The organism is Affinundibacterium flavidum (assembly GCF_014284175.1).
GTDB lineage: Bacteria > Pseudomonadota > Gammaproteobacteria > Burkholderiales > Burkholderiaceae_D > Undibacterium > Undibacterium flavidum.
The window spans coordinates 115,343-173,013 of the sequence record NZ_JACOGA010000012.1 but is presented as its reverse complement, the minus strand read 5'-3'; the positions used below and the strand labels follow the sequence as shown (position 1 = coordinate 173,013).

At 45.9% G+C, this 57,671-nt stretch carries 47 protein-coding genes (2 of these 47 running past the window's edge); 25 read left to right on the top strand and 22 right to left on the bottom strand.

What is annotated here, in order from left to right:
- The 7 genes from H8K55_RS14180 to H8K55_RS14150 form a co-directional block, all read right to left on the bottom strand.
- Positions 1-1,058, bottom strand: partial view of a ribonucleotide-diphosphate reductase subunit beta gene (locus H8K55_RS14180; protein WP_186942709.1) — the 5' portion only. Its footprint begins 151 nt before the window's first position; the window shows 1,058 of its 1,209 coding nt (coding positions 1-1,058); it begins with the start codon at positions 1,056-1,058; its stop codon lies beyond the left edge, outside the window.
- A 139-nt stretch (positions 1,059-1,197) separates the two neighbouring features.
- Positions 1,198-4,134 carry a ribonucleoside-diphosphate reductase subunit alpha gene (locus tag H8K55_RS14175; protein WP_186942708.1) on the bottom strand — a complete coding sequence of 979 codons (2,937 nt, stop codon included), beginning with the start codon at positions 4,132-4,134 and terminating at the stop codon, positions 1,198-1,200.
- 677 nt (positions 4,135-4,811) lie between these two features.
- A complete protein-coding gene (ampD, locus tag H8K55_RS14170; protein ID WP_408057978.1) occupies positions 4,812-5,462 on the bottom strand; it encodes a 1,6-anhydro-N-acetylmuramyl-L-alanine amidase AmpD in 651 nt (216 codons plus the stop codon).
- On the bottom strand, positions 5,446-6,957 hold the full coding sequence (locus tag H8K55_RS14165) for a sigma-54-dependent transcriptional regulator (protein WP_230408625.1): 1,512 nt from the start codon (positions 6,955-6,957) through the stop codon (positions 5,446-5,448). Before H8K55_RS14165 ends, ampD begins: the two co-directional genes overlap by 17 nt.
- Positions 6,954-8,693, bottom strand: coding sequence for a two-component system sensor histidine kinase NtrB (locus H8K55_RS14160; protein WP_186942707.1), 1,740 nt, complete (start codon positions 8,691-8,693; stop codon positions 6,954-6,956). Before H8K55_RS14160 ends, H8K55_RS14165 begins: the two co-directional genes overlap by 4 nt.
- Positions 8,694-8,708: 15 nt before the next feature.
- Positions 8,709-8,981, bottom strand: a complete 273-nt coding sequence (locus H8K55_RS14155) for a PP0621 family protein (protein WP_186942706.1) — start codon at positions 8,979-8,981, stop codon at positions 8,709-8,711.
- Positions 8,978-9,787, bottom strand: coding sequence for a cytochrome C assembly family protein (locus H8K55_RS14150; RefSeq protein WP_186942705.1), 810 nt, complete (start codon positions 9,785-9,787; stop codon positions 8,978-8,980). Before H8K55_RS14150 ends, H8K55_RS14155 begins: the two co-directional genes overlap by 4 nt.
- 317 nt (positions 9,788-10,104) lie before the next feature.
- Here H8K55_RS14150 and H8K55_RS14145 point away from each other — a divergent pair, with 317 nt between their 5' ends.
- The 10 genes from H8K55_RS14145 (at position 10,105) to H8K55_RS14100 (ending at position 22,945) form a co-directional block, all read left to right on the top strand.
- On the top strand, positions 10,105-12,267 hold the full coding sequence (locus H8K55_RS14145) for a S46 family peptidase (RefSeq protein ID WP_186942704.1): 2,163 nt from the start codon (positions 10,105-10,107) through the stop codon (positions 12,265-12,267).
- 273 nt (positions 12,268-12,540) lie between these two features.
- Positions 12,541-13,899 (top strand): signal recognition particle protein, encoded by a 1,359-nt coding sequence (gene ffh / locus H8K55_RS14140; RefSeq protein ID WP_186942703.1) that lies wholly within the window; start codon positions 12,541-12,543, stop codon positions 13,897-13,899.
- Positions 13,900-14,455: 556 nt separating this feature from the next.
- Positions 14,456-14,875 (top strand): SWIB/MDM2 domain-containing protein, encoded by a 420-nt coding sequence (locus tag H8K55_RS14135; RefSeq protein ID WP_186942702.1) that lies wholly within the window; start codon positions 14,456-14,458, stop codon positions 14,873-14,875.
- Positions 14,876-15,282: 407 nt separating this feature from the next.
- Positions 15,283-16,272 (top strand): 23S rRNA (adenine(1618)-N(6))-methyltransferase RlmF, encoded by a 990-nt coding sequence (gene rlmF / locus H8K55_RS14130; RefSeq protein ID WP_186942701.1) that lies wholly within the window; start codon positions 15,283-15,285, stop codon positions 16,270-16,272.
- Positions 16,273-16,693: 421 nt separating this feature from the next.
- Positions 16,694-17,119, top strand: a complete 426-nt coding sequence (locus H8K55_RS14125) for a c-type cytochrome (protein WP_186942700.1) — start codon at positions 16,694-16,696, stop codon at positions 17,117-17,119.
- Between the two features lie 36 nt (positions 17,120-17,155).
- On the top strand, positions 17,156-18,544 hold the full coding sequence (locus H8K55_RS14120; protein WP_186942699.1) for a cbb3-type cytochrome c oxidase subunit I: 1,389 nt from the start codon (positions 17,156-17,158) through the stop codon (positions 18,542-18,544).
- Positions 18,545-18,623: 79 nt separating this feature from the next.
- Complete coding sequence (locus H8K55_RS14115) at positions 18,624-19,487, top strand: CbbQ/NirQ/NorQ/GpvN family protein (RefSeq protein ID WP_186942698.1); 864 nt, start codon at positions 18,624-18,626, stop codon at positions 19,485-19,487.
- Positions 19,484-19,882 (top strand): magnetosome magnetite crystal formation protein family, encoded by a 399-nt coding sequence (locus H8K55_RS14110; protein ID WP_186942697.1) that lies wholly within the window; start codon positions 19,484-19,486, stop codon positions 19,880-19,882. The genes H8K55_RS14115 and H8K55_RS14110 overlap by 4 nt, the downstream gene beginning before the upstream one ends.
- 12 nt (positions 19,883-19,894) lie before the next feature.
- On the top strand, positions 19,895-20,902 hold the full coding sequence (locus H8K55_RS14105) for a 4Fe-4S binding protein (RefSeq protein WP_186942696.1): 1,008 nt from the start codon (positions 19,895-19,897) through the stop codon (positions 20,900-20,902).
- A gap of 177 nt (positions 20,903-21,079) precedes the next feature.
- Positions 21,080-22,945, top strand: coding sequence for a nitric oxide reductase activation protein NorD (locus tag H8K55_RS14100; protein ID WP_186942695.1), 1,866 nt, complete (start codon positions 21,080-21,082; stop codon positions 22,943-22,945).
- Positions 22,946-23,066: 121 nt separating this feature from the next.
- On the opposite strand, the gene H8K55_RS14095 is transcribed toward H8K55_RS14100, so the two are convergent.
- Complete coding sequence (locus tag H8K55_RS14095) at positions 23,067-24,356, bottom strand: alpha/beta fold hydrolase (protein WP_186942694.1); 1,290 nt, start codon at positions 24,354-24,356, stop codon at positions 23,067-23,069.
- 466 nt (positions 24,357-24,822) lie between these two features.
- A complete protein-coding gene (locus H8K55_RS14090; RefSeq protein ID WP_186942693.1) occupies positions 24,823-25,509 on the bottom strand; it encodes a hypothetical protein in 687 nt (228 codons plus the stop codon).
- A 643-nt stretch (positions 25,510-26,152) separates the two neighbouring features.
- Between H8K55_RS14090 and H8K55_RS14085 the strand changes: the two genes are divergently transcribed.
- The 4 genes from H8K55_RS14085 to H8K55_RS14070 all read left to right on the top strand — a co-directional run bounded on the left by H8K55_RS14085 (position 26,153) and on the right by H8K55_RS14070 (position 32,020).
- Positions 26,153-27,868 (top strand): cytochrome D1 domain-containing protein, encoded by a 1,716-nt coding sequence (locus tag H8K55_RS14085; RefSeq protein ID WP_186942728.1) that lies wholly within the window; start codon positions 26,153-26,155, stop codon positions 27,866-27,868.
- Positions 27,869-27,878: 10 nt separating this feature from the next.
- Positions 27,879-28,199: a c-type cytochrome gene (locus tag H8K55_RS14080; protein WP_186942692.1), complete on the top strand. Its 321-nt coding sequence runs from the start codon at positions 27,879-27,881 to the stop codon at positions 28,197-28,199.
- 329 nt (positions 28,200-28,528) lie between these two features.
- Positions 28,529-31,279 (top strand): PEP/pyruvate-binding domain-containing protein, encoded by a 2,751-nt coding sequence (locus H8K55_RS14075; protein ID WP_186942691.1) that lies wholly within the window; start codon positions 28,529-28,531, stop codon positions 31,277-31,279.
- A gap of 51 nt (positions 31,280-31,330) precedes the next feature.
- Entirely contained in the window at positions 31,331-32,020 is a 690-nt protein-coding gene (locus tag H8K55_RS14070; RefSeq protein WP_186942690.1) for a hypothetical protein, read from the top strand.
- Positions 32,021-32,173: 153 nt separating this feature from the next.
- On the opposite strand, the gene H8K55_RS14065 is transcribed toward H8K55_RS14070, so the two are convergent.
- The 5 genes from H8K55_RS14065 to H8K55_RS14045 form a co-directional block, all read right to left on the bottom strand.
- A complete protein-coding gene (locus tag H8K55_RS14065; protein ID WP_186942689.1) occupies positions 32,174-34,510 on the bottom strand; it encodes a TonB-dependent hemoglobin/transferrin/lactoferrin family receptor in 2,337 nt (778 codons plus the stop codon).
- 335 nt (positions 34,511-34,845) lie between these two features.
- Positions 34,846-35,175, bottom strand: a complete 330-nt coding sequence (locus H8K55_RS14060) for a cupin domain-containing protein (RefSeq protein WP_186942688.1) — start codon at positions 35,173-35,175, stop codon at positions 34,846-34,848.
- 118 nt (positions 35,176-35,293) lie between these two features.
- Positions 35,294-37,348 carry a C13 family peptidase gene (locus tag H8K55_RS14055; RefSeq protein ID WP_186942687.1) on the bottom strand — a complete coding sequence of 685 codons (2,055 nt, stop codon included), beginning with the start codon at positions 37,346-37,348 and terminating at the stop codon, positions 35,294-35,296.
- Positions 37,349-37,497: 149 nt separating this feature from the next.
- Positions 37,498-38,142: a lytic transglycosylase domain-containing protein gene (locus H8K55_RS14050; protein WP_230408624.1), complete on the bottom strand. Its 645-nt coding sequence runs from the start codon at positions 38,140-38,142 to the stop codon at positions 37,498-37,500.
- A gap of 8 nt (positions 38,143-38,150) precedes the next feature.
- The gene (locus H8K55_RS14045; protein WP_186942686.1) at positions 38,151-39,887 is read right to left on the bottom strand and encodes a proline--tRNA ligase; all 1,737 of its coding nucleotides are present in this window, start codon (positions 39,885-39,887) and stop codon (positions 38,151-38,153) included.
- Positions 39,888-40,385: 498 nt separating this feature from the next.
- Here H8K55_RS14045 and H8K55_RS14040 point away from each other — a divergent pair, with 498 nt between their 5' ends.
- On the top strand, positions 40,386-41,081 hold the full coding sequence (locus H8K55_RS14040; protein ID WP_186942685.1) for an RNA pyrophosphohydrolase: 696 nt from the start codon (positions 40,386-40,388) through the stop codon (positions 41,079-41,081).
- A gap of 2 nt (positions 41,082-41,083) precedes the next feature.
- Positions 41,084-41,635: a CNP1-like family protein gene (locus H8K55_RS14035; RefSeq protein ID WP_186942684.1), complete on the top strand. Its 552-nt coding sequence runs from the start codon at positions 41,084-41,086 to the stop codon at positions 41,633-41,635.
- Between the two features lie 83 nt (positions 41,636-41,718).
- On the opposite strand, the gene H8K55_RS14030 is transcribed toward H8K55_RS14035, so the two are convergent.
- Positions 41,719-44,544 carry a TonB-dependent receptor plug domain-containing protein gene (locus H8K55_RS14030; protein WP_186942683.1) on the bottom strand — a complete coding sequence of 942 codons (2,826 nt, stop codon included), beginning with the start codon at positions 44,542-44,544 and terminating at the stop codon, positions 41,719-41,721.
- A 541-nt stretch (positions 44,545-45,085) separates the two neighbouring features.
- Between H8K55_RS14030 and H8K55_RS14025 the strand changes: the two genes are divergently transcribed.
- Both H8K55_RS14025 and H8K55_RS14020 read left to right on the top strand, forming a co-directional pair.
- Positions 45,086-45,502 (top strand): SRPBCC family protein, encoded by a 417-nt coding sequence (locus tag H8K55_RS14025; protein ID WP_186942682.1) that lies wholly within the window; start codon positions 45,086-45,088, stop codon positions 45,500-45,502.
- An 80-nt stretch (positions 45,503-45,582) separates the two neighbouring features.
- On the top strand, positions 45,583-46,113 hold the full coding sequence (locus H8K55_RS14020; protein WP_186942681.1) for an NADPH-dependent FMN reductase: 531 nt from the start codon (positions 45,583-45,585) through the stop codon (positions 46,111-46,113).
- A 28-nt stretch (positions 46,114-46,141) separates the two neighbouring features.
- Here H8K55_RS14020 and H8K55_RS14015 read toward each other — a convergent pair whose 3' ends face one another.
- Entirely contained in the window at positions 46,142-46,783 is a 642-nt protein-coding gene (locus H8K55_RS14015; RefSeq protein ID WP_186942680.1) for a YceI family protein, read from the bottom strand.
- Positions 46,784-47,041: 258 nt separating this feature from the next.
- On the opposite strand from H8K55_RS14015, the gene H8K55_RS14010 reads away from it, so the two are divergent.
- From H8K55_RS14010 to H8K55_RS13995, 4 genes are all read left to right on the top strand, one after another.
- A complete protein-coding gene (locus H8K55_RS14010; protein WP_186942679.1) occupies positions 47,042-47,434 on the top strand; it encodes a VOC family protein in 393 nt (130 codons plus the stop codon).
- 69 nt (positions 47,435-47,503) lie between these two features.
- The gene (locus H8K55_RS14005; RefSeq protein WP_186942678.1) at positions 47,504-47,878 is read left to right on the top strand and encodes a YfeK family protein; all 375 of its coding nucleotides are present in this window, start codon (positions 47,504-47,506) and stop codon (positions 47,876-47,878) included.
- 116 nt (positions 47,879-47,994) lie between these two features.
- Positions 47,995-48,837 carry an alpha/beta hydrolase gene (locus H8K55_RS14000; RefSeq protein ID WP_186942677.1) on the top strand — a complete coding sequence of 281 codons (843 nt, stop codon included), beginning with the start codon at positions 47,995-47,997 and terminating at the stop codon, positions 48,835-48,837.
- Positions 48,838-48,875: 38 nt separating this feature from the next.
- A complete protein-coding gene (locus H8K55_RS13995; RefSeq protein WP_186942676.1) occupies positions 48,876-49,199 on the top strand; it encodes a low molecular weight protein tyrosine phosphatase family protein in 324 nt (107 codons plus the stop codon).
- Positions 49,200-49,543: 344 nt separating this feature from the next.
- On the opposite strand, the gene H8K55_RS21595 is transcribed toward H8K55_RS13995, so the two are convergent.
- Complete coding sequence (locus H8K55_RS21595; RefSeq protein WP_222612478.1) at positions 49,544-49,846, bottom strand: hypothetical protein; 303 nt, start codon at positions 49,844-49,846, stop codon at positions 49,544-49,546.
- A gap of 159 nt (positions 49,847-50,005) precedes the next feature.
- Here H8K55_RS21595 and H8K55_RS13990 point away from each other — a divergent pair, with 159 nt between their 5' ends.
- Positions 50,006-50,962 carry a hypothetical protein gene (locus tag H8K55_RS13990; RefSeq protein WP_186942675.1) on the top strand — a complete coding sequence of 319 codons (957 nt, stop codon included), beginning with the start codon at positions 50,006-50,008 and terminating at the stop codon, positions 50,960-50,962.
- Positions 50,963-51,028: 66 nt separating this feature from the next.
- On the opposite strand, the gene H8K55_RS13985 is transcribed toward H8K55_RS13990, so the two are convergent.
- The 4 genes from H8K55_RS13985 to H8K55_RS13970 form a co-directional block, all read right to left on the bottom strand.
- Positions 51,029-52,474 (bottom strand): NAD(P)(+) transhydrogenase (Re/Si-specific) subunit beta, encoded by a 1,446-nt coding sequence (locus H8K55_RS13985; RefSeq protein WP_186890394.1) that lies wholly within the window; start codon positions 52,472-52,474, stop codon positions 51,029-51,031.
- Positions 52,474-52,797, bottom strand: coding sequence for an NAD(P) transhydrogenase subunit alpha part 2 (locus H8K55_RS13980; RefSeq protein WP_186942674.1), 324 nt, complete (start codon positions 52,795-52,797; stop codon positions 52,474-52,476). The genes H8K55_RS13985 and H8K55_RS13980 overlap by 1 nt, the downstream gene beginning before the upstream one ends.
- Before the next feature lie 76 nt (positions 52,798-52,873).
- The gene (gene panD / locus H8K55_RS13975) at positions 52,874-53,236 is read right to left on the bottom strand and encodes an aspartate 1-decarboxylase (RefSeq protein WP_186942673.1); all 363 of its coding nucleotides are present in this window, start codon (positions 53,234-53,236) and stop codon (positions 52,874-52,876) included.
- A gap of 74 nt (positions 53,237-53,310) precedes the next feature.
- Positions 53,311-54,426, bottom strand: coding sequence for a Re/Si-specific NAD(P)(+) transhydrogenase subunit alpha (locus H8K55_RS13970; protein WP_186942672.1), 1,116 nt, complete (start codon positions 54,424-54,426; stop codon positions 53,311-53,313).
- Between the two features lie 640 nt (positions 54,427-55,066).
- Between H8K55_RS13970 and H8K55_RS13965 the strand changes: the two genes are divergently transcribed.
- Positions 55,067-55,555 carry an NUDIX hydrolase gene (locus tag H8K55_RS13965; RefSeq protein ID WP_186942671.1) on the top strand — a complete coding sequence of 163 codons (489 nt, stop codon included), beginning with the start codon at positions 55,067-55,069 and terminating at the stop codon, positions 55,553-55,555.
- A gap of 196 nt (positions 55,556-55,751) precedes the next feature.
- On the top strand, positions 55,752-56,849 hold the full coding sequence (gene mnmA, locus H8K55_RS13960) for a tRNA 2-thiouridine(34) synthase MnmA (protein WP_186942670.1): 1,098 nt from the start codon (positions 55,752-55,754) through the stop codon (positions 56,847-56,849).
- Between the two features lie 108 nt (positions 56,850-56,957).
- Here the strand turns inward: mnmA and H8K55_RS13955 are convergent, their stop codons facing one another.
- A protein-coding gene (locus tag H8K55_RS13955) for a DUF4214 domain-containing protein (RefSeq protein WP_186942669.1) crosses the window boundary here: on the bottom strand, positions 56,958-57,671 show its 3' portion. 1,413 nt of this gene lie beyond the right edge of the window; only the last 714 of its 2,127 coding nucleotides appear in the window; its start codon lies off the right edge, out of view; its stop codon occupies positions 56,958-56,960.

The window sequence follows — 57,671 nt, the reverse complement described above, 5'->3', positions numbered from 1 at the left end:
CGACGATTTGCGATGAATCGTAAATAGCCTTTAAACATTGGCGCATTCAAGCCGAGTACTCCTCGCGGCATTGTATCCTCTGCGTAACGATATTCCAACTCTACCGCACGTAAAAACAACGATTTAATTTCATCGCGAAATGCAGCGGTCCACAAATGTGGGTTTTCCATTTTGATTGTGTTGATCAAATCGATTCCGAAATTGCAGTGCATCGATTCATCACGCAAGATGTACTGGTATTGTTCCGCAGCACCCATCATTTTATTCTGACGACCAAGCGCAAGAATTTGTGTGAAGCCAACGTAGAAGAAAAGTCCTTCCATCAAACACGCAAAAACGATCAGCGAGCGCAATAGTGTTTGGTCCGCTTCGGTAGTGCCCGTCTTGAATTCCGGGTTAGTCAGCACATCAATAAATGGAATCAAAAATTGATCTTTATCGCGAATTGATTCGACTTCGTTATACGCGTTAAAAATTTCTGCTTCATCTAAGCCAAGTGATTCAACGATGTACTGGTATGCATGCGTATGGATCGCTTCTTCAAACGCCTGACGCAATAAATATTGACGACATTCAGGCGCAGTGATGTGGCGATAGGTGCCGAGCACAATATTATTTGCAGCCAAAGAATCTGCTGTTACAAAAAATCCGAGGTTACGTTTTACTAAACGACGCTCATCTTCCGTCAAGCCATTTGGATTTTTCCACAGCTCGATATCGCGCTGCATATTGATCTCTTGCGGCATCCAATGATTCGCGCAACCTGCCAGATATTTATCCCATGCCCATTTATATTTGAATGGCACCAATTGATTCACGTCTGTCTGACCATTGATGATACGTTTGTCCGCAGCATTCACGCGACGGCCGATATCTTCAGCACTCACCACAGTTGGCTTGGTGACCAGCGCTGGGTTTAATGCGACGTCTTGCGTTTGCAAGCGAGTTTGATACTGGTCAAATGCCGATTGCGCGGCTGGCGTAATTGGCATTGCTGGCTGCGCGGTTGGACGCGGCGCTGGTGCCGCTGGAGCGGCTTCGTCATCCCATGAAAGCATGTGATATTCCTTACTATTCTGATCAATGGACTGACGCCATAGCGCCAATCCATTTGTTAATTTTGCGAAGTTTTACCGTGATTGGTAAAACCATGAATTTAAATCACCGCAAACAAGTGTCGCGGTGATTCGTCAAAACTTATTGGCAAGCTTCGCATTCCTCGAAACCTGGATCGCCAGGGCGCAGGTAACATGCGGCACCGTCAGCCTCAAATGTAGATGTGGTTGCAGATGCCGTTGCCACTTCTGCGCTGGCAGCGTAACCACTATTCCCACCATCGACCGCCACTGCATTCAAAGCACCGGTCTTACTAGTTGATTTCTCGGTATGCGTTGCACCGATAGTACGCAGGTAGTAAGTCGTTTTCAAACCACGTAACCACGCCAATTTATAAGTCTCATCCAATTTCTTACCAGATGCGCCCGCCATATAGATGTTCAAAGACTGTGCCTGATCTATCCATTTTTGACGACGGGAAGCGGCTTCCACCAACCATGTTGGGCTGATTTCAAATGCCGTCGCATACAGTTCGCGCAAGTCTTCTGGAATCCGGTCTATCTTCGCCAAGCTACCGTCGAAGTATTTCAGGTCAGAGATCATGACGTCATCCCACAAACCACGTTCTTTCAAATCGCGTACCAAATGTTCATTGATTTCGGTGAATTCGCCAGACAAATTCGATTTCACATATAAGTTCTGATAGGTTGGCTCGATACAAGCTGCTACACCAATGATATTGGAGATTGTCGCTGTTGGTGCGATCGCAACGCAGTTCGAGTTACGCATACCGTACTGTTTAATACGATTGCGCACGATAGTCCAATCCATAGTTTCAGAGCTATCGACTTCGAGGTAACCGCCACGCTCTTCGGCCAACAATTTCACAGAGTCTTGCGGCAAGATGCCACGATCCCACAAGGAACCTGTGTAAGAACTATAACGACCACGCTCTTGCGCCAATTCTGTCGAAGCCAAATAAGCGTAGTAACACACTGCTTCCATCGAGGTATCGGCGAACTGCACTGCATCCATGGAAGCATACGGAATACGCATCATGTGCAAGCAATCTTGGAAACCCATGATACCCAAGCCAACTGGGCGGTGACGCAAGTTAGAGTCACGTGCTTTTTTCACAGCATAGTAATTAATATCGATAACGTTATCGAGCATGCGCATTGCCGTCGTAATAGTGCGCTTGAGTTTTTCGTGATCCAGCTTGCCGTCTTTCATGTGGGCTGGCATATTCACAGAACCCAAATTACAGACTGCGATTTCGCTGTCATTCGTATTCAACGTGATCTCTGTACACAAGTTAGAGCTATGCACGACGCCTACATGCTGTTGTGGCGAACGGATGTTGCAAGGATCTTTAAACGTGATCCAAGGATGACCCGTTTCGAACAACATCGACAACATTTTGCGCCACAGATCTAAAGCAGCGACTTTTTTCGACAGCTTGATTTCGCCATTGGCTGCTTTTGCTTCATAAGCTGTGTAGGCTTCTTCAAAAGATTTGCCAAATTTTTCATGCAAATCAGGCACGTCGGATGGTGAGAACAAAGTCCAATCGCCCTTCTCCATCACGCGCTTCATGAACAAATCTGGAATCCAGTTGGACGTATTCATATCATGCGTACGACGACGGTCATCACCGGTGTTCTTACGCAATTCCAAGAATTCTTCTACGTCCATATGCCAAGTTTCAAGATAAGCACAGACTGCGCCTTTACGCTTACCACCTTGATTGACCGCGACCGCTGTATCGTTAACCACTTTCAGGAATGGTACGACACCTTGGGATTTACCATTAGTTCCTTTAATGTGCGCACCCAAAGAACGTACTGGTGTCCAGTCGTTACCTAAGCCGCCTGCATATTTTGCTAACAGCGCATTTTCTTTGATCGCTTCGTAAATACCGTCGAGGTCATCCGCCACTGTCGTCAGGTAGCATGATGATAATTGTGAGCGCTGCGTGCCACTATTAAATAGTGTAGGCGTTGAACTCATAAAATCAAAGCTCGATAACAGATTATAGAATTCAATCGCGCGCGCTTCGCGGTCGATCTCATTTAAAGCTAAGCCCATCGCGACGCGCATATAGAAAGCCTGCGGCATTTCAATACGGATATCGCGAATATGTAAGAAGTAACGGTCATACAAAGTTTGCAAACCGATGTAACCAAATTGCAAATCACGATCAGCTACCAACGCATTTGCCATTTTTTTCAAATCAAATTGCGCCAACTTGGCATCGAGCAAACCAGCCTCAATCCCTTTTTTGATGAATTTCGGGAAGTATTCTACGTATTCATCCGCCGCATCTTTTTGTGCTACTTCTTTATTAAACACTTCTTTACGGACTGTATGCAATAACAAACGAGCCGTCACCTGGCTATATGCAGGCTCTTTTTCCATCATGGCACGGGCAGCCAAAATTGCAGATTTGTGCAGTTCTTCAACCGGCACACCGTCATACAGATTTTTCAAGGTTTCAATCAGAATAGCTTCTGCATCCACCAGTTTTTCCAAGCCAACGCAAGCTGCCGAAATCAGGCCGCGCACTTGAGCGATGTCCAACACTTGTGGTCTGCCATCAACGATGACATGAATTTGTGGAACTGCTGCCTCTGGCTTACCAGCGGCTTGCGCTTCTAATTGCGCACGACGCTCATCCATGCGTTTAGCACGGTACAAAACATAGGCGCGCGCCACATCATGCTCGCCTGAACGCATCAATGCTAATTCAACTTGATCTTGAATATCTTCAATATGGAAAGTGCCGCCGTTTGGCTGGCGACGCATCAAAGCAGTAACCACGTTGTAAGTGAGGCGCTCAACTAATTCACGAATTCTGGCGGATGCTGCACCCTGACCACCATTGACCGCCAAAAATGCCTTGGTCACGGCAATCGAAATCTTCGATGGTTCAAATCCAACCACAGCGCCATTGCGGCGAATGATGCGATAGTCGCTAAAACTCGCCGTCGGAGTAAGATTAGTTTGAGGTGTTAAGCTCGCTTGCGCTGCAACGGGGTCATACGCTTGGATGGATGATATTTCTAATGAAGAGTGCATTTCGCCTCCAGGTTCAGGGTCTTATTAAATTAAGGTGAATATTGCGTTCGTACTGCGAGTTTTACCAAAATGCTGTACTGCAAGAGCTTGAAAAATTGCTTAAAAATTCGTCAAACTCGACTTCAACTTCTGTGAATTTGTATTCTCTATTTCAATACCAAAATATCGTCTTACCTTCATTTTGGTACACGACCGAAAATCGGCATTAGCCAGTTTTTTGGGCACATTGAGAACAGGAATACATGAAAAAAATAATTTTGGGAAACATTCCAAAAAACACTAGATCTAGTGTGTTTATTTTTATTTGCACTAATTCTAGTGTCTCAACTGGGAGAGTGCAACCGCTTTTTTCAACTAGAGGTCGATATATTTGAATCAAAAACGACGCTAGCATTTGACATTGGTCAAGCGACAAAACAACGCGGATTACAACGTGAGTGACCACTAACATCAAGTGCTGAAAACTTGTGCAAGTGAAGAAAATAAATCAGAGAATTTATGCTGAGGAAGTGCAGTAAGACGATGCGCACATGAGGAGAATAAATCGCAGATGAATACTATGAATAGCTTCTTTTGTATGTTTATGCTTGTTACGCCATTTTAAAAATGAATGTGATCAAGTATCTCATCACCACTACTTTAGAAAATTTTTTGCGCTTGCAGATTAACGCCGCCGTTTATGGTGCCAGCTCGCTTAAGATCCAGCCCGGCAAATTCCGCTGATAACGCAGCCAGTCAAAATATGGACCCGGATCCGTTTTGCGGCCGGGAGCAATTTCATGATGCCCAACGATGTGCTGCAATGGGAAATAGCGCATCAAACAATTGCTCAGATGTGTCAAGCTTAAATATTGTGCATCAGTGAACGCGCAAGTATCGCAACCTTCCAATTCTATGCCGATTGAAAAATCATTACAGCCGTCGCGACCTTGAAAATGAGAGACCCCGGCATGCCAGGCGCGTGAGGAACCTGCGACAAATTGTAATATCTGACCATCGCGCCGGATAAGAAAATGGCTAGAGACCTGCACTCCGCGTAAACTCGCAAAGCTGGGATGGGCATCGTAATCGAGGCGATTTTGAAATAAGTCCAGAATATAATCACCACCAAATTCAGCCAGAGGAAGACTAATGTTGTGAATCACTAATAGGTCAACCGCCATTCCCAGCGGGCGCGGACCAAAATTTGGTGAGATCACTGCCTGCGCTTGCGCACACCAAGATTGCGCATCCATCACCCAATCACTTGCAATTTCACTGGCAATGTCGCTGGCAACATCGTTGACAATAGCAGCCGGCGAACTCAAAGCCTCAATCCGTGTCAACATCATTGATCTTCAATTTTTGGATGGAATAACGCAATTGACGAAAACTGACGCCAAGTAATTCGGCTGCCTGAGTACGATTGTTGCGGGTTTTGGCAAGCGCTGTACGAATCACTTCACGCTCAATGCGTTCTAGATAATCAGGTAAAACACAGGGCAAATCGGGGGCAGCGAACAGCAATGCAGGATCATTCGGCGCATCATTCGGCTGCGATGTCGCATCTACAGTTTGATCTGCTGTTTTATCCACATTAATTGCGGTTTCAATCAAACTCGTTGCAACTGCAGGCTCTTGCACTATGGGTACACGCTGGTTGGAAACAGATCGCAAGCCAAGGTCTATCACATCGATACAACCATCATTGGCAAAAGCGGCGGCGCGTTCTAGTATGTTTTCCAGTTCTCGCACATTGCCTGGAAAATCATACGCTTGCAAAGCCGCTAGGGCAGCTTGATTTAAGCTGATGGGATATCCTGGCGTCGCTAATTTTAAGAGTATGCACGTAGCCAATTCATTCACGTCACTTAATCGCTGTCGCAATGGCGGTAACAATAATTCAATCACATTCAAGCGATAATACAAATCCTGACGAAACTTGCCAGCGCTCACGCACGCTTCTAAATTTTGGTGAGTGGCACTAAGTATACGCACATCCACGGCTTCTTCTGCCGTTGCGCCAACCTTACGCACCCGTCGCTCTTGTATCGCGCGTAGCAATTTGACCTGCATCGCCAAAGGTAGATCGGCGACCTCATCTAGCATTAAGGTTCCACCATTGGCGGCCTGAAAAAAACCATCTCTATCATCATTTGCGCCCGTGAACGCACCTTTACGATAGCCAAAAAATTCCGCCTCCATCAGAGCTTCGGGAATCGCGCCACAATTCACGGCGATAAAAGGCTTATCCGCTCGTGCGCTATTTCTGTGAATTTCCCGTGCTGCTAGTTCTTTGCCACTACCCGATTCGCCCGTAATAATCACTGGTGCCATACTGCGTGCGAGGCGACTTATTTGTGAACGTACATGCTGAATTTCGTCAGACTGACCAATTAGAAATGAAGGGCTCGAAGGCTTTGCCGCCACAATTGCGACTTGCTCCAATGGCTTCACGTTTTGCATCTGCAAAGCCGAACGCACTAATTTACGTAATTGATCCAGTGCGACTGGCTTCGATACATAATCAAAGGCGCCCGCTTTCAACGCAACTACCGCATTATCAGCACTACCAAACGCGGTAATGACGGCGATGGGCGTGGACTTAAAACTAGCACTGACCTCTTCGACCATTTCTAAACCAGATCCGTCCGGTAGACGCATGTCGGTTAACACCAATGAATAAGTATGCTTCGTCAAAAATCGCCGTGCCGCCTCCAAAGACTCGGCGGTGTCAACTTCCAAACCCATCTTAATTAAGGTGATTTCCAATAGCTCACGCAGATGCGCTTCATCATCGATCACTAAGATGCGGGCAGGATGACTCAACTCATTGGCATTCATGACTTCTCATTTGAAGAAAAATTGATAACGAAGCGACCGCCCGGATCCATACCATAAGTCGAGGTTTCGTCATTTCTATATTCATAATCGAGTACAGCATGATTATTCAAACATAATTCCCGTGCCATGTACAAGCCCAAACCCGTCCCTTTACTCGACGTGGTATAAAAAGGCTCAAACAAATGTGCACGCACCAAAGAAGAAATACCTGGTCCATCATCTTGAATATGCAATTCGCGACGCATACCCGATGAGATCTTGATATTCAATCGTATACATCCTGGTTTGCCACTAGCATAGCGTACTGCGTTCGATAGCAAATTAGTGATGACTTCGTGCAAATGACCTGGATCAAACACCACGTAAAACCGACCACTATCACTTAATTGAATTAAATGCTCTGAAATTCCCCGCGTTTCTACAAATTCTTGAACAATGTTTTTTAGTTCATCCATCAATAAGATAGGCTGCAAATTCATCTGCGCCTTACGCGACAACTTTAAGATATCTTCAATCAACTGATTCAAGCGGCTAACATTATCTTCCACAATTTTGAGCAAACGGCGTGCTTGCACTTCATTATGTACATCCTCGCCCAGCAAGGAGGCGGCATAGGAGATGGAAGACAAGGGATTACGCACTTCATGCGCAATACTGGCGGTCAATCGTCCCATCGATGCCAGTTTTAACTGCTGCGCCTGATTTTCGAGTTCCGACACATTTTGCATAAAGATAATAGTACATGGTGTCAAATGTAAGTCCACATGGTCAAAATCACTTTCATCTATTCTGACAAAGCGTAATTTCAAATGCGTAGCAGCCTCATGTGGCGCTTCTGCCGCAGAATAATTTGCATTCGAACTGTGCTCTTCCACGTACTGTCTGATCACGACAAACGAAGCCCCTTCATTGCGCAACCAGCTTGTGGTATCAGGCTGTTGCCCCACAGTCCAATTGTCCAAAGCGTGCGCAATCGGTTCAAGACTGGAAATTTGATTCAGCTTTAACTTTTGCTGCGAAGAGCGGGTCAACTTTGCTATTCCCAACATGCGTTCGGCGGCGGGATTCGCTTCAAATAAATAGCCATCCTGATCTATCACCAAAATACCATCATTCATATCTGCAATCACGGTACGATTAATCGCTTGCTGCAAAGCCAATTCGAATCCGCGTTGATTGGCGAGTTCTTCTTGTCCAATTAAGTTTTTTGCCAAGCGATTAAGTACATACACCACAGCAAAATAGGCTGCGCCATATAAACCGGCTTGCGAAATAATGTTGCTGTCTTCATTCTGCAATACCTGATAGGCATTCACAGTCAACAAGAACAAGGAAACCGCTGAAACAAAAAATAAGGCCAACAACATCGGCCCTAAGATCCCAAGCCCAGCCAATGGGAATAGATAAAGGATGACCAAGCCACTCTTGCTGCCACCAACGCCGACATACAATAAAGAAATGACGACGATATCCAAGGTAATTTGCGTCACCAACTGCAACAAGAATCGCTGTTGCCAACGCACTTTAATCGCAATAAAAGCCAATGAGACCAATAAATAACTGGCTGCTAAGGCGCGCAAAAATACTGGTTCAATTAACCAATAATCATTAAAAGACTTGAGGCTGAGAGAGAGTAATAAGGCAAGCGCTACAATCACGCGTGAGAAATTAAGCGTCTGCAATGAACGCCATAAAGTTGCACTTATTTCGGTATGTCGTACATCATGGGTAATCATTGCGCGCCATTTAGCTTAATTTTTCTGGGTGGCAGCATCCGCATGTTCGGTACTACAATAATGTAGCGTGTCACGCACAACTGCCTCGGAAGCTGGGAAATACACCTGACAGTGGGCGCAATTGAGCATCGCTTCAACACGCTTAGAACCCGTAGATTGTGGAAAAGTATTATCGCTCCAAGCCTCTTCTTTTTGAGTATCGCCAGAACGAGTTTGATTAGCACGAAAATTTTTGCGCACGGCAAAATACACCAAAACAACCAGACCTAACCACATCAACAATCTCATATCACACTCCTGTGCAGTAACACTTCCATCACAAAGCGGCTACCGACATAAGCTAATAGGAGACTCAAAAAACCAAACAAAGTGATGCGCAAGACCGCTTTTCCGCGCCAACCACGCCATTGACGCCCAGCTAACAATACGGCAAACAGCAACCAAGACAACAGCGACAACACCGTTTTGTGATCCCACTTAAACGCCACGCCGAGGAATTGTTCAGAAAAAATCACACCAGACAACACCGTCAAACTCAAGAAAATAAACCCAAGAGTGACTAATAAAAACAGGATGTGTTCCATCTTTAATAGGGCTGGCAAACGATCCAAGGCTTTCTCTAACCACGACTGCACAGGCTTACCGCGCATCCGGTGTAATTGTCTATCTTGAACATACATCACCAGTGCATGAAATGCGGCAATCGTCAGCGTGCTATACGCCAGTATGGCGATGCCCACATGCCATGGAAACATTGCAGGCTTATCCGCGAGGTGTACCAAGCTTCCCGGAAAAGCCAAAGGCAATAGCGCGGTAACCGCCGCTTGGGGCAAAATCAAAATGCGCAAACCATCTAAGGAGAAATTTCTGTTCTCTACTAAATAGACCAATACCGAAACCCAAATCGCCGCCGACCACATGATTGCAAAGCCGATACGCAAAGCATCAACGGCATACACACTCAAAGCCAGCGCCAGTCCATGTGCGGTCCAGCCAAGTGCCGCTAGCACCAAGCCAAGGACACGTTGACGTTCAGGAATAAATGGGCAGATCGCGTATAACAGCGCCGCCGCCATAGATAAATAAATTAGCATGGCGCAAGTTTACACCATGTTTGGATTATTTTTTCTCTTTGTTAAGGATTTGAACAGATAGCTGAAAGCAGTTTGCGTCATCACAAAAGCGCCGAGAAATGGGCTAGTCAAGGCCTAAAAATCCTCTGCGGAAACTTTATAAGTCGTAATTACAACAAGCATAAATATATGTACAAAAAGCTTGAGCAATCCCCTTGACTAAGAATGGTCGCTTCTAGATACTCGCATGCACTCCAGAATGGGAAGTTGGGCAGCAGTGTGCCATCCCCTATTTACTGGATAAATAAAAAACCAATAGCCTTTTTGCAGGAATTAAAATGAAAAAATCACTTTTCGCTTTAGCCGCACTCACACTCACCGGCGGTTTCGCGCAAGCCGATGAAGGTATGTGGATGCCACAACAGTTACCACAAGTAGCTAAACAACTCAAAGCTGCCGGTCTGAAACTAGACCCGAAATCATTAACGCAGCTAACTGAATTTCCTATGGGCGCGATCGTTAGCTTGGGCGGTTGCTCAGCCTCTTTCGTCTCCTCAATGGGCTTGGTAGCGACGAATCATCACTGCGTGTATGACAGCGTAGCGCGTAACTCCACACCGGAACGCAATCTGTTAGCGAATGGTTTTCTGGCAAAAACTTTGGCCGAAGAATTACCAGCAGGTCCTGGTTCACGTATTTTCGTTACAACCGAAGTGACGAATGTCAGCGATAAAGTAATCAGCCCAGATGTCGCTAAATTAACTGGCAAAGCGCGCGTTGATGCGATCGAAAAAAATCAAAAAACCATGATCGCCGCATGCGAAAAAGAAGCAGGCTTCCGTTGCAGCATTCCATCTTTCTACGGTGGTTTGGAGTTCTATTTGATCAAACAAATGGAAATCAAAGACGTACGCTTGGTCCATGCACCAGCTGAAGGCGTCGGAAAATTCGGCGGCGATACTGATAATTGGATGTGGCCACGTCACACTGGTGATTACGGCTTCTACCGCGCATATGTTAGCAAAGACGGCAAGCCTGCAGAATTTAGCAAAGACAATGTCCCTTACGTGCCTAAGCATGTATTGAAATTAGCAAAAGATGGTTTGAAAGAAGGCGACTTCGTCATGGTACTGGGTTACCCAGGCCGCACTAATCGCCATCGTTTGCCATCCGAAATCGCTTATACATTTGATTTTGAATATCCTAATTTCGTTAAAGGCTCTGCCGAAACATTGGCAATTATCGCTAACGAAACGAAGGAAAATAAAGATGCGAACTTGAAATACGCAGGCCAGGTTGCCAACATCAATAACTATTACAAAAACCGTCAAGGTATGTTGGATAGCTATGCAGGCAGCGATATTTTGGAACGTAAATCCAAAGAACACGCCGAATTGAAAGCTTGGGTCAATTCTAATCCTAAGAACAAAGCCGAATACGCTGCAGATATCGACAAGATTGAAGCTATCTACGCAAAACGTGATGCAACGGCGAAAAAAGAATCCTTCTTAGCTTCGTCTTACCCACGCTTCCTGAGCACTGCCCGCACTTTATATCGCCTGGCAAATGAAAAAACTAAGCCGGATGCAGAGCGTCGTGCTGGTTTCCAAAATCGTGACCTGCCACGCTTCAAGGCGACAGTCGATGGTGTAGAACGCAGCTACGATGAAAAAGTCGATAAGGCCTTGGTCTTAAATAGCCTGGTGAAATACGCCGCAGCACCAGCGGCAGAACGTAATGCCAATTTCGATAATGCCCTTGGCATTAAAGATGGGATGACAAAAGATCAGTTGAAAGCCTTATTAGATCAAATGTATGCAGGTAGCCAGTTCGGCGACAAAGCTTTCCGCGCTGCTTGGTTAGAAAAATCCGTGGATGACTTCAAAGCGAGCAACGATAGCTTTATCAAAGCGGCTGTTGGCATGTATGAAGAAGGCATGAAGCGCGAAGTCGCTGATCAAGAGTCCGCAGGCGATATGCAAAAAGCCTACGCCAGCTACATGAAAGCAAAAATCGCTTACATGAAGAGCAAAGGCCAAGCAGTTTACCCTGACGCCAACAGCACTTTGCGCGTGACGTTCGGTAAAGTCGCCAGCCGTCCATTCGGTGCTGACGGTACAACTTGGACTGCATTTACGACTGTCAAAGGCGTAGCCGCTAAAGCGACTGGCACGGGCGAATTCAATGCACCTGCTAATCAGTTGGCCGCTATTAAAGCCAAAGACTTTGGTAAGTACGTTGATCCAATCTTGAAAACGGTTCCAGTCAACTACTTGGCAACCTTGGATATCACAGGTGGCAATTCTGGCTCAGCCGCTTTGAATGCCAAAGGCGAATTCATCGGTCTGGCATTTGATGGCACTCTGGATTCCATCATCGCTGACTGGGATTACAACAAAGCCTCTAGCCGCTCTATCCAAGTCGATCTGCGCTACATGCTGTGGCAGATGAAACACGTCGATAAAGCCGATAACTTGTTGAAAGAAATGGGTGCCGAGTAAATAGCTCAGCGCTGAATCGATAACTCAGTTCTGAATCAGTAAATTAGCCACGTTGATTAAGTTCAACGTGGCTTTTTTATTTACACAAACACCATGAATGCGAGCAATCACGCGATAAAACCCGCTATACGTCTCAGGAAATGACCTCATTTCGAGTAAAATACGGGCTTATCTATATCGGTTCAGCAGATGCGATCCGGTTGCAAAAATTCCATGGTGCTGCATTTCTGCATCGCTATCGTTCTCAAATAGAAGGCAAATAGAAGGTTTACTATGCTCGACAATCTGACCCAGCGTCTCGCCAAAGTCGTCAAGACCATGCGCGGCGAAGCGCGTTTAACTGAATCGAATACCGCCGAGATGCTGCGCGAAGTGCGTATGGCTTTATTAGAAGCCGACGTTGCCTTGCCTGCCGTGCGTGAACTGATCGCCCGCGTCAAAGAAAAAGCGATGGGCGAGGACGTCATCGGCTCTTTGACCCCAGGTCAAGCCTTAGTTGGCGTAGTACAAAAAGAATTGGCTTCGTTAATCGGTGCCGATTTAGGTGACAATGCTTCCGAATTGAATTTCGCCACCCAACCGCCAGCAATCATTTTGATGGCTGGTCTGCAAGGTGCGGGTAAAACCACTACCGTTGGTAAGCTAGCCTTATATCTGCGTGAAAAGAAAAAGAAAAAGGTCTTGACCGTCTCCGCGGACGTCTATCGTCCAGCGGCGATTGGTCAGTTAGAAACTGTCACTGCGCAGGCTGGTGCCGACTTCTTCCCAACCACGATCAATGACAAACCTGTCGATATCGCCTTAGCCGCGCTCGATTGGGCGAAGAAACATCATCATGAAGTATTGATTATTGATACCGCAGGTCGCCTCGGTATTGATGAAGCCATGATGCAAGAAATCGCCGCCGTACATGCGGCAGTCAAACCGATAGAAACTTTGTTCGTGGTTGACGCAATGCTTGGGCAAGATGCGGTCAACACCGCCAAGGCATTTAACGATGCACTGCCTTTGACGGGCGTGGTGCTCACCAAACTCGACGGTGACTCACGCGGTGGCGCGGCCTTGTCGGTGCGTCATGTCACAGGCAAACCTATTAAGTTTGCCGGTGTCTCTGAAAAGCTGGACGGGCTCGAAGCTTTCGACGCGACCCGCATGGCGAATCGCATTCTGGGTATGGGCGATATTCTGGCCTTAGTCGAATCCGCCCAAAAAGGCATGGATGTCGAAGCAGCCAAAGGCCTGGCAGAGAAGATCAAGGTCGGCGGCAAGTTCGATATGAACGACTTCAAAATGCAATTAGGCCAAATGAAGAACATGGGTAGCTTATCGAGTTTGATGGATAAATTACCAGCACAATTCCAGCAAGCCGCCAGTGGCGCGAATATGGATAACGCGGAAAAACAAATGCGTCGCATGGAAGGCATTATCAATTCCATGACACCATTAGAACGCGCAAAACCAGATTTGATCAAAGCCTCACGCAAACGTCGTATTGCCACAGGTGCAGGCGTACAGATACAAGAAGTCAATCGTATGCTGGCACAGTTTGATCAAATGCAAAGCATGATGAAAAAACTCAAGGGTGGCGGCATGATGAAAATGATGAGAGGCTTAAAAGGCATGATGCGTTGATTTACCTGCTTAAATCCAATTCTAGGGCGCATTGCTTCCTCGTTTGTCCTCGCAATACCTATGTATTGCTGCGGGAAACGACTCGCACTGCATCCCTATAATTGAATTTCAGCAGGCAAATCGCTTTGCTGTTTTTTAAAAAAACAAAACCAGCTTTGCCACGTTTCCCGAAATCATCGGTTGGTTCTGAACAAAGAAAAGCCCAACATTACCTGAATAATTTAGGCACTCCCACACTACAATTCACGCCAAAACTTTACTTCATTCTCGTCTAAAACACCCTCCTGTTTTTCCTCTCCATCTCTGTGTCTCAGTGTTGAGAGGTTTTATTTTTGCGTTTTCACAGCAGCATTTTCATCGATAACAAACCCATCACTTTCCTCATTCTGCAGAGGAAAAACGACATTTTTCCCTCTGAAAACCACGTCTGTCATGATTTCTCACACATTTTTCGCAAAAAGCAAAAAAAAACACTTGCATCACTCTGTAATCGGCACCACTATAAGCACTGCGTGAAATGGCGCATTTTCCAAGACAATTGTGAAGGAGCCTCAATATGGCAACAGCACCAAAAAAAGCAGCAGCAAAACCAGCAGCTAAGCCTGCCGCAAAAGCAGCAGCTAAACCAGCAGCAGCAAAAAAACCAGTAGCAAAAGCGGCAGCGAAACCTGCGGCTAAAGCGGCAGCTAAGCCAGCAAAAGCAGCAGCTAAACCAGCAGCAGCTCGTAAGCCAAATGCAGCTTTCATGAAGCCTATGACTTTATCTCCAGTATTGGCAGCCGTAATCGGTGCAGCACCAATCCCACGTACTGAAGTAACTAAAAAGATCTGGGAATACATCAAAAAGCACAAGCTGCAAGATGAAGCAAACAAACGCAATATCAATGCGGATGACAAATTGAAAGCCGTTTTCGGTGGCAAGAAACAAGTCTCCATGTTTGAAATGACTAAACTCATTTCTGGTCATCTGTCCTAATCGGATTTGATGTCCATATTGCTTTGGGCAATGCTTGGGTCGTAATTTTTACTACCCAAATCCCAAACAAAAACGCCCGCATCGCGCGGGCGTTTTTGTTTGTTAAGATACTAAAATTTATCAAGGTTGATTCACCTAATAATTTACACAATAAGTTACTTACTTATTTATTTACCTTTAAGACCTACGCAATACAGCTGAAGACATTGTCGCATCCCCTTGTAATGCCTAAATAGGGAAGGCCTATTGGACTCAAAAAATGGAGTAAGGTAGGGTGCGCCGTGCGCACCGAAGTCGCAGGCTATGTGTGGTGCGCACGGCGCACCCTACGCAATCAAGCTCCAGTCAGCGCAATTTTTAAATCCTAAGCTATTTATTCACTGACTCACATTATCTACATTTCCCTTATGTCTAACCCACGCCACAAATCCTCAACAACGTCCAAGCAATCGGGATTTCATCCGCGTAACCGGCATCAAGGACAATACGATTTCACAGCACTAATTGAGGCGGACCGCGATGCTGATACTGTGGCACTAGGTCGTTTTGTGAGCACCAATCCTTATGGCGATCTGAGTATCGACTTTGCTGACGCCAATGCTGTCAAAGCCTTAAACCGGGCTTTGCTCAAGCATCAATATGGGATCGAGGCATGGGATATTCCCGATGCGTATTTGTGTCCACCCGTACCAGGTCGTGCTGATTATATTCATGGCTTAGCAGACTTATTAATTACGGTAAATCAAGGCAAGCTGCCCAAGAAAAACAGTGTGTACGTGTTAGACATAGGAACAGGGGCGAATGGCATTTATCCCTTAATAGGCAGTCAGGAATACACATGGAATTTTGTCGCGGCAGACATTAATGATGATGCATTGGCTAATCTGGAAAGCGTGATTCACGCGAATCCACAATTAGTCAAAAAGATAGAACTGCGTTTACAGAAAAACAGCAGCAAAATTTTTCACAATATTCTGCAACAAGATGAATGGTTTGACCTCACCATGTGCAATCCACCATTTCATACTTCAGCCGCAGAAGCGCAAAGCGGCACCGATAGGAAATGGCAGAATCTGGGCAAAACAGCAGCGCAAATTGAAGTGAATTTGAATTTTGGTGGACAAGCCGCTGAACTATGGTGCCCCGGTGGTGAGCTGCAATTTATTTCTCAAATGATAGAGGAAAGTCGGCAATTTTCGACGCAATGTTTTTGGTTTAGCAGCTTGATTTCAAAGTCCGCTAATCTCGATCCTATTAAGGCAAAATTAAAGCAAGCTAAAGTGTTAGAACATCGCCTCATCACAATGCAACAAGGAAGCAAACAAAGTCGCTTTATTGCATGGACATTTCTCACACCAGCTCAACAACTAGCTTGGGCGAAACTGCGTTGGCGCTAATCTGCATTCCGCTCGTCAGCTAATACACTTCAAGAAAATAGATCACTCCACAAATATCAACATGCTTTGATACGCATCAAAGCATGCTCGAATACGCGACATTCTCGTATCGCCATCCATTGCCATCTTTCCAAAATTGACCATCGTCAAGGAAAGCAATGCACCAGCCACTTACACTCAGTGACGTGGGGAAATAACATCCACAACATCAATTAGCACCGAAAGACCACGTTGGTAAGTCGGTGCTTTTTATGATTTACATTTAGGACTTACGCAAAATTGCGCTAGCTAGAGCCTGCCCTCGAATGCCTTAGTCGGGGGCGCGTCGCCGAAGACAGTACAAATCGTACGACGAGGCGCCTGCAACGACGCTAGCGTCTGTTTTGCGTAAGTCCTAGCATTCACTAGGGGTTAACTCGACATGAGCTCATCGTTCACCAAGTCAACCGCCAGAAATATTTTTTATGGCGGCTCTGTATTTTTCTTCCTGTTATTTTTAGCGCTGACATTCGACACTATGAGTGCGCTGCCTAAACGAGATAACAGTGCCAACCTGACTGACTCCGCTATTCGCGGTAAGAAGATTTGGGAAACCCGTAACTGTATCGGTTGCCACACTCTACTCGGTGAAGGCGCCTATTTTGCACCTGAACTGGGTAATGTGTATAAGCGTCGCGGTCCAGATTTCATTCGTGCATGGATGGCGGCGCAGCCAACTGGTGCGCCGGGGCGTCGTCAAATGCCACAGTTCAATCTCAATGAAAAAGAAATGAACGACCTGGTCGAGTTTCTGAAATACAGCTCAGAGATCAATACTAATAACTGGCCGCCAAATATCGAAGGCTAAGAGCGCGACACCTTTCAACGATTCGTGGAGAATTTTATGCAATACAAATCACAGGCCGTCGCGAAGCCCTATTTTATCGCGGCAATTGCCCTGTTCGTTGGTCAGATCTTATTTGGCCTGATCATGGGCTTGCAATACATCATAGGTGACTTCTTGTTCCCTCTGATTCCATTTAATGTGGCAAGAATGGTGCATACCAACTTGCTGATCGTCTGGTTGTTATTTGGCTTTATGGGTGCAGCGTATTACCTGATCCCGGAAGAATCGGAACGTGAACTCCATAGCCCCAAATTGGCGATGTTGATGTTCTGGGTATTTTTGGTAGCAGGCGCCTTAACCGTCGTCGGTTATCTGGCTGTGCCTTACGCATCGCTGGCAAAGATGACAGGTAATGACCTGCTTGAAACCATGGGACGAGAATTTCTCGAGCAACCTTTGCCAACCAAAGTTGGTATCGTGATTGTTGCACTGGTGTTCTTGTTCAATATTTCGATGACGGTCTTACGCGGTCGCAAGACTAGTATTAGCTTGGTGATGCTAGCTGGTTTATGGGGCCTGGCCTTATTCTTCTTGTTCTCGTTCATCAATCCTAGCAATCTGGTCAAAGACAAATTTTACTGGTGGTGGGTTGTGCATCTATGGGTTGAAGGCGTATGGGAACTGATCCTCGGTGCGATGTTGGCATTCGTCTTAATTAAAGTCACAGGCGTCGATCGCGAGGTGATTGAAAAATGGTTGTACTCCATCATTGCCATGTCTTTAATCACTGGCATTATCGGTACCGGCCACCATTATTTCTGGATAGGCGCACCAGCCTATTGGCAATGGTGGGGTAGCGTTTTCTCTGCTTTAGAACCAATTCCATTTTTCATGATGACCGTGTTTGCATTCAATATGGTGAATCGTCGCCGTCGTGATCATCCAAATCGTGCCGCGGTATTGTGGGCGTTAGGTACTGGCGTGATGGCTTTCTTGGGTGCTGGCGTTTGGGGCTTCTTGCATACATTATCTCCCGTCAATTACTACACGCATGGCACGCAAATTACCGCAGCACATGGTCACATGGCCTTCTACGGTGCGTATGCGATGGTAGTGATGACGATGATCAGTTACACCATGCCGCTGATGCGTGGTCGTCAAGCGAATAGTAATAAATCACAAGTGGTGGAAATGTGGTCGTTCTGGTTGATGACCGTGTCCATGGTCTTCATCACTTTGTTCCTGACCGCCGCCGGTATTTTGCAAGTCTGGTTACAACGTGTTGCGACAGCACCGCTGAGCTTCATGGCGACTCAGGATCAACTAATGATTTTCTACTGGTTACGTTTGGCGTCTGGTGTGATTTTCCTGATTGGATTGGGGCTGTATATCTTTAGCTTCTTTGTTGGTGGAGACCAAGCCGAGAATCAATCTCAGGCTTCATAAGCAGAAAAACGCCCGACAAAACATTGTCGGGCGTTTTCAATTTGAAGTACCTACTTTTAAAGCATCACGAAAGCTTTTCATGAATGATTTAAGCCATCAAGCGTTTCTCTCTTCCGCCGCCGCTCAAGCTTCCGCGGTCGCCGAGATTCCCTACTATCAACCGATCGCGAATGAATGTGCCTTGTTTGAACTCGCGTATCAGCGTCAACTACCCTTGTTGATTAAAGGTCCAACTGGTTGTGGCAAGACGCGCTTCGTCGCGCACATGGCAGCGAAACTAGCACGCCCTTTAATTACGGTTGCTTGTCATGATGACTTAACTGCAGCAGATCTGGTCGGGCGCCATTTGATCGGCGATGGCGAAACCGTATGGTCAGATGGCCCCCTCACCCGCGCCGTACGTCAAGGCGGTATTTGCTACTTGGATGAAATCGTCGAGGCGCGCAAAGATACGACTGTAGTCTTGCATCCGCTTACCGATGACAGGCGCATTCTGCCTATCGAACGCACAGGCGAAGAACTCGCTGCGCCGAAGGAATTTATGTTGGTGGTGTCGTATAACCCCGGCTATCAAAATCTACTCAAGAATCTCAAGCCATCGACCCGCCAACGCTTCCTGGCGATACAGTTTGATTATCCCAATGCAGAATTAGAACAAAGCATTTTGATGAAAGAAGCCGGCATCGATTTGGCGCTGGCAACACGCTTGGTCGATATTGCACGACGCTTTCGTCAACTCAAACAACATGATTTAGACGAAGCAGCCTCGACTCGTTTGCTGGTCTATGCCGCCAATTTAATCGCTGCCGGTTGTCCAGTGATTGAAGCCTGTGCCGCTGCGCTGGTTGAGCCTTTGACGGACGATCTCGATACCATTGCTGCCTTAATGGAAGTCATCAAATTGCACTTTAGCAGCGGCAAACTGCCAGGCAAATCGCCATGAAAATTCTGGAACCTACAGCGCAGGAAATTCAAATTGCAAGTACCGCAGCAACACTGTACTTATTGAATATTTTGCTGCTGCCGTTTGCCGCCTTTGTATTGCTGCTGGTACTTTATCAACGTCAACGCCACAACGTCTCGACACTAGTGCAATGCCATTTAATTCAGGCCTTGCGCGCCAGCATTTGTGCTGGTTTCATGTTGATTTTGGTCAGCGCGGGCATTTTATTATTTGGCGATTTACGTCAAGTGAGTACCTGGATAGTCTTAATCTTATATGTCTTATGCGTACATTCTGTCTTCATCTTGTTTGGTGTTTTTGCATTGACTAAAGCACTGTCTGGCAAATTGTATTTCTATCCGCTGATAGGCAAAGCCGTTAGCAAGCACGAATGAACGAATCTCAACATGCAAGTTAAAACACATCAGGGATTATGGGGCTTACCGGTTCAACAATGGCGCAGAGTCACGCAGATCGGCTTCTTTTTACTATTTGTCTTTGCGCCGATATTTGACATTTTCAGACTAGATCTCAATCTCAAACACTTCATCATCTTCGGCATGGATTGGACTTTAGGTCTGAACGATTTCGTCGCCGGAAAAGACACGGCCGGACAAGCCGCCAAAGCCATTTTTCTTCACGCGATCTTACCCTTAGTTCTGGTCGCAGCAACGGTGATTTATGTCGCCTGGAAGTGGGGGAGAATTTATTGTGGCTGGCTGTGCCCACATTTTTCTATCGTTGAAACCATCAATCAAACATTGCGCCGCGCCATAGGCAAGCAAAGTTTATGGGATAAAGAAGCTCTGCCAACCCGTAATCCTGATGGCAGCGAAACCAAACCCGACGCCATCTGGTGGTTCGGAGTGATCCCACTTGTCATCATTTGCGCGATCACTTGGGCGACCGTGTTGCTGACGTATTTATTGCCGCCAGCAGAAATCTACGGGAATATCTGGCACGGCACTTTAACCCGTAATCAAAGCATATTTCTGATCGCTGGCAGCATCGCTTTCTTTGTCGAATTTATGTTTGCGCGCCACCTGTTTTGCCGCTATGCCTGTGCCCTCGGTCTATTCCAAAGCTTGGCTTGGATGTCGAATGACAAGGCGATGGTGATCGGATTTCAGCGAGAACGCGCGAAAGACTGTTCGACCTGCTACTCCGCTTGCGATCACGTTTGCCCTATGCGTCTCAATCCGCGCAATGTGAAACGCATGATGTTTGCGTGTGTGCAATGCGGGCAATGCACCGATGCCTGCACCCAAACGCAAACTGAGAATCCGCAAGGCAATTTACTCGAATGGGTGAATCAAGCTTATGCAGAATCGGAAGCGGCTTTAAACGGCAGCACGGCACGTGTTATTCAAATTAAGCTGGAGAAGAGCAATGTGTTTTCTGTGAAAAAACCTTAGAGAAATTTTCACTACAAAACCCCTCAACGCCGAGATGCTGAGACGCTGAGGAACGCAGAGAAAACACTGAACAATTTGCCTCCTCTCTTTTTTGATTTTCTCTGCGCCTCTGCGCCTCTGCGTCTCGGCGTTGAGAGGTTTCATTCTTAAGCAATCCGAGACAATGAAAGCGTACTAATGGAAGAATACATAGGCGGCCTATGGGATAGATTGATCACCCGTGTCGCATATCAAGGTTACCCAGAAGCCCGGGTGGAATTAGCGCAGATGAAAAACATCGCGGCGATCTTTTTCCGTGCACTTGGCGGTGATCCCGGCATCAAGTTGCAATCAGGTTCTGCCAGTACGCATGGTGCCAGTCGTCGTTGGTTAGAACGGATTGCGGGTATCGGCGAGAAAACCGAATTGACATGGGCAGATGAAACCACTTTGCACCTGCCTGCCTACATCGATTATTTCCCTGAAAGCGAACTCAATCGTGAATTGTATTTATGGTTGCTGGCCTTAGTCGCGCATGACGCCAATCCCGACGCACCCTACTTACAACGCAATCAATCCGCAACCCTGGCACTATTAAACGCTTTTCCCTCTTTGCAGGAGCGCTATGCCCGTTTGGTGCAAGCGACACTCGCACGTCGCCCTGATCCGACAACATTGAAAAAGCAAGAAGCGGAAAACGAATTACGCATTCGCCAAGCCTTGTTAGAGCCAGGAAGTGTGTCCACCGAGTTAAAAAAAGTCGGGCGCAAAGAATTCAGCGTCGTTCCCGTCGCACTATGGTTACATCCGCCCGCCAACGCCACGAATAAAAGCAGCAAACCCGCCAGCAAACTCACGCCGGAACAAGCGCAAGGCAGCGCCGCACAAAGCGATACCGAGCAACGCAAGCGCATGGCAGAGCGCACCGACATGCCCGACAATCCTAGCCCGTTCATGCTGCTGTTCCGCGCGGAGAGTCTGTTTTCCTGGGCAGAATATGTGAAAGTGAATCGCCCCTTGGATGAAGACGACAATCCCGATGCGCAAAGAGCAGCGAATGATTTCGACGTTTTAAACGTAGCAAATGATGGCAAAAGCACTGCCAGCCGTGTGCGCTTCGATCTCGATCTACCAGCCGAAGCCGATGATGATCTGTTACTCGCCGATGGCATCTTGTACCCGGAATGGCATTACAAAAAACAGCAACTCTTAGAAAACCATGCGTGCATACAAATGCTGTTAGCACGCGATGCCGTAGCACAAGCCCTACCCGCCCATCTACGTGTTACCGCCAAGCGATTACGTCAGCAATTTCAAAGTTTGACACCAGAGCGCGAACGTCTGCGTGGACAATTAAGTGGCGATGATATTGATATCGATGCTTGCGTGCGCTTTAGTGCAGAACGGGCTGGTGCAAACAATCATGGACTCGCAGTCGCCAGTCCTGGCTTATATCTGGATAACCGTCAGCAAAGCCGTGACATGGCTTGTCTTTTACTCGCAGATTTATCCATGTCCACTGACACCTGGGTGAATAATCAGGCGCGCGTGATTGACGTGATACGTGATAGTTTGTATTTACTGTGTGAAGCTTTGGCCGCCACCCGTGACCGTTTCGCCTTATATGGTTTTTCTTCGGTACGACGTAACAATGTACGCTTTCATATCCTCAAAGGCTTTGACGAGCAATATAGCAATCAAATACGGGGGCGCTTGGCGCAAATTAAACCTGGTTTCTACACGCGCATGGGTGCCGCGATTCGGCACGCTTCAGCGATTTTGCAACAACAAAAAAATGCCCGCCGTTTGCTCTTAATCCTCACCGATGGCAAACCCAACGACCTCGATCAGTACGAAGGCCGTTATGGCTTCGAAGATACGCGCCTTGCTATCCACGCAGCTCGACAATTAGGATTGATTCCCTTTTGCGTCACGATCGATGAAAAGGCCGAAGATTATCTGCCGCATTTATTCGGCGCAAAGGGCTATATCGTCGTCAAAGATGCGGCGGAATTACCGCAATTGTTGCCGCGTTTGTATGCGCAATTGACTAGCGAGCAATAAGCAGTGAACAATGAAATGAAGCATTCTCACTACAATCAAGGATCCGCAGTTTAATCTACTCCCCCAATGCAACAATGCTGTCAGTATGGATGCAGACCATCACTGCATTCATCGCAATTCATCACAATTCACATACACGATCATGTTTCAATTTACCTGTAATAAAAGCGCGAGTCGATTGAGAAAAACATTCTGGCGCAAACATGGCGATGAAATGCGGCGCGCGCTTCACTTTGACTATACGCACCATACCGTTTTTTCTTAAGGCTTGAACGTGTTCCACTGCGCCATCAAAATGCGTCTTGGGATCCATATCGCCCATCAATACCAGTGTAGGTGGAAAACGCTGTGGTTCTTTACCGTAGTACGTATCTTTTTCATATTTTGGCAAGGTCATGTCCAACATCAAACCCGGAATCGCATCAGTAAACAATAATTCTTCCTCTTCTTGATGCAATTGAGCCTCAGTTAAGGTCGGGCGCAAATTGTTTTCCGAGCCATTAATAGTGGAAACCAATGGAATCGATGGCGCTAACTGAGGGAAATCGCCCAACACAGAGTACGCCTTTTCCATTTGCACTAGCACTTTTTTCAATTCGTTCTCCTGCCCATTTGCAAGGTCTTTAATTAAATAAGGAATGCGATCACGCAAAATAGGAAAATCTAATAATCGACCTAAAAACAATTTAAGATTTTTTCCGGGAATTTTTGTCAGTAGTTCGGGATGACCTTGCAATTGACGTAATAGTTGCACCAGTACTTGTTCACTTGGAGTCTCCATCATCGCATGACATTTCTTATCTGCATCACACTCAGCCAAGACTTTTCTGCCTATCATATCCACCACATGCGAGCGATGAGTGAGATCCCATGTCTCTGCGGTCTGCATCGGCACCAAAGAATCGAGTATGACGCCCTTGACTGACGCTACGCCTATTTTTATGTCAAGCTGAAACAGACGTAGTATCAATTGTGTTCCGTATGAGACGCCATATAAATAAATCGGTCTTTGCGTATTTTCCGCATGAACCAGCGCGATCAGTTTATCGAGATCATGCGCCGCATTGGTGATGGAAAATTGCCTGGTTCGTTTTGCTTCTTGATGCATACTCGCAAAACAAGATCCCCACTCCGCGCCCTCCAAGCGAGCGCCGCCCGCGCTCTCTACGGCCTCTTCTGCCGCGCAAATTCTAGTTGAAAAACCAGTGCCACGATGATCGGGGATAAAAATATCTGTATCAGGAAAACTTCGTCTAATCGTCTCCAATTGTGAATACATAGACGCACCCGATTCACCTGGGCCACCAGTGACAAGTATCACAGCAGCTTTTGTTTTTTTTGCAGAGGAAAATTGTCGAACAAAGAGCGTGATATTTTCTTTTGAAGAATCAGAGTCGAGCTGATAGCTCAAAGGAAGCTCCAATTTTTGGCAGCGACTATTCTGTAAAACAAGCGCAGATTTAGCATCAGCACATGCCATAAATTCGGGTGATAATATTTGCGCGTCAGCATAAGTAGGTGCTAGGGATACGGTTAAAAATATAGCGCTTAACGCACGAAAAAAAATCACACTCATCTATTATCTCTTTACAGAAAAAAAGTCACCGAATCAGATTTCGCTGATCAAATATTTTGGCTATCTACTCGGGGGGTGAATAATACTGGTTTTACTTCTTTAAAGTAAAGACAATATACTAAATAGAAAAACAATTGAAGAATGTACCGACAAACCCCATGTCGATCTCATATTCACTACTCAACGATACTTAGTTTGGCACTAGTGTTTCTACATCTGGCAGGTACTATTGAAAATTGAGAGAATTGAGAGATTTGAAAATTCTGCTTGGCAATATCAGCCGACAATGACCAGCAATAAATTATTTTCCCGCTTTGGGCTTGCTGACTAGATCATCGATCATCTCCTTCAATGTAGTCACTGAATAATTAACACTCAGTTCAATGTCCTTATGGGCGCTGGCAGAGTCGGCTGATAGAAGTTCTAAATTAGGACTATAACGCGCTGTGTACATAGGGGCATTCACCACTAAATTAGTGGATGCGGGCAAGTCGGCATAAATCGCCTGATACAACAACACGGCATCGAGCAATGCGAGATCCTTCCCCGGATGCATGGTGCCATCTGTGGAAAACCACGCCATGTCTGGATGTAATTTTCGCAGGTGTCGCAAATTTTCAGACACTTCAATATAAGTCACGCCAGCTGCCATCGCGGCACTTTTTTCCATTTCTACCAAGGTTTGCGAAGGCCCGGCGGAAGGCTGATAGCTACCAAGCAGAAATACCTTTACGCCGGCTTGTTGCGCCAATGCGGCATAGGATTTTAGTGCGGCTTTTGATTGTGTTTCAGCAGTGTCACCAAACGCCCCCATTAACTCCCCGCCTCGCTCCTGTAACACCATGACATCATAATGATTTTTCTTAAGCGCATTTGCTACCAGTCCGTCATTTAAGCGATCCGTAAGCGTCGCACCGCCGCGCACTAGCATATCGCTCTGCACCGTACGACCATTGGCCTTGCTCAAAGCGGAAAAGACCGCAGGCACATTTCCACATAGGTGAGGCTATTCCCGACAAAAAGAACACGTTTAACACTTTGAGCTTGTGCGGTTGGTGCACTAATTGCGAATAGCGTCAGAGAAAAAATGCAGGCAACACGTATAAAAAATGACATGTCTATCTTACTTTCTAAAAGTACTGTTGTGAGTAATGGATGTTGGTATGGGTAAGAAGAATTCGCATGACGTAAGTATCAATGCGGCATGATCAAAGCTTAATTCCATGTCTGTCCAAATGCGCTAATTACAAGTAGTTACCTCAACATAGCCAGAATAAATTCGGAGACTGATTTTGTGGGTTTTTTCTTGACAAAACACATCAAAAAAGAACATCTACGCTGTTGTTTTTTTCCGGGTTATTGCTCGAAAAAACACCATTTTTTTGCGATGAGCTTCTTCAAAGTTTGATCTATCGCAGACTTTCCTCGAATCAAAACCGTTCTTGACCGCGATCAATGATTTACAAAAACCAGCGGCGTAGCCTGACACTAATCGCACAAGGTGCACTGCACACACCATGCACTCTGAGCACACCAAGCACACTGAGTTTTAATTGTAATGCAATCGTAAGTTCATCAAGAAAAGAGGACCTAAAATGAAGTCAACAACTCTACGTAACATTCCTACCCCGATGCTGCGCCCTCTCGTTGCGGCCATCGCTTGCTTGCCGCTCACTTTCGGCTTCGCTTATGCGCAAGAAAAGAAAGATGAAAAAACGCATGCAGCGGCGGAGTTAAAGTATCAGGCAGGCGGTTCGCCATTAGCAAGCGAAGCCATGCACCAAAACATCAATCCCAAAGCACCGGCGATGACACAAGCCGAGTTTGAAGCTGGCAAACAAATCTATTTCCAACGCTGTGCTGGTTGCCACGGCGTATTGCGCAAAGGTGCGACAGGTAAAGCTTTGACACCTGATATTACCTTAGAAAAAGGCACTGACTATCTAAAAGTATTCATCGCTTACGGTTCACCAGCGGGTATGCCAAACTGGGGAACCTCTGGTGATTTGAGTGAAAAAGAAGTCGATTTAATGGCGCGCTATATTCAGCAAGAACCACCAACTCCACCAGAGTTCGGTATGAAAGAAATGTTGGCAACCTGGAAGGACATCATCCCACCTGCTAAGCGCCCAACTAAGAAGATGAATAAGTACAACATCGCCAATATTTTCTCAACGACGTTGCGTGATTCTGGTGAAGTAGCGCTAATTGATGGCGATACCAAGAAGATCATCAACATCGTTAAAACTGGTTATGCCGTACATATTTCCCGCATCTCGGCATCTGGTCGTTATCTGTACGTGATCGGTCGCGATGCGCGCTTGAATCTGATTGACTTGTGGATGGAGAAACCAGATAACGTCGCTGAAATCAAAATCGGCTTAGAAGCACGTTCTGTTGAAACATCTAAGTACAAAGGCTATGAAGATAAGTTTGCAGTCGCTGGTTCTTACTGGCCACCGCAATATGTCTTGATGGAAGGTGATTCTTTAAAACCATTGAAGATCGTCTCCACACGTGGCATGACCGTCGACAATGAATACCATCCAGAACCACGCGTCGCCTCGATTGTGGCTTCGCACTATCATCCAGAATTCGTGATCAATGCCAAAGAAACTGGCAAAATCATGATGGTCAATTATGCTGACTTAAATAATCTAAAAGTCACAACTTTGGACGCCGCGAAGTTCTTGCATGACGGTGGTTTTGATTCAACCGGCCGTTACTTCTTAGTCGCCGCGAATGCCTCGAATAAGATCGCAGTCGTTGATACCAAAGAAGACAAGATGGCAGCGATTGTCGATGTGGGCAAGACACCGCATCCAGGCCGTGGTGCAAACTTCGTCCATCCTAAGTTTGGTCCAGTCTGGGCAACCAGTCATCTCGGTGATGAAAGCATCTCCATGATAGGTACTGACCCTGTCAAACATAAAGCACAGGCATGGAAAGTAGTCGATACGATCAAAGGTCAAGGCGGTGGTTCTTTATTCATCAAGACCCATCCAAAATCTAAAAACTTGTGGATTGATACGCCTTTAAATCCAGATGCAAAAATCAGCCAATCAGTTGCGGTATATGACATTAACAATTTCGGCAAAGGCTTTGAGGTATTGCCTATCGGTGAATGGTCAGGCTTAGGCGATGGTGCAAAACGTATCGTGCAACCTGAGTACAATCAAGCTGGTGATGAAGTCTGGTTCTCGGTCTGGAGCGCAAAAGACAAGGAATCGGCAATTGTGATCGTTGACGACAAAACTCGTAAATTGAAAAAAGTGATCCGTGATCCAAAACTGATTACGCCAACGGGTAAGTTCAACGTCAACAATACTCAACACGATGTGTATTAAGGAGAAATCGATGAAACTCACTCTTTCAACTTTGTTAGCGACATGTGCATTGGCCTTAGCAAGCTTGCCTGCGATGGCCGATACAGGCGCTGACCTCACCAAGAAAAACAATTGTATGAGTTGTCATGGCGTCGATAAAAAAATCATCGGCCCTGCCTTCAAAGACGTCGCCAAGAAGTATAAAGGCAATGCCGATGCGGTAGCCATGTTATCGAAAAAAGTCAAAGACGGTGGCATCGGTGTTTGGGGCCCTATCCCAATGTCACCGAATAAAGCAGTCAGCGATGCCGATATCAAGGTGATGGTGGAATACGTATTGGCCTTGAACTAAAGAAGTCGCTGTAGATACTTAATACTTGATACATGATCGTCGATCGTTGATCATTGATCATTGATAGAGATTCAAGTCCACTACAATTTAGGCAGATCTTCTTGGGGCGTACAGATGAATTTATCGGTACGCCTTTTTTTATTGAGCAGAACTAAGGCAAAACAGACGCGACGGTATTGATGTCCGCATGCAAGTGCAATCGTGCACAAGTCTGGCTATGAAAATCCCGTGTCGTTTAAGCAATTTCACTGATAGACTTCGACACTAAATACAGCTTACATTAGCTAAGCGATGTGTACAGACTATGCAAACTATCAATAAGATTGACCATGACACCCACTGAACACCCTCTGCGCAGCAGTTTGATCGACTGCCGCCAAGTCGAACCTGATCAATATGCGCAACTAGGTGGCAAGGGCGCACAATTAGCACGCTTGATTCGTTATGGCTTTCCTGTACCACCAGTTTTTGTGATTCCAGCGCCACTCTGTCGTGCACTGATTCCTGCTGATATTTGGGAACAAGCCTGCAAGGCCAGCGCGCAATTCCAAAATGCTCCAGCACTAGCCGAAGCTGCTTTGCTCGAAGTTCGGGAACAGATTTTACAATTGTCCAAACGCACGGATTTTACGGCAGAAACTGAACACGCCTACCGCGATTTCCGTCTCACTTTGCAAGAATTTCTCGCGCTACAAAACTGGCAAGAACAAACACTCGCAGTACGTTCCTCCGCCATCGGTGAAGACGGACAACAACATTCTTTCGCGGGCATTCATCATACCGAGCTCAATGTACTCGGCTTACCAGCGCTGGAACTTGCTATTTTGGAAGTGATCGCCTCGCTGTGGACGACACAGGCTTGTGCCTATCGCGATAAAATTCAATTTGCTCACCACGATGCGAATATGGCGGTCGTCATCATGCCCATGCTCCAGAGCCAAGCTGCTGGGGTCATATTCACCTGCGATCCGCGCGATGGTCGTGAAGATAGATTATTGATCAGCAGCGTACACGGCCTCGCCGATGACTTAGTCGCGGGCAAAGTCAATGGTGAAGATATCATCGTGCAACATGATTGGTCGTATCAGGAATGGCATATCGCTGGTCGTCGACTTGCACATAGCAACACCATGCAAATGGCCGATGATCGAGTAGGATCGTCAACGACAGCAGCAACTCTAGCATCCGCCCATGCTCCAACGATTTTGTCAGACGCACTAGCGATAACACTGGCGCAATTGGCCAGCAGCACTGCCAAAGCCATGGACTATTCTCAACCCTACTTTGACATCGAATGGGTCTTTGACGGTCAGCAATTTTATTTGGTGCAAGCACGTCCTATCAGCGCACGTGGCTTACACACCTATCCTTACCTGCAGCAGCAGGCGACGATGTGGACGAACGGGAACACTAAAGAAATCTTACCTTTCGCCATCAAGATTAGTGAACGAGATCCCCTGATTTGTGCCGTCAATGAAATGCTGACGCTGGCACAACAAATTGTCGGCATTCAAGTACCTGATGGTATACAACGTGCAGCCCAATTTGACGGTCATGTTTATTTGAATGCCTCCGTGATTCAATGGGAAATTTTCCAGCATTTCAACCTACATCCGGATGAAGTCAACTTCATTTTTGGTGGGCATCAAGCCAACATCCCTATTCCCACACGTCGCTGGACGGACTACCTCAAGATCGCTGCTAATTTTGCGAAAGCCCTGAGCCGTTTTCCTGCTTATCGTCGGCGTGGTTTACAGGAAGCGAAAGCAATCCATGCCGATAGTCTGGTCTGGCGCACTCAAGATTTAAGTGCGATTTCCGCTACCGCCCTACTGCACGAAATCCGCGACCGCTCTCGTAATACCTATCTACAAAGGCGTGGTCTGTGCCTGATGCAAGGTGCGAGTGGAACGCTAATGCAATTGCAAAAGAGATTGGATAAATTGTGCCCGCAAGATGCCAAGGCCATCGTGGCAGCCTTGATGAGTGAAGGCGATATGAGTGTGAGTGCGCAGCAAGCTTTTGACTTACTGGAACTGGCAAAAATCGCCGCGCAAGATGTGGTTGCTGGTGATTTTTTGCGTGGGCAATTGGGTGAGAAATTAAGCGTAGAAATTGCGCTAGGCAAATGCACATCCGCCTTTCGCTCGGCCTATACCAAGTTCTTAGAATGCTACGGACATCGTGGTAATTACGAATCTTATATCTCGCGTCCCAGTTGGCGCGAACAAACCGAAACCTTGCATCTTTCCATTTTAAATCTCGCAGATGTGGATGTCGCGGCATTACAGCAAAGGCAGCAAGAGCAAATCGCTTGGGCGTGGAAACGCATCAAAACACAATGCCATTTTGCGCAGGTCGGTATGATTAAGTTTATGCAAAAACAAGCCAAGATGGAGTGTAATCAACGTGAGTTTGCTCGCAGTCATTTTGCGATGGTATTAGAGCGTTCGCGCTCTCTCATGTTAGAAGCTGGGCGACGCTTGCAACAAGCAAACATCGTTCTTGATGCGAACGATATTTTTCATCTTGATTACGCAGAAATAGATGACGCCATGTCGAACAACAATGCGTCTCAAGAGTTGGCTATGGCATTACAACATCGCATCGCCGATCGCAAACTGCAAATCGCACAATGGGACGCGATGAGCATGCGCGATGTGGTGCTGCAAACGGCGCAGGGCATAGTCACGACGCCGCTAGTGGACAATTATCAAGCTGCCGCGCCACATGTCACCCCAACAGGAGCCACACAAGAATGGCAAGGGATCGCAGTCAGTATGGCGAGTTACCGCGGCAAAGTGTGTCTGATCGAATCTCCTGCACACATCGCCAAATTGAAGCAAGGCGATGTCGCGGTTGCACTAAGCACCGATCCAAGTTGGATACCAATTTTTCTAAAAGCTGGCGGCATGATCGTCGAAACTGGTGGCTATTTATCGCACAGCGCAATCGTTGCGCGCGAGTTGGGCATACCCACTATCGTCAATCTACCGGGCATTACTACGCAACTGCGGGATGGAGATGAAGTTTTTATTGATGGTCCAGCTGGCCGTTTATTGCGCTTATGTAGCTCCTAAACGGAACGAACCACAGCGGAACGAACTACGACAGATAGCTCAGGAACAAACGTGCATAGCCTAACTTCTTTTCTCTTTTTGTTTATAAGCTGCGTCTGTCTATTCAATGCACCAACAAAAGCGCGGGCACGAGATAGCCATACGACTCAATTGCGATTTGAAACCGAGCGATATCAATTACGCGAAGATCCGACAAGGCATCAACTTAGTATTATCGACCGTTCCACTCAAAAAACTCTACGCACGCTCACTTTGCAAGATAAGCAGAGAAAGCCATCTAGACTAAGCGCTGTCTTGCACCATGCAAGACGCCAAAGTTTTATTCTGGCTCTACCTGATATCGCTGAGCTATGGGAACTCAGTTATGACCCGAAAGCGGAGCCGGTGTATCAAGGATGGGTACATGATTATCAAATGGGCGAAGGTATCGCCGATACGCAACTATTTGCACCACGCAAAACTCTGCTGACGACCTCGCTAGATTGTTTCATCCTCGATCCACAACGCCCTTACCTTGCTGGAGCCGATACACATGGAAAATTTCAAATCATCAATCTCGATATACGTCGCAAGATTATTGAACACCAGTTTGATCATCCGGTGTTCCCCTGTGAAAGTGTCATTGAGGATATGGGATCCGCTTCTATACTACATTTGAAAATGCAGCACTCGGCAACAACGGGAGCCGAACAACCCATCTTAATGATCAACATGAAAACAGGTCAGCAAGTCAAACGCTAGCTAGCATTTCTGTAAAATTTTGTGAGTGAGGACCCGCATTTTCAGTAGGGTGCGCCGCGCGCACCTCCGGCAATTTTACGACGCTAGCAATCCCGCAAGTACGGTGCACATGGCGCTCCCTACGCTAAACCACCTTCACTCCAAAAATATAATTTAAAACCCCACTACCAAAGAAGCATGATAATAACGTCCAGGTTGGGTGTAAGCATCGACCACCACCGAAGTCGCGGCTAAGCCTTGTACATCGCTCCAGTTCCAATATTTTTTATTGGTGATATTGTCCACACCCAAATTGATGCGCCAGTTTTTCTGCATTGTCCACTGCACTTGCATATCCATAGTCGTCACACCCGGCACCAGAAATTGACGCACACGTGGTGGCACTGCAGGCTTAGGTAAATACGGACTACTCAAATCAGCTTCCTCTTTGCCTGCCTGATGACGCGCATTCAATTGCCAATCCCAACTGTCATTGGTGTAACGCAGACCGGCATACAACTTACTGGGATTAATCGCACTCAATGGCGTGTGGGCGACTTCATCGGTACCACGCGTTTTGCCATAAGCAAATGGGGAGCTCAATTTACCACCTGCGATTTCTGTCCACTGAATTTGCCCGCGAATTTCAAAGCCATCGATTTTCGCTTTGTCCACATTCACCGTTTGGAAAATCGCTGGATCGCCTGCAATGCCTTTGCCACCTAGAGGCTTTTTATCGTAAATCAAGTCCTTATAACGTCCGCTAAATACGGCGACATCGAGATTGAATTTTTCAAACAAAGCACGCACACCGATTTCTATGTTTTGACTCTTTTCCGGTTTCAAATCGGGATTCGCCAATAACACCGCTGGCACAGTGGCGCTATCAAATACACCATTGATCTGCTGCGCATTAGGGGCACGGAAACCACCAGCCAAATTGGCATAGGCATTCCAATCGCTATTCATTTTGTACAGCACACCTAACTTCGGAACCACTGCAGAGCCGGACAAGGATTTAGCAGGCGTCTTGGCTGGTGGGGCAAAACCATCCTGAGTCTTTACATTTAAATCAAAATGGTCGTAACGCACGCCCGGTGTGATGATCCATGCGCCAGCAAAAATCTCATCTTGGAGAAAGACAGCGCGACTAGAATCACGCGTATCGGGAAAATATTTACGTGGTGTGAAATCCGCATTGCCCGGATCAAGACCATCGAAAAAATTACTGACATCAATCCGTGAATAATCAAAGCCATAGCCCAGGCGTTGGGCAAAATTCGACGACGACTTGAATAATTTATCCACTAACAAACTAAACTGCCAAGCCTGCTCCGCATACGACACTTTGCGCACACGATCTGCCAAAGTATTACGGTGAGTGACGCCATCGTCTTGTGCACTACTATCTTGATAACTGAGATTACTTTGGACGTGATCGATCCAATCATTGTTGAGTGTATAGCGGTCGATCAAAGTCAAACGATCACGTGTAGCATCTTTGTGAACAGTTTCGCCCTTCACGGCAGAAGCTGTCGTCATCGGCAATTTGGCACGACTCGATAACAATTCAAAATCGGAAGTTTTATCGACGTGCTCAACACTTAAGCTGTGTTTTTGGCTGGCATTTGGCTGATAAACCAACTTGGCTAAGACGGACTGGGTTTTATCATCCTGTGGATTCGGCGTAGTTCTGTCGATATTCGGCACATCATTCGTGCCCATATTTTCTAAACCTTTGGCCTTGCTGGCACTGGCGCTCAACAACCAAGTCCATTGCGGATTTATGCAACCGGCCAAACTCGCACCTAGGCTGCGACTATGATCGTCACCACTCCAATTGGCAAATAATTTACCGCCAAAATCTTTAGAGGCGGCATTCTTCTCTTGCAAAAAATCTTGTGGCTCTAGAGTCATGAAATTGACCAAGCCCGCCAAGCCATCCGAACCATACAAGACAGATGCTGGGCCGCGCACAATCTCAACCTGACGGATCAAATTCATCGCTATCGAATCACGTCCAAAGGCATTGCTGCCATTGATATAGCTGCGTGGTAATCGCATACCATCGACCAACATCAATACACGATTACCATCCTGCCCACGTATCGTAAATCCGGCATTCCCATCACGCCCAGTCGAGTTACCAACACCCGTAACAGTAAAGCGCGCTGGTGCACGTTTGACTTCCACGTTAGCGAGATTTTTTGCCAGATCTCGTATGTCGCTGATACCTAAACGTTCGATTTCTTTTTGATCAATGACATCAATCGCCATCGGTAGATTTTCAACAAACTGCTCGTAGCGAGTCCCGCTGATGACCACTATTTGGGCGGGTTTAGTGCTGGGAACTGCATTGCCATCGAGATTAACCGACTGTGCTTGCGCGATGCCTGCCAAACTTGCGCACAAACAAGCGGCACTGACTGCCTGCACTCCCAACTTCCGTTGTAGTTTTTTTTGAAATACATCAGGAGAATGCGGGGCGACGGAGGAATGAAAAGTCATCATAATAATCCCATAGAAAAAGATTTTACTCAGTCTAGAGAAATGAAAAACAAGATCAATCCACTAGTTGCCCTTGCCTATAGGCTAAACGAACTAGTTAAAACATCTAGAATTTGCTAACACAAGGCTAGCGTTGGATTTCGCGCCACTGAGCAATCTGCAGACGATTGAAACAAGGAGCAAAAACTGTCAGGAAATTTGATATAGATCAAATCAAGTATGCGGAAAAACGATCTCTAAATTGCCAATGAAAACGACTATTCAAATGAAATTTTCTTAAAGCTTTGCCGTTCAGGTCAACATCAGATCGACTCTACGCTATCAATTCCGTGAATTCACTAGCTCAACAAACATATAGTCACTAATAAAGCGCTGTCCTGATTGGCATGTAGTTGATGCTCCACACCGCCAGCGAGATATTGCAAATCACCTGTACGCAAAACTTGCTCTTGCTGATCTGTTTTACTAAGAACTTCGCCGATCAGACATTGAATGGTCATTGCCCCCCTCACATGATGAGGTGGAATTGACTTACCTACCGGCAGAATCATCCGTATCACCTCTAGGTGAGGGTCTTTAAATAGGGCTATCGATTGTAGATTATCGATAGCGACCGAGGATGGAAGTAAGGGACAGACTTGTCCCGAACTAAGGTGTGATATAGCCATCTTGTTTCTCCCTAACGAATGTGAATACAACACTTCAGCATAGCAATATTGCGGCCTCTACATACAATACTATTGCATTAAGTTTCGATGTGACTATTCTCTGTGCAACCACAATCTATTATTTCTGCACATTAAACTCGGAAATAAGGCGACCAATTTCTTTTCTGAACACCTCATTCGCACGCGCATTATTCTCGCTAGCAATACGAGAGCTCTTCTTATTCGCTGTCAAATATGCACTATTGTTTGTATTGACGAATTGTTTTCCAAGATCTGACTGATAAAACTTCAATAATTTTTCAAGATCTTTGACGGAATGTGCCTGCGCAAAGTCACTGGTCAGCACTGCCGTAAACTGCTGGTCATCCAAATTCAAGCAAGCTTGGCGATGATATTCATTTACTGCGGATACGACACGAGGCCACAAATGCGAAGCCGGCGTGATACCGCCAAAATAGCTCGAATTATCTTTGAATATTTTTTCAGCCGAGTTGAGTGCTTGTTCTTCCCGACACAAGCGCAGCAACGCATTTAATTGTGACTCGACACCGAAAGAATCAATCAATCGCTGCGCCAACATTTGGCGCTTTTGCTTATCTCTCGCGTCAGCAAACGGCAATTCGCGCGCAGGACTATCACCTTGCTCAGCAATGGATCCTGAATCGGTTTTGGATTTTTTTATCTTGCTTAATGTCGTCTGAATCTCTTCTCCCACAAAAATTTGAGGATTTGAAGGGTCATAAGCTTCTTTTTTCTCACGCGCATCAATCGCTGGTTTTGCCATTGCAAACGCATCAACAAATGAAATATCTTCACTCAAAGCATCGACGAAGAAGGCCTTACCGAAATACGTATAATCTGCATCGTTACTGCAACCAAATGATGTTTTATCGGCAGCTGCAGAAGTAATAATCAAGCTGTTTGGATTCTTTAGTGGCTCAATATACCCACCAGAGTAGCAAGCCGAAATCACTATCACGCGATGTTTGATTTCCGCTTGGTCGAGCATCGTCTTCAAAACCTGAGGATTCAATTGCTTAAATTGCATACCTCCAAATTCAAGGCTAAATTCATGTGACTTCGAACCGTGTGAGCTTAAATACAGAAACAAAACATCACGATCAGGGCGCATGAGTTTCCCTATTTGCTCCAATGCGGCTTGCAACGCGGTGACGCTAGCGATCGAGGTCTCGTTCACGGTCGCACTATTGTTGATCAAGCTGATGCCATGCTTCGCGGTTTTAAATCGTTCCTGCAATAAACGTTCAACAAACTTGACCTCATTCATAAAAACGTTTTGACTTGCATAACCCGCTACGCCTACGAAAAACATTTGTGCATCTGCGTCGGTCGGGGCTTGAATTCTCTCCAGTTGCTGCTGTAGGATTCGCGGCTGCTTATAGATGATCGTCTCTTGGTTGAGAATGTCGTAGTCATTTACAGCGGCACCTTTATCTCCATCTTGTTCCGCTTGATAATCACGTATCCACAGCGACGAATTTCTATACATTCCAGTGAGCGGAATGCACAGCAGCGTTCCGACAAACAAGACAACCATGCATTGATGCAAACGCTTGTCCAAGCTAACAATTCTGGTGGTCGCTACTCCTGCTGCCAAGCCAAACCAAATTGCCATTCCCAAATCAAAGCTTGGTCGCCAATCCGGCAAATATGGGCGCAATAAACTAATACGATAAATCTCGATGGCAATGAGATAAAGGAACTGATGTGCCAGATATAGTCCGCAGTACATCAGTGTTAACAAAGCCAACTGCCGACGCTGCTGTGTTCGGGCTAACACGAGTATGGCACTCAAAATACTGACAGGAATAAAGAAAACCAATCCAGGCATTCCATATAATGCAATCTGTCCTCGACTACCAACTTCGGTGAGATCACCAGTCAATTGAAGCAAAACCGCGAAAATGACAAGATAGAATATATAAGTCCATGGAAGATCCACGTTTTGCGATGGAAATTTCCGATAGATACTGGCTTTGAAAACAGCGGAAATAAATGAAAAGAAACCTAATCTCTGATGAAGCTCTTCATGACTAGATGTGCCCCCTAGGGTCGTCGGTGAATTGGAATCTGCAGGAAAAGTAAGCACGTCTTCAACTTGCTTTGAAGCAGGCGCTTCAGAGTGGATGTCCACCTCGTTTGCATTGTCCATGTATTCGTTCTCAAAATAATATTTATAGAGACATCGTTAGTTTGTATGCACCGCAGCGAATTACATAACAGCATATGTGCAAATTCAGTGCCCCGTCAGACGCGTGAAACAATAGCAAACTGGTATCAGTGCCTGATCTATCTTTTTAACTAAGCTTTAAATTCCCAATTCTTCCAATTGGCTAACACTGCATTTGGATACTCTGCACGGCCGCGGCTACCGTTGTAGCGCCCAAGCGCAAGGAAGAGATTGCCGCCTTCCATATCGATATACATGCGTAGAATTGAACAGCCATAACGCAAATTGGTCTGCATCTGGAAGAGTTTTTTCGGGTCACCATCGCCAACCACACGCGACCAGAATGGCATCACTTGCATGAAGCCACGTGCGCCGACTATCGAAACCGCATACTTCTTGAAACCCGACTCGACTTGCATTAAACCCAGCACCATGCCGGTGTCTAAACCTGCCCGCTTTGCCTCGTACCAAACTGTTTCTAGAAACTCGATACGGGTTTGTTTATCCGGAATGCGACGCTTTAAGCGGTCTGACATTTCACCTAACCAATGCAGATATTTGATACGCTCTTCTATCTTATCGAAGGTCGGTTTTGGAGGACGTGGATCAGCCACTAGCTTGGCGAGCGCCAGCCTGACGGAATCTGCGATTGCTTCTTCTTTCTGATTCCCGGCATTCGCCACGGTTGACACCGTCAACAATAAGGCCAGAAAACAAACGCGAGTTTGCTTTTTCAAGAAACAAACTCGCGTCAAACCATCCATAATCAAACTCATTCTGAAGACTATTTCGCCTGCAATTTCGCAGTCAGGAATTCAAACATCTCGGCAACCGCAACATTGCTCGCCTCGGCATCACGACGCCCCTTGTATTCGAGATTGCCTTCTTTCAAACCACGATCACCGATCACCACGCGATGTGGCACGCCGATTAATTCCCAATCAGCGAACATGGAACCCGGACGCAAATCACGGTCATCGAGCAAGACGTCAACACCTGTGGCCAATAATTCTGCATACAGTTTTTCTGCCTGCTCTTTCACCGCCGGGCTCTTCTCCATGCCCATAGGGCAAATCACCACTTCAAATGGCGCAATCGCGGTTGGCCAGATAATGCCTTTATCGTCGAAATTTTGCTCAATCGCTGCGCCCAAAATACGCGTAATACCAATACCGTAACAGCCCATCTGCAATAGCTGCGGCTTGCCATTTTCATCGAGGAAAGTTGCCTTCATGGATTCAGAGTAGCTAGTGCCGAGTTGGAACACATGACCGACTTCGATACCGCGTTGAATTGCTAATACGCCTTTACCATCCGGTGATGGATCGCCAGCTACAACATTGCGCAAGTCGGCAACCAAAGGCTCAGCCACATCACGACCCCAATTTGCACCAGTGAAGTGGAAATCTTCTTCGTTCGCACCGCACACAAAATCGCCCATCATCGCAACTGTACGATCTGCCACTACTTTAACCGGCAATTTCGTATTTACTGGGCCGAGATAACCTGGCTTAGTGCCAAAGTGTTCGACGATTTCTTCTTCTGTCGCGAAACGGTAGTTTGCTAAGCCTGGTACTTTGCTGGCTTTGATTTCATTTAATTCATGATCACCGCGTAGCAGCAATAACCAGACTTGCTTAGTGACTTTCTCTTTCTCTTCGGTTTCGACGGTCAACACAATCGACTTCACTGTGTTTTGCAAAGGAATATTTAAAAGCTCGGCAACGTCTTCACACTTAGCTTTGCCTGGCGTTGCTGTTTTAGTTAAAGCTTGCGTTGCGGCTTGGCGTTCGCTGAACAGAGACAGCGCCTCCGCAGCTTCCATATTCGCCGCGTAATCTGAAGTCGGGCAATACACCAAGGCGTCTTCACCCGTTTCGGCGATCACGTGGAATTCATGCGAACCTGTACCACCAATCGCACCGTTGTCCGCCGCCACTGCACGGAATTGCAAACCGAAGCGATTAAAAATACGGACGTAAGCGTCATACATATTTTGGTAAGATTTTTTCAAACCATCCAAATCACGATCAAAGGAGTAGGCATCTTTCATCGTAAATTCACGGCCACGCATCAGACCAAAACGTGGGCGACGTTCGTCGCGGAACTTGGTTTGAATGTGGTAAAAATTCAGCGGCAATTGGCGATAAGACTTGATTTCTTGACGCGCAACGTCAGTAATCGCTTCTTCTGAAGTCGGTTGAATGATGAAATCGCGACCATGACGATCTTTCACACGCATCAATTCCGCGCCGTATTTTTGCCAGCGACCAGTTTCTTGCCATAACTCAGCGGGTTGCACTACCGGCATCAACATTTCTATCGCACCAGACCTATCCATCTCCTCACGTACAATTTTTTCAACTTTGCGAATGACGCGCAAACCCATAGGCATGTAGTTATAAATACCAGAGCCGAGACGTTTGATCATCCCGGCGCGCATCATTAATTTGTGACTGACGATTTCGGCGTCGGTTGGAGCTTCTTTTAAAGTGGAAATGAAAAAACGTGTAGCGCGCATGACTTATTTCTTTTCAATAATGGAGGTTTGGGATGACATCAAAATGTTGCCAGCACTGTGCAGCAAAATTCCGGCATAACTCAGTCAATAAGCGCCATGATTTCTGAAACAACAATACTTGAACTTTTTTGTTGAAGTCCTAGGTTATAATCAACTCAATTTTAAAGGATATGCTGGCTCATGCGCTCACTCTTTGCATTTTTGATGATGGTTTCGACTGCTTAATTGCATTTTTTTGCCCTAAACTCGGATTTTGATCGGCATTTTCCGCAAAATCCCAAGTTTTCAGCGTCAAAAACTTCGCCCGTCAAAATAAAGATTGTGCCCTGACCACGTTTGGGAATACTTAACAATTCGTTCAGGAACACATAAATCCTCGCCGATAAAATTTCGTGCGGGCATTTTTTTGATGTGGCTCGCTTTAACATTTTGTAAAAAATTTAAACACCAAGCTGAACGATTGTTAGACATTTCCCAAGAAATAATTGGGGTTATACCATGTTGGATCGTGAAGGCTTCAGGCCTAACGTAGGCATTATTATGCTGAACGCCAATAATGAAGTCTGGTGGGGCAAACGAGTGCGCGAGCATTCCTGGCAATTTCCACAAGGCGGCATTAAATACGGCGAATCGCCGGAACAAGCCATGTTCCGCGAACTTGAAGAAGAGACTGGCCTGCTCCCCGAGCACGTCAAAATCTTAGGTCGCACCCGCGACTGGCTGCGCTATGAAGTGCCGGATCACTTTATCAAACGCGAAATTCGTGGTCATTATCGTGGGCAAAAGCAAATCTGGTTTTTGCTGCGCATGGTGGGACGTGATTGCGATGTGAATTTGCGCGCGAGTACGCATCCTGAATTTGACGCTTGGCGCTGGCACGATTATTGGGTACCGCTCGATACGGTGATTGAATTTAAACGCGGCGTATATCAGATGGCTTTGCAAGAGTTGTCACGATTCATTCACCGCCCAGAAGGTCCGCGTAAGCCTTTTCATCAAAAACGCAGGGCGCATGATGCAAAACCTGACAGCGGGCAAACAGTTAACAAGGCCGAGACGGATCTGGTGGTCACTTTAAATACCAAGCTTGAAAACACTGTGACAGTGACCGCGACTGTTGAAGTCAGTGTTAGTGTAGAAACAGAAAATGCAGCGTTGAATACATCAACTGAAGTACAAAAAAAGGAAAGCTGATCATGCCTGTGCACACTCGAACCATTCGTACTCAGAGCAAATTGCAACAAGTTCTGCGTCACTGCATTTTGTACGCCTGCTTGGCATTGCCAACAATGTCAGCTATCGCACAGAACGCGGATGAAAAAGTGGTGAAGGTCTGGGTCGATAGCCCTATCGTGTTACCGGCAGCGCCAGCGACAGAAAATTTATTACGCTTTTACAGCAACGAGAATCAAATTTTCTTCATCGACAGCAAGTCCATCAGCATTGCAGCAGATGGCAGCTTACGTTACACCTTAGTTTCGACCAGCCAGTCTGGTGCCAAAAATGTCAGCTATGAAGGCATGCGTTGCGACACTAATGAAAAGCGCTTATTTGCTTTTGGTCGTGCCGACGGTACCTGGTCAAATTCACGCCGTAATACTTGGGATGAATTTACGAACAAAGGGGTCAATCAACAACACGGTACCTTAGCTTGGGACTTTGTATGCGAAGGTGGCAGTATCGCTGGTAATATTGAGAAGATTATTCAGCGCATTCGCCAACATCAATCCCTGCGTCAATATCACTAAATTGCTCGATCAAAAAAGCCCATCAGAATTATTCTGACGGGCTTTTTTTTGCACTCACTAAGTGTAAATAAGTGTAGTGTGTATTAAAACTTATACTCACCCCATAACTTCAAAGAAGTACCACGCAATGGTAATGGACCACCAGCACGGTTTTCTACCTGTGTTTGACGATTCATTAAGTTAAACAAATTGAAGCCCACGCGTAAGTCTTTAAAGCCGGAATAAGAGCCGTACACATCCACAGTGAAATCAGTACCTAGCTTACAGCCTTCTGCACTAACTTTACGTGCCGCACATGCTTCTATCGTGTTAGACGTGTCTGCTGCGCCCCACGCCAACTTGCGCTCACTTTGGAAGTAGCCACGTGCGCCGGCGCTCCATACATTCTTGGACCAGTTCGCACTCACGTTACTGGCGACGCGTGGATAGTAGCGATAGCCAACGTAGTTCTCGCTAAATTTTTGCGTATCAGGATCAAACCAACGCGTATCGATTTGAATTGTGGATTCCAGATTAGTGCTCAGACGGCCATACTCACCCAAATTCCAATTGCTGCGTATGCTCAGATCAGCGCCCGCGACTTTGGTCTTGGTCACATTCGAATATTGGTCACGCACGCCTTGCACGGGTCCGACTTTAAATCCCAAAGGAACACCAGCAAGTTGACTGGCACGTTGACCGAATTCGATATCTTGTGGCGACAAAGCACCACGGACAACTAAGCCTGTCGTCGTATCTTCATGCGCCAAAATGTAATCGGAACCACGCACCGCAATTTCGTTAAAACGTGACACATTCCAGTAGTCCAATGTGATTGCCGTATCTTTGGTCGCTTGCGCTACAAATCCCAAACTAAAGATGCGTGAACGTTCTGGTTCGAGCTTTGCGTTTGGCGTTACCGTAGATGGGAATCCAGTTTGGCAACCAGAGTAAAACGCTGTCAATGCATTGGAGCGATCAGTGGCATCACCCAGCATTAAAGCATCATAAATCTTATTCGCCATATCACAGCGCTTAGGATCGTCGCCACCTGTGAACCAAGATGCACCGCCATTACCTGTTTCAGGCAAACTAGGGGCTCGATAGCCGCGCGACAAAGTACCACGTAATTTGAACTGATCTGAGACCAAATAACTAGCATTGGCTTTCGGAATAATTTCTAAATCTGTGGGGCCAGATTTATCTGCACGCAAAGCGAAATCCAATTCTAATTTCTTAGTCAATGGCGCATTGAGCTCTGCAAACGCGGCGCTGACATTGCGTGAACCGTCGATAGACACACCGCTAAATTGGACGATACGTGCTTGCAAAATATTGTCCATACTCTTATGCAAGAACGTCTCATGACGAACGTCGGCACCCAACACCAAGGTCATTGGCCCACCGGTTAAATTCATGATGTCGCGACTCGCTTTGAAATCCAACCAGGATTCAGTCGACTTGCCATCGGAACCCATGACTGGGAACATTTTATCGAGCAGAGCACGGGGATTTTGTTGCCCGAATTTATATGCACCACTGACGATAGCGTTGGTGTATTCATAGCGATCACGGTATAACTGCTGACGTTGATGCGCGCGACCGCCCATAAAACCGACCGCAGTATCCCATTCCCAACCGGCAGTCTTACCGATCAACCCAGCTACTGCGCGATATTGTTGTGAACCACCGATATTTTTGAACATATCGGGATAGTCAGCGAAACGATAATTCAAACCTATGGGAAAGGAATACGGATTATTCGGATGTCCGACTGGCAGCAATGGATCGACGAAGTATTGCAACTCACCTTTTAATGAGTCATACCAAGACAAACTGGAGCCAGTCACATTGCTGCGTGGAATGGAGGTGTTGTAAGTTGATTTGGTATCGGCTAATTGCAACTCAGCCCACGCAGATAAATCTTCAGATATCTTCAAGTTACCCATGGAATAAAAAGCAGCACGTTCTGCGCCCGGCATCGCATCGCTGTCTTTCCAATAGTTGTAACGACACAAACCATCGATCAGATTCGCTGTCGCACATCCTGGCATCGCTTTGCTGATACGTGTACCCGCCAACTTAGGATCAGCATAATTATTCGGATAGCGTCCGGTGTAGTTACCTGGGTAAGCACCGGTCGATAAAGAATCAATCTTGCCAGTATCACGTGCAGGATTGAGCTTTAAATACCATTCTGGCAAACGACGATTGACGAAATCATCGCTATACGAACCACGCTTATACAAATCCAAGCTAGCAAACAGGTTGTATCCATCTTTATCGATATTCCCCATCCCGGCAGAAACATTCGCAAAACTCTGATTATTCAATTGGCGGTTAATCATCGATTGCTGCTTACTACCACTTACTTGCACGCCTGAAAAATCTTTGCGCGTAATGATATTCACGACACCAGCGATCGCCGAAGAACCGTAAATCGCCGAGGCACCATCACGCAAAATCTCTACTCGCTCGACCGCCGATGCTGGAATCGCGTCCACATTCACAAAGGTATTTTGCAAACCATCAGCAAAGCCAAAACTAGGCAAGCGACGACCATTGATCAGCACCAGCGTGGCACTTACACCCAAGTTACGCATAGACACGCCTGATGCACCGCTGGCCCAAGAATTAGCACCACTCAGGTCAGAAATCGCCGTTTTGTCGTTGGATGTCGATAACTCCAAAATATCTTTGACTGTCATCGCACCACTTTGCATAATTTCCGCTTTGCTGATGATTTGCAAAGGAGCCGCTGTTTCAGCATCAATACGTTTGATGTTAGAACCGGTGACAACCACGCGTTGTGATTGTGATTTTTCTTCTGTGCCAGCTTTCACCGCATCCTGCGCCCACACAGCGGACTGCGCACCAAACGAAAGCGCCAACGCCACCACGATGGTCTTTACTTTAACTTGTTGTTTCAAGATAACTCCTTGTTTTTATGTGATTTTCAGCCCCAATAGGGACGACCTCAATACATGAAATGATTCATGCTGCTCTATATTTTTCCATCATAAAAATACGAAAAAGTAATAGCAGTGAACTATCTTCACGCACGCACATTTAAATATATTTACAAAATATTTAAAAGATATTTAGAGATCATTGTCACTAAAAACAACAAAATAAGGGCAACATGCTTCCATCTGCAACTAAGTTACTAGTAATAGATATTCATGAGCATTTAGTTAATTACTTTAGATAGTGTAAATTATTACAACTAGCTAGTTCTTCGGCACCAAGCATAGAATTTGATCAAGCTCCACTTTGCTGATAAATTATCAAGCTTAGATAGAATAGATTTGGCAATGACGAAACATCGATTCGAGCGTCAATTCAATCACTAATTTGAACGCTTTTTTGCGGTCTAATTTGCGCCCGTATTTGAGTTGACATTTACGTTGGCATTTGCAAAGTCATCAACACCAACACTTCACCACTCATCCGGAAACCCGAGACAAAACCATGAAAATCACCATCAACACGACCGTCAAAGCCAAACTCAAAGATTGCTGGGATGCCTGGACAACGCCCGCCGACATCATGCAATGGAATGCCGCCAACGATGACTGGCACACGCCGCGCAGTAGCAATAATCTGCGCGTAGGTGGCATTTTTTCCAGCCGAATGGAAGCCAAAGATGGCAGTATGGGATTTGATTTTGAGGGAACCTACACGCAAGTTATTCCGCATGAATTGATTGAATACGCCTTGGGAGATCAACGCACGGTGACAGTTACGTTCAAAGAAGCCGATGGCGCTGTCCAGATTACGGAAACTTTCGATGCGGAAAATGAACACAGTGCAGAGATGCAGCGTGCAGGTTGGCAGGCGATTTTGGATAATTTTGCCCGGTACGTTGAAAGCAAAGCGAAAGCTTAAATTTATTCAGTTAAACAAAGTCCGTTTTTAATGGCTTGCAACAGCACTTACGATCTCCCTTTAATCTAATAGATAGTGTCATGAAAATACTTGCACTTTGCGGTAGCTTGCGCAAACAATCCAGATCACTAGCGCTACTTCAAGCAACTGCAAACTTGGCAGGGAATCAATTTGATTTTTCTATTTTTGATGGCTTAGGGGACTTACCCTTATTTAATCCGGACATCGAAGCATCGGCATCCGTGCCTCCAACCGTTCACAGGCTTTGGGAAGCCGTCAATTGGTCTGATGCCATCATTATTGCCAGTCCAGAATATGCGCATGGCGTCACAGGCACCATCAAGAATGCGCTCGATTGGCTGGTGGCCTACGTCCCCTTTACCAACAAACCAGTCGCGGCCTTTAATCCATCTCATCGTGCATCGATAGCCGACGAAGCGCTAAGAGAAATCTTAAGCACAATGAATGCGCATCTCATCACGGCTGCATGCTTACGTATTCCGGTGACGAACTGTCAGCTTAGTGCGGAAGATATTGCATCTTCCGATTCACATAAAGAACAAATCCTCACAGCATTAACAGCAATATCAGCAATTTTTGAGCATAAATAAAACTCACGCCTTTCGCTCTTTCTCCCTCTTATTCCTTAATCGCCTCCACCGCAAAATACAAAGTGACTTCATCACTAACAAAAGGCGTGTAACGCCCAACATCAAAATCACTACGTAAAATTTTGGCATTGCCATTTGCACCGCAGGCACTTTTCAAATACAAGGGCATGAAGCGACAACGAAATTGCGTCAATTCAAATTTCACTTTCTTTGTGATGTTTTTAATCGTTAAATCACCTTCCAACGCAATGACATTATTTTTCTCATCGAATATCAGAGCACTGGAAACGAAATTAATTGTCGGGTAAATCTGCACATCAAAGAAACTGCTGGAACGCAATGCAGTATCGAATAAACCATTACCAGTGCTGACTGACGCAGCATCAATACTTAATTGCACAGTACCTGTTCGTTTCTCACTATCAATGTCGATAAAGCCGGAATTCTTTTCAAAACGTCCTTGTTGCAAGGACAATCCCCAATGAGAATACTCAAAAATCGAATAAGTATGGGTGGGGTCAATCACGTAGCGGTCAGTTGTGGCTGCAGTTGTGGCTGCAGTTGCGGCTACAGTTGAGGTGACTGAGGCCACTAACATCATCAGACCAACTGCGCGATATGCCAGTCGATTCACCAGACGAATCATTACAGACCAGATGTGTCGTAACATACTCTCTCTCCAGTTTGCGCACCACGCTAAAGCAGAAACTATTCTAAATCGAATTCTTAGCCGCGCGTTGAGAAAGTCCAATTTGAACCGAAATGCCAGAAGAAAAATGGTAAAGTAACATCAACACTAAGAAATAAGTAATTGAACTCGGCGTCATTCCGACTCATTCAGTGTCAATACTTATGTTCCATGATGACTTATGCATGATGAATGATCTTTGATGATGTCCATGAATAGCAAACAAATGCGAGAGACGCGATGACCACTTTACCGATAACTTGTATGGTACTTTTCGTTAGTGATGTACCACGCATGACGGCTTTTTATAGTACCGTCGCCGCGATGAAAATTCTGCATGAAGAGCCATCCTACGCTATCTTGGGCATAGATGGTTTTGAACTAGTGATCCATGCCTTATATGGCGAGCCTTCACCTCAAAATTCCACCGCAGTGACAGTCGTTGTCCGGGAAGACTCCTATACCAAACTCTGTCTGCCTGTCGCAAACATCTCGATTGCACGTGCACAAGCTGATCAACTAGGCGGCGCAATTAAATCCAGCGCACACGAATGGGTCGCGCGAGGAATTCGTGCCTGTGATGGTCATGACCCGGAAGGTAATGTTTTTCAGGTACGTATGCTTGACGCTTGAAATCAAATACTGATTCCACAAAAACTTAATTGACCATCATCTCCACCAACAAATTTCAGGACGCTTCACATGAATTTTAAAGCCATTTTCATTGCGCTATTTTTAGTCACTAACATCAGCTCAGCAGGCCAAGCACCACAATCGACTCGCGCAGAAATTGATGCTTTGTTTAAGCAACTACAAGTTTCTGGTTGCCAGTTCAACCGCAATGGCACTTGGTATTCTGGAACGGAAGCGCAGTCACATCTGACAAAAAAATTAGAGTATTTCGAGAATAAGAACATGATCAAAAGCACAGAAGATTTCATTATGCATGCGGCGTCAACCAGCAGCACCAGCGGCAAAGCGTATCAAGTGAAATGTGGAAATAGCCCAGCAACAGAAAGTAAAGTTTGGCTACTAGACCAATTGAAAGTGTTACGCTCATCAGGCATTTCAAAATAGAGCACAGCGCAGACAAACTCTCTGACCAAAATTCACGCCAACGCTTCGCCGCCCTACTTATGAACAAAAATGATTTAGCAACTGCAATTCGCCGCAAGCTATTTGCATGCGCCTTAATGAGTCTATCCACCCTTCTCAGCGGCTGCTTCTCTATGAGAATCGTCGATAGCGACATTCTGCATCCAGACAAGAGCAGCGGCTATCAACAAAAACAGAAATTTGATGCTCTCGTTTTGAAACAAGTACGACCCGAAGCTAGTTTTTCTGAAAGCAGCATTGTCATCAACGAAACGCTACATGCGAATGGATTTGCCATAGAACAAACACATGCCGATGTTCTAGTGCTCTACCTTGGTGGTGCAGATTCGCATATCGACAATGCCGCAAAATATCTGATGCAAACGATAGGCAGTTGCCCTATCAATTTACAAATGTATGATTATCGCGGCTATGGTCGTACCGTTGGCGAACCGACGATGGATAATCTCAAGCGAGATGCCTTAAAAATTTATGATGATTTGAAGTCCAAATCAAGTAAAAAACTCGTGATCCACGGTTACTCTCTGGGCAGCTTCATCGCCGCACATATCGCGCAACAACGCCAAGTCGATGGCATTATTTTGGAGGCGACTGGATCCAGCTTCATGGCGCTACTCGACGCCAAAGTTCCGGCCTTTGCCAAACCATTTTTTCACTTTGAGGCAGCAGATAGTTTACGTGTTATCAAAGTCGATCGCGATATGGCGCGCTATCACGGCAAAGCACTGGTCATTGCAGGAGAAAAAGATGATCAAACACCGCCGGCATTAGGCAGACTTGTTTTTGACGCGATTCCGGGCAGCGAAAAACATTTTATCGTAGCGCCAAATGTGGGGCATTCTGGATTGCTAAGAAATGAAGATGTGCGAAAAACTTACTGTGAATTTATCACTCAAATACAAGCTTCAAGGTCACAATAGACGTCACTGCTCGCGAAATAGAAAACCAACATATTCACATGAAACGCGCGCTCTTTATCTGCACCCAAAACCGACTCCGCAGTCCAACAGCGGAGCAAATTTTTGCATCATGGCCGGATGTCGAAACCGACTCAGCTGGCTTAGGCAACGACGCCACCACACCACTCTCCTCAGAACAAATCGCATGGGCAACGATCATCTTCGTCATGGAGAAAGCACATCGCAATAAGTTATCGAAAAAATTCCGGCCTTATCTCAATAATAAGCGGATTATTTGTTTGGATATTCCGGATGAATATGAGTATATGGATCCGGTGTTGATTGCTGTTTTGAAGGCTAAGGTTGGGAAATTTTTGATGTGAATTGTTACTGAGTTGTTGCTGGTCGTATTCAATTTTCGGCTTAATCAACGTTCTGTTGGTCGGGTGTGGCCCGACAGCCAAGCACCTTTTTTGCTTCGCCAAAAAAGGTCCTCCAAAAAAGGCGACCGTAGACTCGCCCTGCGGGTGCTTACGCTACGCTCCAGCATAATTTGTGCATCACAAAAAATGGGAAAGTGTTGAAACTCGCTACGCTCAGACAACAACACTTTCTTATCCATTTTCTGTGACGCACAAATTACATCGTCTCAAACGGGGGTAGGTCAAAGGCAACTTCAAAACAATCAATATCGACAGACACTCAATTTTCTATTAGCCGCTGTAGGTCATTGTTTTTGACCTTGTTTTTGACCTTGTTTTTGACTTTGACGCCGTTCCACTTCTGACACTGCCAATTGTGCTAGACAGAAAATGGATAAAGAAAGTGGCGTTGTTTGAGCGAAGCGAGTTTCGACACTTTCCCATTTTTTGTCCTGCACAATTGGGAACCCGAAGGGCAGTGGCAGCGTGGTCGCCTTTCTTTGCTTACTTTCTTTGGCGAAGCAAAGAAAGTGAGTGGCTGTCGGGCCACACCCGACCTGTGAACGACGAAAGTGTTTACAGTGATTTTTGTAGCGACTACCTTGCAAACGATATTATGTATTTCTGAGTGGACAATAAGACCTGCCCAACCTACTAGACTATACAAATAACTCAATTTTACTGAACCCTATAAACACAATTGACACGTTAGATATATATGATTACGCTACATTATTATTCTTGCATACGCATCTTTTCACTCGTTCATGACAATCAAACTATCCGAAGAATTACTAGTAAAACTGAGGCCGCTCGAAAACGCCCTAAAAAAAGCGGTGTCTCGGCAAGAACATGAATCGGCTATAGAAGTAGCAACACAAATACAAGTCTTATTTCAAAATAATCGTAGTCATCACAGGCTTTTGAGGGCAAAGCTTTGGGCCTACGAAGCTTGTGTCGACGCGAATCGACTTACCTATGCTGAGTCAGGACTAATTGGCGTACGCAAACTTGCTGGAGAAAACACTAGACTATATCTTGAAGCTAGTGGACTGCTAGCGATTACACAACTTCGACAAAAGAAAATAAATGAAGCAAAAAAACTCATTAAAAGTGTCATTGAAAATATAAATAACATAAATTCTGATAAAACACGCCACCAATTTCAAAAACGATTTATTGAACGCATAGAAGAAGAGTGTATTTTTGCGGAATTGATCGGTGCAGATGACGCCCCGCTAGATATCAAAGAAATCGAAGCTAAAGCAATCTTTCTCATTCAGCATAATGATGAAAATGAAATTTACAAACTCATAGGAAATAGTGTTCCTACATCTAGCCTAAATTTACTAAGCGACGTTAGAAATTATTCAATTCTTCAACTTCCAGCACCTGATCGAAAATTGTTACCCTCACCAGAGAAAATACATGAACCCAGAAATATAGGGAAAACAACTTTCGCGCTATTGAAAAGAATCGCATGGAAAACCTTTTGTAAAGCTGATAGTCCGATTTATAAACTATGGTCAAAAAAAATGCCTAAAGTTTTTAATGATGGATACTTTGCTGCAGCAGCAGTTGCAACCCTAAACGATTTTCGTATAGGGTTGCCAATTTTAGCAAGCGGACTAGCCGCACTTGCAATGAAATATACTGCAGAAGAATTTTGTGAAATTGCAAAACCAAAAGGAATTATGATCAATCCAACAGACAAGAAAACCTAAAAAAGCCCGCAAAATCCAAAGATCTTGCGGGCTTTTTCACAAGCGATCAAAACATAGAAAAACGTATTACTCCACCGCTTTAACCATATCCTCAATCACCTTCTTAGCATCCCCAAACACCATCATCGTCTTATCCATGTAAAACAACTCATTATCCAAACCAGCATAACCAGAAGCCATGGAACGCTTATTAACGATAATCGTTTTCGCCTTATAAGCCTCAAGAATCGGCATACCCGCGATAGGTGATTTTGGATCTTTTGCGGCTGGGTTAACGACGTCATTCGCGCCCAAGACCAAGACCACGTCGGCTTGGCCGAATTCGCTATTGATATCTTCCATCTCGAACACTTGGTCATACGGCACTTCAGCTTCTGCCAGCAAGACGTTCATGTGACCAGGCATACGACCAGCCACTGGGTGAATCGCGTACTTGACCGTAATACCTTTGTGCGTAAGTTTTTCCGTCAACTCTTTCAAAGCATGCTGAGCACGTGCTACCGCTAAACCATAGCCAGGAACGATGATGACCGTTTCTGCATTGCCTAACAAGAACGCGACGTCATCAGGTGAACCCGATTTGACTGTGCGTTGTGCACCGCCGCCAGCTGCCGCTTCTGCTGGAGCGCCACCGAAGCCGCCCAAGATCACGTTGAAGAAAGAACGATTCATCGCCTTACACATGATGTAAGAAAGAATTGCGCCTGAAGAACCGACCAATGATCCCGCAATAATCAACATCGAGTTATTGAGTGAGAAGCCAATACCTGCGGCTGCCCAACCTGAGTAACTATTCAACATCGACACTACCACTGGCATATCCGCACCACCGATAGGGATGATGATTAATACGCCCAATACGAAGGCAATCGCCGTCATCAAGATAAATGGTGTCCACGCTGGAGCAACGCCACCATCAAAACAGAATACCAAGCCGAGACCCACCATCGCGATTGCTAAAACCAGGTTCAGCATGTGTTGACCAGCAAAGCTAACAGGTGCGCCTTGGAATAAACGGAACTTGTATTTACCAGACAATTTACCAAAGGCGATCACCGAACCTGAGAAGGTAATCGCGCCGACGAAGGTACCGATAAATAATTCAATACGGTTGCCGAATGGAATCGCCGCATCACGTGTCGTGATGTTGAAAATCCATGGTTCGGCCACGACGGCGACGGCGATACAGACTGCCGCCAAACCGATCAAGGAGTGCATCGCTGCGACCAGTTCTGGCATCTTGGTCATTTCTACGCGTTTCGCCAAAGTGGCACCGATACCGCCACCAACTACGATACCGAGGATCACTAAGCCATAACCGAGGCTAGCACCACCCGCTTCGTTTTTCAGCTTAACGATCAGAGCAACCGTGGTGAACGCGGCGATTGCCATCCCTATCATGCCAAAGGTATTCCCCTTACGTGCAGTTGATGGATGCGACAAACCTTTAAGTGCTTGAATAAAACAAACCGATGCAATCAGGTAGAGCATCGTAACGAGATTCATACTCATTATTGTGCCTCCTTCTGTTCAGGCTTCGCTTTAGGCTCTTTTTTCTTAAACATCTCCAACATCCTTTGCGTGACTAAGAAGCCACCAAAGACATTGACCGCTGCCAAAGCGACTGCCAGCGTGCCCATCACTTGCGCGAGTGCACCTTCAGTCAGACCTGCCGCCAACATCGCACCGACGATGATGATGGCAGAAATCGCATTCGTCACCGCCATCAAGGGCGTATGCAATGCGGGTGTTACGGTCCAGACCACGTGGTAACCGACATAAATTGCCAGTACGAAAATGATCAGATTAGTGAGTGTATGACTTACTACATCCATGACGTTCTCTCTTTAATTAGGTAAAAAAGGGACTTCAGTAGTTTTTAAAAGTAGCTTCGAAAACATCGAGGTCAAATCAATATTCTTTCAAGCTGGTGATTTTATTCTTGGCATCCACAAACACGACTTTAGGTTTGAAGTTTTCTGCTACCTCATCCTCCATCGGTGCGTAAGTGCAAATAATCATTAAATCGCCCAGTTGTACGCGTCGTGCTGCAGCACCATTCAGAGAGATTTCACCACTGCCGCGCTTACCTTTAATCGCGTAAGTTGCAAAGCGCTCACCGTTATTGATGTTGTAGAGTTCTATCCGTTCATGTTCCTTAATATCAGCAGCATCGAGTAAATCCTGATCGATACCGCATGAACCTTCATAGTTCAAATCACATTGAGTCACAGAAACGCGATGAATCTTGGCGCGTAACATATTTCTTTGCATAATTTCCTCAAAACTTCTATTTAAACGTACTTACTAAGCCTTACTGATAAAAATTAATTTTTGTCGTCTTCCATTTATTTCTTCAACACTTCGCCGCCAGAACACATCATGGTAGCGACCACAATTTCATCTTCTTTATTGATCGCGAGATTGGCATCTTTATCGATGATCAATTTTAAGAAATCGAGAATATTGCGTGAATACAGCGCTGAGGCATCTGCAGCCACCAGTGTCGCCAGATTCGGTTCGCCGATGATGTGGACGCCGTATTTGGTGACAGTTTTGTTTAGCTCGGATAAAGGACAATTGCCGCCTTGCTCGACTGCCATGTCGACAATCACCGAACCTGGTTTCATCGCTTTCACTGTTTCTTCCGAAATCAAGATCGGTGCTTTGCGACCTGGGATCAAAGCGGTCGTAATGATGATGTCGGCTTGTTTGGCGCGTTCATGCACCAAAGCAGCCTGACGTGCCATCCATGCAGCAGGCATAGGACGCGCATAGCCGCCCACACCTTTAGCGATTTCACGCTCTTCATCGGTTTCATAGGGCACATCAATAAACTTCGCGCCCAAGGATTCGACCTGCTCTTTAACCGGAGGACGGACGTCAGACGCTTCAATCACTGCGCCCAGACGCTTCGCAGTGGCAATCGCTTGCAGACCTGCGACACCGACACCCATAATCAAAACGCGTGCAGCTTTCACCGTACCAGCCGCCGTCATCAACATCGGCATGAAGCGTTGGTAAGTATTAGCTGCCAACATCACGGCTTTGTAACCAGCAATGTTCGCTTGTGACGACAAGACGTCCAAGGACTGTGCGCGCGTAATCCGTGGCGCAGCTTCCAAAGAAAACGCTGTGATGCCATGCGCTGCCATTGCGGCGATATTCTCAGCATCAAAAGGATTGAGCATGCCAACGATGACTGCACCAGACTTGATCAAGCCGCGTTCTTCTGCAGAAGGTGCGCGCACCTTCAAGATCAAATCTGCAGCAAAAGCATCCGCCGCAGTCACTATCGTTGCGCCAACCGTTTGGTAAGCTTCGTCCGTAATCGATGAGGCGATACCAGCGCCTGCTTGCACGACGACTTCGTGCTTGGCACTTACGTATTTCTTAATTGTTTCTGGGGTAGCCGCAACGCGCGTCTCGCCCGACCGTGTTTCGGCGGGAATGCCGATTTTCATAAAGATACTCCTTTTTATTTTTGATACCGTTAAGTTCAATTACAAAAGCGATTACTTCGGGTATTTCGTGCAGCGCGAACTGTTTGTCCTTGGATAAAAGACAAACAAGATGATTGGTATTTCAACTTATATCACCACGATGTTCAAAAACACACAAATTGAACTGGAGGCTAGGAACCGTCTCAAATTACCTTTTTGGGATGAAGAGCAAGGCCTTACCCACTGCAATTCGCCCAAACAGGGAATTTGAGGCGGTTCCTATAATACATTTGATATTCGACAACGATATTACACGAAAAACGCACCATACTGGCACAGGATAAGCACACTAAACTACCGCAGTATGAATGTGATCGCACCGACATAAAGCAGCCTCAGCGACGCTTAAACTCAAACATCAATATGCCAAACACTGATGGCATAAGGCTTGGCGAAGGAAATCATGCGCTCAGGCTGATCGCCCAACCATTTCAATTTAATGTAACAAATAACAACAAGTTTGAAGGATTTTCTTATAGACAGAATCTTTATTAGTAAATTCGGATCCCAATTCTGCTGCAATCACAGGTGAATTGTTGGCTAGCAAGGTAAAATGACGCCCTATTTCGCATTTAAGCTCTCATTTTTCACACTCCAACCTATGTCTGACACTTGGAAACCTTCGGTCACTGTCGCTGCCATCGTCCCGCGTCAAAACGGTGATCGCTTAGAATTTTTGATGATAGAAGAGACCACGCCCGATGGCGTACGCCTGAATCAAGCAGCCGGGCATTTGGATCCCAATGAAAGTTTAGAGCAAGCGGTAATTCGCGAAACCATGGAAGAAACGGCGCACGAGTTTGTGCCAGAAGCCTTGATCGGTACCTATATGTCGAAGTTTATTTCACCAAATTCAGGCAAAGAAGTGACCTATTTACGCTTTGCTTTTTGTGGCAAAGTTGTTGCACAACATGACAGGCCTTTGGATCACGGCATTTTGCGGGCATTGTGGATGACGTATGAAGAGATTCTGGCGTGCCAAGAAATGCACCGCAGCCCCTTGATTTTGAAATGTTTGCAGGATTATTTGGCGGGACAAAGAGCGCCTTTGGATTTGATGTATACGCATCCTAGTGTGGTAAGCGTTTAAGTTATTTCAAGTTTGTAGAACACAGATAGTTATCTGGCAAAAACCCCTCAACGCCGAGACGCGGAGGCGCAGAGAAACGCTGAGAAAACGCTGAGTCGACTTGTTTCCTCTCATTTCGATTTTCTCGGCGTCTCGGTGCCTCGGCGTTGAGGGGTTTTGACTTTCAAGAACAGTATAAAAATTAGCAGGAATATTCATGAGTAAAAAACGCGTAGTCATCGGTATGTCCGGTGGTGTAGATTCTTCGGTCTCGGCCTGGCTCTTAAAGGAGCAAGGCTATGAGGTGATAGGCTTGTTCATGAAGAATTGGGAAGATGATGACAATTCTGAATATTGCTCGACGCGTGAAGATTTGATTGATGCTGTGAGCGTTGCTGATGTGGTCGGTGTCGATATCGAAACTGTGAATTTTGCCAGTGAATATAAAGACCGCGTATTTGCTGAATTTTTGCGTGAATATCAAGCTGGTCGTACACCAAATCCTGATGTCTTGTGCAATGCTGAAATCAAGTTCAAAGCCTTCTTAGATCATGCGATGAAACTCGGTGCTGACTATATCGCGACCGGTCACTATGCGCGTGTGCGTGAAATGAATGGCGAATTCCAGTTAATGAAGGCACTTGATGCCAGCAAAGATCAAAGTTATTTCTTACATCGTTTGAATCAGGCGCAGCTTAAAAATACCCTATTCCCACTCGGTGAGATCAATAAAACCGAAGTGCGTAAAATTGCTGAACAGATCAATTTGCCGAATGCGAAAAAGAAAGACTCGACCGGCATTTGCTTTATAGGTGAACGTCCTTTCCGCGAATTTTTAAATCGCTATTTATCCTACGCACCAGGCGAAATCCGCACACCGGATGAAGAAATCATCGGCAAGCATGTGGGGCTGAGTTTTTATACTTTAGGTCAACGCAAAGGCATAGGCATAGGCGGAATCAAATCTCATCAAAATGCCGATGGCAGCAGCGACGCCTGGTACGTAGCACGCAAAGATGTCGCCAATAATCGGGTGTATGCGGTGCAAGGACATGATCATCCGTGGTTGCTCTCGAATTCATTAGAAGCCGCACAAGTCAGTTGGGTTGCGGGACATGCGCCGGATCTGGAAAAATTATCAGCAAAAACGCGCTATCGCCAACCAGATATGGCATGTCGCTTTAGCGGCGACAAGGAGCTATTTCAATTGCATTTTGACGAAGCACAATGGGCAGTAACGCCGGGACAATCTGCGGTTTTGTATGATGGCGATGTTTGTTTGGGTGGTGGGATTATTAATTCGGCTTGGACTTAAGAAAATAGAAAATAAGTAGGAATCCGACGGCCTCTGTTGTTCAATCGACACCGTCAGATTCCTGCCAACCACATCTTTTATAAGGCGCTTATTAAAATCGCTCAGCGATTATTGCGTCAAATCTAATTGGTCACTTAATCCAAGAATTCTAATAGCTGCAGCAGTATCGGTAGGTGTCACAGCTGCCGCAATCTGCATGGTTTTAGTAATACTCGTCTCCCCTGTGCGATAGCTTAAACCCTGCTTCAAGCTAAAGTAATTACCTACAAAAAGCTTATTGTCCAACAAATTCGCAACCCAGCCCCAAGTAGCATCGCCTTTAAAACCGTGTGCAGACGTTAAAATGGAAGAAACTACCTGACCACGACTTTGTCGGCCCGAAGACAATTCTCCAGTCCAATACACCACACCAGAATCACTGGCAGTGACCGTTCGCGCTAAGACATTTTTATATACTTTGATCACGAAATCACTATGGCTCATCGCTGTAGAGTAACCTGTCAAATTGCTATACGAAACAGCAGCATCATAAAAATTTTCTGCGATTTGATTAATAGTCTGACCACGTTTGACTTCGCCGATCCAGTATTCAAGTCCATCTGAATCTGGTAAGCGATTCATAAAGGCGATATACAACTCAATTAAGGACTGTAATTTATCAGCAGGGATCGTTTTCGCCTGTCTTGCCGTGTTCAAATTCACCCGCATATCAGTAAATGTAATGGAATTAGTACCTGCTTTTAGGATTGTTTCTGAATCCGGGACTCCTAAAGTAGTATCTTGTACGTAGAGCTCAGAATTGCTTTGAGAAATTTTAAAAGT

What these genes read in the sequence shown, in the direction of transcription:
- H8K55_RS14010 (WP_186942679.1), top strand. Translation starts at nt 47,042, where the DNA reads ATGACCACTTTACCGATAACTTGTATGGTACTTTTCGTTAGTGATGTA.
- H8K55_RS14080 (WP_186942692.1), top strand. Translation starts at nt 27,879, where the DNA reads ATGAAACTCACTCTTTCAACTTTGTTAGCGACATGTGCATTGGCCTTA.
- H8K55_RS14100 (WP_186942695.1), top strand. Translation starts at nt 21,080, where the DNA reads ATGGAAGAATACATAGGCGGCCTATGGGATAGATTGATCACCCGTGTC.
- H8K55_RS14085 (WP_186942728.1), top strand. Translation starts at nt 26,153, where the DNA reads ATGCTGCGCCCTCTCGTTGCGGCCATCGCTTGCTTGCCGCTCACTTTC.
- H8K55_RS14050 (WP_230408624.1), bottom strand. Translation starts at nt 38,142, where the DNA reads ATGAGTTTGATTATGGATGGTTTGACGCGAGTTTGTTTCTTGAAAAAG.
- H8K55_RS14075 (WP_186942691.1), top strand. Translation starts at nt 28,529, where the DNA reads ATGACACCCACTGAACACCCTCTGCGCAGCAGTTTGATCGACTGCCGC.
- H8K55_RS14055 (WP_186942687.1), bottom strand. Translation starts at nt 37,348, where the DNA reads ATGGACAATGCAAACGAGGTGGACATCCACTCTGAAGCGCCTGCTTCA.
- H8K55_RS14155 (WP_186942706.1), bottom strand. Translation starts at nt 8,981, where the DNA reads ATGAGATTGTTGATGTGGTTAGGTCTGGTTGTTTTGGTGTATTTTGCC.
- H8K55_RS13990 (WP_186942675.1), top strand. Translation starts at nt 50,006, where the DNA reads ATGACAATCAAACTATCCGAAGAATTACTAGTAAAACTGAGGCCGCTC.
- H8K55_RS14150 (WP_186942705.1), bottom strand. Translation starts at nt 9,787, where the DNA reads ATGCTAATTTATTTATCTATGGCGGCGGCGCTGTTATACGCGATCTGC.
- ampD (WP_408057978.1), bottom strand. Translation starts at nt 5,462, where the DNA reads ATGTTGACACGGATTGAGGCTTTGAGTTCGCCGGCTGCTATTGTCAAC.
- H8K55_RS14175 (WP_186942708.1), bottom strand. Translation starts at nt 4,134, where the DNA reads ATGCACTCTTCATTAGAAATATCATCCATCCAAGCGTATGACCCCGTT.
- H8K55_RS14020 (WP_186942681.1), top strand. Translation starts at nt 45,583, where the DNA reads ATGAAAATACTTGCACTTTGCGGTAGCTTGCGCAAACAATCCAGATCA.
- H8K55_RS14105 (WP_186942696.1), top strand. Translation starts at nt 19,895, where the DNA reads ATGCAAGTTAAAACACATCAGGGATTATGGGGCTTACCGGTTCAACAA.
- H8K55_RS13970 (WP_186942672.1), bottom strand. Translation starts at nt 54,426, where the DNA reads ATGAAAATCGGCATTCCCGCCGAAACACGGTCGGGCGAGACGCGCGTT.
- H8K55_RS14065 (WP_186942689.1), bottom strand. Translation starts at nt 34,510, where the DNA reads ATGATGACTTTTCATTCCTCCGTCGCCCCGCATTCTCCTGATGTATTT.
- H8K55_RS14025 (WP_186942682.1), top strand. Translation starts at nt 45,086, where the DNA reads ATGAAAATCACCATCAACACGACCGTCAAAGCCAAACTCAAAGATTGC.
- H8K55_RS14110 (WP_186942697.1), top strand. Translation starts at nt 19,484, where the DNA reads ATGAAAATTCTGGAACCTACAGCGCAGGAAATTCAAATTGCAAGTACC.
- panD (WP_186942673.1), bottom strand. Translation starts at nt 53,236, where the DNA reads ATGCAAAGAAATATGTTACGCGCCAAGATTCATCGCGTTTCTGTGACT.
- H8K55_RS14015 (WP_186942680.1), bottom strand. Translation starts at nt 46,783, where the DNA reads ATGTTACGACACATCTGGTCTGTAATGATTCGTCTGGTGAATCGACTG.
- H8K55_RS14135 (WP_186942702.1), top strand. Translation starts at nt 14,456, where the DNA reads ATGGCAACAGCACCAAAAAAAGCAGCAGCAAAACCAGCAGCTAAGCCT.
- H8K55_RS14125 (WP_186942700.1), top strand. Translation starts at nt 16,694, where the DNA reads ATGAGCTCATCGTTCACCAAGTCAACCGCCAGAAATATTTTTTATGGC.
- H8K55_RS14145 (WP_186942704.1), top strand. Translation starts at nt 10,105, where the DNA reads ATGAAAAAATCACTTTTCGCTTTAGCCGCACTCACACTCACCGGCGGT.
- H8K55_RS14005 (WP_186942678.1), top strand. Translation starts at nt 47,504, where the DNA reads ATGAATTTTAAAGCCATTTTCATTGCGCTATTTTTAGTCACTAACATC.
- H8K55_RS14000 (WP_186942677.1), top strand. Translation starts at nt 47,995, where the DNA reads ATGAGTCTATCCACCCTTCTCAGCGGCTGCTTCTCTATGAGAATCGTC.
- H8K55_RS14060 (WP_186942688.1), bottom strand. Translation starts at nt 35,175, where the DNA reads ATGGCTATATCACACCTTAGTTCGGGACAAGTCTGTCCCTTACTTCCA.
- H8K55_RS14120 (WP_186942699.1), top strand. Translation starts at nt 17,156, where the DNA reads ATGCAATACAAATCACAGGCCGTCGCGAAGCCCTATTTTATCGCGGCA.
- H8K55_RS14160 (WP_186942707.1), bottom strand. Translation starts at nt 8,693, where the DNA reads ATGATTACCCATGATGTACGACATACCGAAATAAGTGCAACTTTATGG.
- mnmA (WP_186942670.1), top strand. Translation starts at nt 55,752, where the DNA reads ATGAGTAAAAAACGCGTAGTCATCGGTATGTCCGGTGGTGTAGATTCT.
- rlmF (WP_186942701.1), top strand. Translation starts at nt 15,283, where the DNA reads ATGTCTAACCCACGCCACAAATCCTCAACAACGTCCAAGCAATCGGGA.
- H8K55_RS14040 (WP_186942685.1), top strand. Translation starts at nt 40,386, where the DNA reads ATGTTGGATCGTGAAGGCTTCAGGCCTAACGTAGGCATTATTATGCTG.
- H8K55_RS14045 (WP_186942686.1), bottom strand. Translation starts at nt 39,887, where the DNA reads ATGCGCGCTACACGTTTTTTCATTTCCACTTTAAAAGAAGCTCCAACC.
- ffh (WP_186942703.1), top strand. Translation starts at nt 12,541, where the DNA reads ATGCTCGACAATCTGACCCAGCGTCTCGCCAAAGTCGTCAAGACCATG.
- H8K55_RS13980 (WP_186942674.1), bottom strand. Translation starts at nt 52,797, where the DNA reads ATGGATGTAGTAAGTCATACACTCACTAATCTGATCATTTTCGTACTG.
- H8K55_RS14165 (WP_230408625.1), bottom strand. Translation starts at nt 6,957, where the DNA reads ATGAATGCCAATGAGTTGAGTCATCCTGCCCGCATCTTAGTGATCGAT.
- H8K55_RS13965 (WP_186942671.1), top strand. Translation starts at nt 55,067, where the DNA reads ATGTCTGACACTTGGAAACCTTCGGTCACTGTCGCTGCCATCGTCCCG.
- H8K55_RS13985 (WP_186890394.1), bottom strand. Translation starts at nt 52,474, where the DNA reads ATGAGTATGAATCTCGTTACGATGCTCTACCTGATTGCATCGGTTTGT.
- H8K55_RS13995 (WP_186942676.1), top strand. Translation starts at nt 48,876, where the DNA reads ATGAAACGCGCGCTCTTTATCTGCACCCAAAACCGACTCCGCAGTCCA.
- H8K55_RS14035 (WP_186942684.1), top strand. Translation starts at nt 41,084, where the DNA reads ATGCCTGTGCACACTCGAACCATTCGTACTCAGAGCAAATTGCAACAA.
- H8K55_RS14115 (WP_186942698.1), top strand. Translation starts at nt 18,624, where the DNA reads ATGAATGATTTAAGCCATCAAGCGTTTCTCTCTTCCGCCGCCGCTCAA.